At 38.8% G+C, this 57,671-nt stretch carries 40 protein-coding genes and 1 tRNA gene (1 of these 41 only partly in view); 12 read left to right on the forward strand and 29 right to left on the reverse strand.

Going from position 1 to position 57,671, the window contains the following annotated elements; all coding sequences use genetic code 11:
- The 3 genes in view from infB to rimP are tightly spaced (at most 43 nt apart) and all read right to left on the reverse strand, a layout consistent with a single transcriptional unit that may run on beyond the window.
- Positions 1-2,773: the 5' portion of a translation initiation factor IF-2 gene (gene infB, locus MWU78_RS10135; RefSeq protein WP_246997544.1), read on the reverse strand. The gene continues 104 nt to the left of window position 1, outside the view; 2,773 of the gene's 2,877 nt are visible here — the first part of the coding sequence; its start codon is at positions 2,771-2,773; its stop codon lies beyond the left edge, outside the window.
- Positions 2,774-2,816: 43 nt separating this feature from the next.
- Entirely contained in the window at positions 2,817-4,049 is a 1,233-nt protein-coding gene (gene nusA / locus MWU78_RS10140; RefSeq protein ID WP_103443077.1) for a transcription termination factor NusA, read from the reverse strand.
- A 13-nt stretch (positions 4,050-4,062) separates the two neighbouring features.
- Positions 4,063-4,524, reverse strand: coding sequence for a ribosome assembly cofactor RimP (gene rimP / locus MWU78_RS10145; RefSeq protein ID WP_246997546.1), 462 nt, complete (start codon positions 4,522-4,524; stop codon positions 4,063-4,065).
- A gap of 573 nt (positions 4,525-5,097) precedes the next feature.
- Here rimP and MWU78_RS10150 point away from each other — a divergent pair.
- Positions 5,098-7,455 carry an alpha-L-fucosidase gene (locus MWU78_RS10150; protein ID WP_246997548.1) on the forward strand — a complete coding sequence of 786 codons (2,358 nt, stop codon included), beginning with the start codon at positions 5,098-5,100 and terminating at the stop codon, positions 7,453-7,455.
- A 107-nt stretch (positions 7,456-7,562) separates the two neighbouring features.
- On the opposite strand, the gene MWU78_RS10155 is transcribed toward MWU78_RS10150, so the two are convergent.
- Positions 7,563-8,726 carry a sialidase family protein gene (locus MWU78_RS10155; RefSeq protein WP_246997550.1) on the reverse strand — a complete coding sequence of 388 codons (1,164 nt, stop codon included), beginning with the start codon at positions 8,724-8,726 and terminating at the stop codon, positions 7,563-7,565.
- 50 nt (positions 8,727-8,776) lie between these two features.
- Positions 8,777-9,970 (reverse strand): sialidase family protein, encoded by a 1,194-nt coding sequence (locus tag MWU78_RS10160; protein WP_246997552.1) that lies wholly within the window; start codon positions 9,968-9,970, stop codon positions 8,777-8,779.
- Positions 9,971-10,662: 692 nt separating this feature from the next.
- Here MWU78_RS10160 and MWU78_RS10165 point away from each other — a divergent pair.
- Positions 10,663-11,697 carry a dihydrodipicolinate synthase family protein gene (locus MWU78_RS10165; RefSeq protein WP_246997554.1) on the forward strand — a complete coding sequence of 345 codons (1,035 nt, stop codon included), beginning with the start codon at positions 10,663-10,665 and terminating at the stop codon, positions 11,695-11,697.
- Positions 11,698-11,978: 281 nt separating this feature from the next.
- Here MWU78_RS10165 and MWU78_RS10170 read toward each other — a convergent pair whose 3' ends face one another.
- The 16 genes from MWU78_RS10170 to MWU78_RS10245 all read right to left on the reverse strand — a co-directional run bounded on the left by MWU78_RS10170 (position 11,979) and on the right by MWU78_RS10245 (position 35,619).
- The gene (locus MWU78_RS10170) at positions 11,979-13,625 is read right to left on the reverse strand and encodes a glycosyl hydrolase family 28 protein (RefSeq protein ID WP_246997556.1); all 1,647 of its coding nucleotides are present in this window, start codon (positions 13,623-13,625) and stop codon (positions 11,979-11,981) included.
- 140 nt (positions 13,626-13,765) lie between these two features.
- Positions 13,766-15,097, reverse strand: a complete 1,332-nt coding sequence (locus tag MWU78_RS10175; protein ID WP_246997558.1) for an FAD-dependent oxidoreductase — start codon at positions 15,095-15,097, stop codon at positions 13,766-13,768.
- A gap of 15 nt (positions 15,098-15,112) precedes the next feature.
- On the reverse strand, positions 15,113-16,699 hold the full coding sequence (locus tag MWU78_RS10180; protein WP_246997560.1) for a glycoside hydrolase family 27 protein: 1,587 nt from the start codon (positions 16,697-16,699) through the stop codon (positions 15,113-15,115).
- 6 nt (positions 16,700-16,705) lie between these two features.
- Complete coding sequence (locus MWU78_RS10185; RefSeq protein WP_246997561.1) at positions 16,706-16,912, reverse strand: hypothetical protein; 207 nt, start codon at positions 16,910-16,912, stop codon at positions 16,706-16,708.
- 121 nt (positions 16,913-17,033) lie between these two features.
- Positions 17,034-18,632 carry a glycosyl hydrolase family 28 protein gene (locus MWU78_RS10190; protein ID WP_246997564.1) on the reverse strand — a complete coding sequence of 533 codons (1,599 nt, stop codon included), beginning with the start codon at positions 18,630-18,632 and terminating at the stop codon, positions 17,034-17,036.
- Between the two features lie 18 nt (positions 18,633-18,650).
- Entirely contained in the window at positions 18,651-19,349 is a 699-nt protein-coding gene (locus MWU78_RS10195) for an SGNH/GDSL hydrolase family protein (RefSeq protein ID WP_246997566.1), read from the reverse strand.
- Positions 19,350-19,368: 19 nt separating this feature from the next.
- Entirely contained in the window at positions 19,369-20,943 is a 1,575-nt protein-coding gene (locus MWU78_RS10200; RefSeq protein ID WP_246997568.1) for an endo-1,4-beta-xylanase, read from the reverse strand.
- Positions 20,944-20,980: 37 nt separating this feature from the next.
- Positions 20,981-22,519 carry an endo-1,4-beta-xylanase gene (locus MWU78_RS10205; RefSeq protein WP_246997570.1) on the reverse strand — a complete coding sequence of 513 codons (1,539 nt, stop codon included), beginning with the start codon at positions 22,517-22,519 and terminating at the stop codon, positions 20,981-20,983.
- Between the two features lie 81 nt (positions 22,520-22,600).
- On the reverse strand, positions 22,601-23,593 hold the full coding sequence (locus MWU78_RS10210; protein WP_246997572.1) for a nucleoside hydrolase: 993 nt from the start codon (positions 23,591-23,593) through the stop codon (positions 22,601-22,603).
- Positions 23,594-23,874: 281 nt separating this feature from the next.
- Entirely contained in the window at positions 23,875-24,774 is a 900-nt protein-coding gene (locus MWU78_RS10215; protein ID WP_246997575.1) for a carboxylesterase family protein, read from the reverse strand.
- A 161-nt stretch (positions 24,775-24,935) separates the two neighbouring features.
- Positions 24,936-26,387, reverse strand: a complete 1,452-nt coding sequence (locus tag MWU78_RS10220) for an arylsulfatase (protein WP_246997577.1) — start codon at positions 26,385-26,387, stop codon at positions 24,936-24,938.
- A 117-nt stretch (positions 26,388-26,504) separates the two neighbouring features.
- Positions 26,505-28,388 carry a hypothetical protein gene (locus MWU78_RS10225; RefSeq protein ID WP_246997579.1) on the reverse strand — a complete coding sequence of 628 codons (1,884 nt, stop codon included), beginning with the start codon at positions 28,386-28,388 and terminating at the stop codon, positions 26,505-26,507.
- A gap of 129 nt (positions 28,389-28,517) precedes the next feature.
- Positions 28,518-30,092 (reverse strand): RagB/SusD family nutrient uptake outer membrane protein, encoded by a 1,575-nt coding sequence (locus MWU78_RS10230; protein ID WP_246997581.1) that lies wholly within the window; start codon positions 30,090-30,092, stop codon positions 28,518-28,520.
- A 25-nt stretch (positions 30,093-30,117) separates the two neighbouring features.
- Complete coding sequence (locus MWU78_RS10235; RefSeq protein WP_246997583.1) at positions 30,118-33,525, reverse strand: TonB-dependent receptor; 3,408 nt, start codon at positions 33,523-33,525, stop codon at positions 30,118-30,120.
- A gap of 89 nt (positions 33,526-33,614) precedes the next feature.
- Positions 33,615-34,760: a FecR family protein gene (locus MWU78_RS10240; protein ID WP_246997585.1), complete on the reverse strand. Its 1,146-nt coding sequence runs from the start codon at positions 34,758-34,760 to the stop codon at positions 33,615-33,617.
- Between the two features lie 265 nt (positions 34,761-35,025).
- Positions 35,026-35,619: an RNA polymerase sigma-70 factor gene (locus MWU78_RS10245; RefSeq protein ID WP_246997587.1), complete on the reverse strand. Its 594-nt coding sequence runs from the start codon at positions 35,617-35,619 to the stop codon at positions 35,026-35,028.
- A 582-nt stretch (positions 35,620-36,201) separates the two neighbouring features.
- Here MWU78_RS10245 and MWU78_RS10250 point away from each other — a divergent pair.
- Positions 36,202-36,375: a hypothetical protein gene (locus MWU78_RS10250; protein ID WP_246997589.1), complete on the forward strand. Its 174-nt coding sequence runs from the start codon at positions 36,202-36,204 to the stop codon at positions 36,373-36,375.
- A gap of 16 nt (positions 36,376-36,391) precedes the next feature.
- Here the strand turns inward: MWU78_RS10250 and MWU78_RS10255 are convergent, their stop codons facing one another.
- From MWU78_RS10255 to MWU78_RS10265, 3 genes are all read right to left on the reverse strand, one after another.
- Positions 36,392-38,215, reverse strand: a complete 1,824-nt coding sequence (locus tag MWU78_RS10255; protein ID WP_246997591.1) for a carbamoyltransferase — start codon at positions 38,213-38,215, stop codon at positions 36,392-36,394.
- A gap of 66 nt (positions 38,216-38,281) precedes the next feature.
- Entirely contained in the window at positions 38,282-38,431 is a 150-nt protein-coding gene (locus MWU78_RS10260; RefSeq protein WP_246997593.1) for a DUF5989 family protein, read from the reverse strand.
- A gap of 1,147 nt (positions 38,432-39,578) precedes the next feature.
- Positions 39,579-39,650 (reverse strand) — tRNA-Gln (locus tag MWU78_RS10265).
- 285 nt (positions 39,651-39,935) lie between these two features.
- Here MWU78_RS10265 and MWU78_RS10270 point away from each other — a divergent pair.
- Positions 39,936-43,268, forward strand: a complete 3,333-nt coding sequence (locus tag MWU78_RS10270) for a DUF2723 domain-containing protein (protein ID WP_246997595.1) — start codon at positions 39,936-39,938, stop codon at positions 43,266-43,268.
- 54 nt (positions 43,269-43,322) lie between these two features.
- Here MWU78_RS10270 and MWU78_RS10275 read toward each other — a convergent pair whose 3' ends face one another.
- The 3 genes from MWU78_RS10275 to MWU78_RS10285 all read right to left on the reverse strand — a co-directional run bounded on the left by MWU78_RS10275 (position 43,323) and on the right by MWU78_RS10285 (position 45,718).
- Entirely contained in the window at positions 43,323-43,619 is a 297-nt protein-coding gene (locus MWU78_RS10275; RefSeq protein ID WP_072862855.1) for a thioredoxin family protein, read from the reverse strand.
- Between the two features lie 90 nt (positions 43,620-43,709).
- Entirely contained in the window at positions 43,710-44,939 is a 1,230-nt protein-coding gene (locus MWU78_RS10280) for a metallophosphoesterase (RefSeq protein ID WP_246997597.1), read from the reverse strand.
- Between the two features lie 50 nt (positions 44,940-44,989).
- Entirely contained in the window at positions 44,990-45,718 is a 729-nt protein-coding gene (locus tag MWU78_RS10285) for a copper homeostasis protein CutC (RefSeq protein WP_246997599.1), read from the reverse strand.
- A gap of 42 nt (positions 45,719-45,760) precedes the next feature.
- Here MWU78_RS10285 and MWU78_RS10290 point away from each other — a divergent pair, with 42 nt between their 5' ends.
- A complete protein-coding gene (locus tag MWU78_RS10290; protein WP_246997601.1) occupies positions 45,761-46,756 on the forward strand; it encodes a N(4)-(beta-N-acetylglucosaminyl)-L-asparaginase in 996 nt (331 codons plus the stop codon).
- 46 nt (positions 46,757-46,802) lie between these two features.
- Positions 46,803-49,649 carry a DNA polymerase I gene (polA, locus tag MWU78_RS10295; protein WP_246997603.1) on the forward strand — a complete coding sequence of 949 codons (2,847 nt, stop codon included), beginning with the start codon at positions 46,803-46,805 and terminating at the stop codon, positions 49,647-49,649.
- An 87-nt stretch (positions 49,650-49,736) separates the two neighbouring features.
- Here the strand turns inward: polA and MWU78_RS10300 are convergent, their stop codons facing one another.
- Positions 49,737-50,240: a hypothetical protein gene (locus MWU78_RS10300; RefSeq protein WP_246997605.1), complete on the reverse strand. Its 504-nt coding sequence runs from the start codon at positions 50,238-50,240 to the stop codon at positions 49,737-49,739.
- A 404-nt stretch (positions 50,241-50,644) separates the two neighbouring features.
- Between MWU78_RS10300 and rplM the strand changes: the two genes are divergently transcribed.
- The 4 genes from rplM (at position 50,645) to tsf (ending at position 53,758) form a co-directional block, all read left to right on the forward strand.
- Positions 50,645-51,100, forward strand: a complete 456-nt coding sequence (gene rplM / locus MWU78_RS10305) for a 50S ribosomal protein L13 (protein WP_103441760.1) — start codon at positions 50,645-50,647, stop codon at positions 51,098-51,100.
- The gene (gene rpsI / locus MWU78_RS10310; RefSeq protein ID WP_246997607.1) at positions 51,100-51,486 is read left to right on the forward strand and encodes a 30S ribosomal protein S9; all 387 of its coding nucleotides are present in this window, start codon (positions 51,100-51,102) and stop codon (positions 51,484-51,486) included. Before rplM ends, rpsI begins: the two co-directional genes overlap by 1 nt.
- Positions 51,487-51,762: 276 nt before the next feature.
- A complete protein-coding gene (gene rpsB, locus MWU78_RS10315) occupies positions 51,763-52,839 on the forward strand; it encodes a 30S ribosomal protein S2 (protein ID WP_246997609.1) in 1,077 nt (358 codons plus the stop codon).
- 94 nt (positions 52,840-52,933) lie between these two features.
- The gene (tsf, locus tag MWU78_RS10320) at positions 52,934-53,758 is read left to right on the forward strand and encodes a translation elongation factor Ts (RefSeq protein ID WP_246997611.1); all 825 of its coding nucleotides are present in this window, start codon (positions 52,934-52,936) and stop codon (positions 53,756-53,758) included.
- A 209-nt stretch (positions 53,759-53,967) separates the two neighbouring features.
- Here the strand turns inward: tsf and MWU78_RS10325 are convergent, their stop codons facing one another.
- The gene (locus MWU78_RS10325; protein ID WP_348647078.1) at positions 53,968-55,866 is read right to left on the reverse strand and encodes a peptidase M61; all 1,899 of its coding nucleotides are present in this window, start codon (positions 55,864-55,866) and stop codon (positions 53,968-53,970) included.
- A gap of 236 nt (positions 55,867-56,102) precedes the next feature.
- On the opposite strand from MWU78_RS10325, the gene pyrH reads away from it, so the two are divergent.
- Entirely contained in the window at positions 56,103-56,810 is a 708-nt protein-coding gene (pyrH, locus tag MWU78_RS10330) for a UMP kinase (RefSeq protein ID WP_246997613.1), read from the forward strand.
- Positions 56,811-56,853: 43 nt separating this feature from the next.
- Positions 56,854-57,408, forward strand: a complete 555-nt coding sequence (gene frr / locus MWU78_RS10335; protein ID WP_246997615.1) for a ribosome recycling factor — start codon at positions 56,854-56,856, stop codon at positions 57,406-57,408.
- Positions 57,409-57,671: the final 263 nt, after the last annotated feature.

Genomic DNA, 57,671 nt, shown 5'->3' on the forward strand with positions numbered 1-57,671 from the left:
TGGCAACCTCTTTAACATCATCTTTAAATCTCTTAAGGGAAGAGAACTCTCCAGTGTAAATAACCACACCATCCCTAATTAATCTAATATTAGAATTTCTAAAGATCTTACCACTGGTAACCATACAACCCGCAATGGTACCGATTTTGGATATCTTAAAGGTCTCACGGATTTCAGCAGTACCTGTAATCTCTTCTTTCATAACAGGAGACAACATACCTTCCATTGCATCTTTAAGATCGTTGATAGCATCATAAATAATAGAATACATTCTAATATCTATTTCCTCTTTTTCCGCAACCTGTCTGGCATTACCCATTGGTCTTACGTTAAAACCTATGATAACCGCATCGGAGGCAGATGCCAACAACACATCGGATTCCGTAATAGGTCCAACCGCTTTATGGATAATGTTCACTTGTATTTCATCTGTGGACAACTTCTGGAACGAATCTGTTAAAGCCTCTACAGACCCATCCACATCCCCTTTAAGGATAATGTTCAATTCTTTAAAGTCTCCAAGCGCAATACGTCTTCCTATCTCGTCCAAGGTAATATGACGTTGGGTCCTAACCGATTGTTCCCTCAATAATTGGGAACGTTTGGTAGCAATCTGCTTGGCCTCACGTTCATCCTCAAGAACGTTGAATTTATCTCCAGCCTGTGGAGCTCCATCCAATCCTAAAATGGATATTGGTCGCGATGGCCCTACTTCCTTAATACTGTTTCCACGCTCATCCTGCATGGCCTTAACCTTACCACTGCAAGTTCCTGCCAATACATAATCACCTATTTTCAAGGTACCTGCCTGAACAAGAATAGTTGAAACATATCCTCTTCCCTTATCCAAAAAGGCTTCCACCACAGTACCTGAAGCCAACTTATTAGGATTGGCCTTAAGTTCAAGAAGTTCTGCCTCCAGAAGTACTTTTTCCAACAACTCCTTAACTCCAAGCCCGGTCTTTGCCGAAATATCGTGCGACTGAATTTTTCCACCCCAGTCTTCGACCAATAAGTTCATTTGCGCTAGACCGTCTTTAATCTTCTCAGGATTGGCCGTAGGCTTATCTATTTTGTTTATTGCAAAAATTATTGGAACCCCTGCCGCTTGCGCGTGGCTAATGGCTTCTTTGGTCTGGGGCATAATATCATCATCTGCCGCTACCACAATAATTGCTATATCCGTTACTTGGGCACCACGGGCACGCATAGCCGTAAAGGCCTCGTGACCTGGGGTATCCAAAAAGGAAATCATTTGTCCGTTATCAAGTGTAACCCCATAGGCGCCTATGTGCTGTGTGATACCTCCACTTTCACCCGCAATAACATTTTCCTTTCTTATATAATCCAGTAAAGAAGTTTTACCGTGATCCACATGTCCCATAACGGTAACAATAGGAGCTCTTGGCTGCAAATCTTCCGGAGAATCTTCATCCTCTACAATACTCTCCTCCAAGTCCGCAGTTACAAATTCAACTTCATAACCAAATTCATCGGCGACTATGGACAAAGTTTCAGCATCCAATCGTTGGTTCATGGTTACCATGATACCAAGTGACATACAAGCCGAAATAATTTTGGTAGTTGGCACATCCATCATTGTTGCCACTTCACTGGCTGTAACGAATTCTGTAACCTTTAATATTTTACTTTCAAGTTCCTGTTGTTCTAGGTCCTTTTCCGTTTGCTGACGGTGTTGATCTCTCTTATCCCTTCTATACTTGGCACCTTTTCCTTTTTTGGATTTTCCTTGAAGTTTTTCCAAGGTTTCCCTTACCTGTTTTTGTACATCTTCCTCGGTAGGCTCTACCTTGGCACTGGATACAAAACGTTGTCCGGGAGCTCTTCTAACCACTGGACCACGTCCTTTGGCAGCAGGCGGTCTACTTGTAGAACTGTCACCAGGCTTACTTACTATTCGTTTTCTTCTCTTCTTCCTATCGGCAGCATCTCCTGCTTTTGGAGCTTCTTTTTTCTTTTTGGGTTTTTCGAATCTGGTAAGATCAATTTTATCCCCCATAATCTTAGGCCCACTAAGCTTTTGATATTTAGTGGCTATAACCTCATTCTCTCCTGTGGATTCCCCCTCTACGGCGGACGCCTCTTCCTTTTTATCTTCCTTAACTTCTTTAACCTCCTTAACCTCTTCAGGCTTAACAGATTCAGGCTTAACAACTTCTACCTTTGGAGTTGCTTCTTCCTTTGGAGCTGCTTCTTCCTTAACTTTGGGCACTTCCACTTTTTCATGAACTTCTGCCTTCACCTCTTCTTTGGATTCCTGTTCTTTGGAATCCTTAGAAACAACTTCCTCCACTTTTTCCGGAGCCTTTTGAGGAGCCTTTTCTGGTTCCTTTTCCGGAACAACCTCTTCTTTTTTAACTGGTGCAACTGGAGTGGTTTTCTTACCTGCGTCCAAATCTATTTTTCCAACAGTTTTTGGCCCTACAAGTTCCACTCGACCCTTGATGATATTATCTCTCTCGGCCCTCTTTTCCCTTGCAAGCCTTTTCTCCTCTTGCTCTTGCTCCAATTGTAATCGTATAGCTTCCTTTTCCTTCCGCTTTTCTTCACCCACCTCTTTGGACGCAACTTTCTTGCTCATGTCCGTCTGGAACTCATCCAACAGAACTTGATATACCTCATTAGATATTTTAGTGGTAGGCCGTGCATCTATATCATGCCCTTTGGACCCGAGATAGTCTACCGCCCGGTCCAATGAAATATTAAGTTCTCTTAGGACTTTATTAAGCCTTATCGTTGCATTATCCGCCATAAAAAAAAATTCCTATTCTTGTAATTTACTGCTAATATATAGTTTAATCTTCTAATTCTTCCTTAAGAATTCGCACAACTTCCAAAATTGTTTCCTCTTCCAAATCGGTTCTTTTTACCAAATCAGCAACATCTTGTTCCAAAACGCTTCTGGCCGTATCCATACCAATTTTCTTAAATTCTTCAATGATCCAAGCTTCAATTTCATCGGAGAACTCTGTTAGTTCCACATCTTCCTCAACACCTTCACGGAAAACATCGATCTCATAACCGGTCAATTGTCCTGCCAACCTAATATTATGACCTCCTCTACCTATCGCCTTGGAAACCTCCTCTGGTCTAAGATATACTTGAGCAGTCATTTTCTCATCGTTCAATTTCACAGAAGAAACCCTTGCAGGACTCAATGCCCTTGTAACCAATAACTGTGGATTACTGGTCCAGTTTATAACATCGATATTCTCATTGCCCAATTCACGGACAATTCCATGTATCCTAGACCCCTTCATACCTACGCAGGCCCCTACGGGATCAATACGATCATCATAGGAATCCACAGCCACTTTGGCTTTTTCCCCTGGTATCCTTACTGCTTTCTTAATAGTGATCAAACCATCAAAAACCTCTGGGATTTCCTGAAAGAAAAGTTGCTCCAAAAACAAAGGAGAACTTCTGGACATGATTATGGTAGGCTTGTTGCCTTTTAGCTCAACACTTTCTATTATACCACGTACATTATCCCCTTTCCTAAAGAAATCGGACGGTATCTGTTTGTCTTTTGGCAAAATTATCTCATTTCCTTCGTCATCCAAAAGAATAATTGCCTTATGCCTTATATGATGCACCTCTGCGGTATAAATCTCACCTTCAAGGTCCTTAAATTGTTTATAAATTGTAGTATTATCGTGCTCGTGTATCTTAGAGATAAGATTTTGTCTTAAAGCCAGAATAGCTCTTCTCCCAAGATCGATCAATTTAACTTCTTCGGATACATCCTCACCAACTTCAAAATCCGGTTCTATCTTTCTTGCTGCCGAAAGCGAAATCTCCTCGTTTGGATCTTCCACTTCTCCATCCTCAACCACTACCCTGTTTCTCCAAATCTCCAAATCCCCTTTGTCCGGGTTTATAATGATATCGAAATTGTCATCGGAACCAAACTTCTTCTTTAACGCATTCCTAAAAACATCCTCCAAAATCGCCATTAGCGTTACCCTATCTATGAATTTATCATCTTTAAATTCTGAGAAAGATTCGATTAGCGCAATATTTTCCATTTTTGAACTACAATTAAAATTTTAATACAACTTTAGCTTCTTTAATATCAGAAATAGCGATTTGCTGCTTTTTCTGAACCGTAATTTTCCCTTTTCCTATGGGTTTGGGTTCCCTATCTTTCCATTCCAAGGTAATACTATCCTCTGATGCCTCTGTTAACTTACCCTCGAATTCCATATCCTGGGTCTTAACTTCAAGCTTTCTTCCTAGATTTTTTGCGTACTGCCTAGGTAATTTGATCGGTGCGGCTGCTCCTGCTGAAGCAACTTCCAAGGAAAAATCCTCTTCCTCCCTGTCCAAATTATGCTCTATGGCACGACTTACATTCATACAATCCTGCAAAGTAACACCATGATCACCGTCCAAGGTTATCCTTATCTTATTATCCGCGGTTACGGAGAAATCCAATAAAAAAAGTGATTGATCCTCCTTTAACGCCTCTTCTAAAAGTGCAGTAACTTTTTCCTTCAACATATACTTCGGTTTTATTAAACACCTGCTTTAAATCTGAAATCGACATGCCTCAGAATATAACTTAAAGCTGTTCTTTTACCGTACCGTTTAAATAAAGTATAGTAATAAAAGAGGGGACAAATTGTCCCCTCATGAATACTTTATATTCTTTCAGCACGGCAAATATACATAATTTTTAGATTCTACAATAATCTAAGTTATTTATTCTAAAAAAGATACGTAAAATTCCCGCTCTCCATTTAGGGTCTATCCTCTAATTTCCCCACCCATGACAAAACCGCTACCTCCACATTTCAAGCTGATTCTTCACCTTGACACCTGCTCTTTTCGGTAAAATTTTTATTTCACGCACTTCTATACACTGTGGTACAAAAAAATAAATAGTGCAAAAATAAAATCAATCACAATTTACGAGTCCATCCTAATCCGACCCAATCCAATTAATTGGCAATCTCCCTTTTTCGACCAAATTCTTGATGTTTTGCTAAATTACCATCATACATTGAGTAAAATCAAGGGGTTATTAATAAGGATTCAACATATTTTTAGACTACGAAACAAGATAAGAGTCCGATGACAAATTTAACAAAACTGTTCAGCCTTTTGATGATGTGCCTCATTAGTTGCAACGTTCTTGCGCAAACGCCTTTTGAGAATCCCATAAAAAAAGAGCCGCGCCTCAACTCCCCATTAGTTGAAACTTCTCCCTTTGTTTTCCAAAACAAATTATACCTCTTGGAAAACAACCAACACTTCTGGGATGTGGAAGGGGCCAAACCGGGAGATTATTTTCATAAAGATGAAATACCAATAAGGGACCTCGAATCGGGGAAAATAATTACTGTTCCCTTAAGAAATCATGGTTTCGGAACAGTATTGACCTGGAAGGACACCGTCTATGTTTTCGCCGGTAACTACGGAAAGGAAAAACCTTGGCGTCAAATGACAGAGATAACCATGACCAGTTCAAAAGATTTGAAAAATTGGTCAAAGCCCCGAACTGCATTTAGGGCCACGGGAAAAGAGTTCTTTTTCAACACCGCGGTATGCAGGGGAAAGGATAAGTTTATACTGCTTTACGAGACCAATGACCCCAAGTGGAAACCTTTTATGTTCAGATATTTGGAATCGACAGACCTGATTAACTGGAAGGAAATTCCAGATGCCATTTATGGAACCAACAAATATGTAGGTGGTCCTGCTTTATACTATGAAGGGGGCTGGTATTATACCCTATACCTGGAGGCACTTAATAAATCATGGGAAACGCATATTACGCGCTCAAAAGATTTGATTAATTGGGAGGATGCACCGGCTGACAGGCCTTTCGTTACTTTTGACCCAACCCACTTTAACATGCCTTTGACCGATCCCAAAATCAGTGAAAACAATGCTTCCGATGTGGAACTGTGTTATTTTAAAGGGAAAACTATTCTTTATTTTACAGGAGGAAATCAACAAATTGCTGGCGATTTGCAAAGGGCTACTTATGAAGGAACCCCTAAGGAACTATTCGAACATTTTTTCGAAGAGAGCAGAGTAAACACTGAAGCTCCTCCTGAGCACAAAGGCAATTGGACACCTGTTCTTACCGCTCCTCAGGAACAAACAATGAATGGAAAAAGCCCCACATTTGAGGTAACCAATAAACCTACCCCACAACAACTTGCATATCAGGAAAGGCAATTAGGTGCATTTATTCATTATGGCCCTGCAGCCTATATTGAATCCGACATGATGTCCGTACCCGCTGCCGAGGTTTTCAATCCTTCCCAATTGGATGCCGAGCAATGGGTTAGAACAGCCATATCCTTTGGCGCCAAACATATAGTTTTAACAGCCAAACATCATAATGGCTATTGCCTGTGGCCAACCGAAACTACTGATTACTCTATAAAAAAATCACCTTGGAAAATGGGCAAAGGCGATGTTGTTGCTGAATTTGTAAAAGCTTGCCGGAAATACAATATCGAAATTGGCCTATATGTATCAGGAGGCGATAAGCATTTTGGATGCAATAGTACTCCAGACCCCCAGGGCGAAAGAAAAATTATAGGGGATATTCACAGGTATTTTCCTGTATTTATGGAACAACTAAGAGAACTATTGACCAACTATGGCGAGATATCATACCTTTGGTTCGATGGCGCCTACGACCCCTTTGGATGGGACGTAATGGACCCTAAAACCATGCAACCACTTGGAACTGCCTATGGAGATGCCATCCACTCCATGGTAAAGCATTTACAACCCGATGCAGTAATTATGGGAGGCACAAAACCGGATGTTAGGTGGTCCGGAAGTGAACAAGGTTGGGCCACTTATCCCTTAGAAAATATTGTAAGACCAGGAGATGGGCTGGAAATGTGGGTGGGCCCTCAAAATGCAGGCTGGATTCCCGCTGAGGCCAACCTACATACCAGAAGCACCTGGTTTTGGACACCGGATTCGGACAAAACATTGCGGGATATTCCTTTCTTAAAGAATGTATATTTTGAAACCATTGGCCGTGGCGCCAACCTGCTTGTCAACATGACACCGGACATCACTGGCCTTATTCCCGAGGCTGAAGTAAAGCGATTATCCGAATTTGGTAAAACGCTGGAAGAGACTTTTGCAACACCTTTAGGCAGTACCTCCTCAATAGTTGATCAACCCAACAACCAACTTGTAATTGATTTGTACAAAAAGCAAAAAGTAAATCTACTGGTCCTGGAGGAAGATATAAAACATGGCCAACACATCAATACCTACAAAATTGAAGCGTACGTTGATATGCAATGGCAAACTATTGCAGAAGGCCAAAGTATAGGCAGGAAGCGCATTCAAACTTTCCCTGCAATCAAATCCACTAAACTTCAACTTACTTTGGAAGGGGAAGATGAAAGGATGTTTATTAAAAATTTTACAGTTTATTTTTCGGAAAAATAAACTGTAAAATTAGAATCAATTAAGAAAACCGGATGAAAATAAGGGACTTAAGTCGTATCTATCCATTTTATGGCCAAATATTCACCTTTATAGCTCGAATTAATGGATTATTGTGCGCCACCTTGACTTATAAGCACCCTTCGTTTATATACCTCTAAAATTGTTCTATCAGAGCCCAACTCCATATCATCCTCCGAGAAACTGGTAAGATAAATCTTTTGTTCACTCCTGCGCTTATAATCATAAGTAAGATAAATAGTCCCATCAGCCGTTTGTTGACCATCTGGGTAGGAAACGTCTTTTCTTTGGTCCAGCAATAATCCATCGGACCATGTAAACCCATCATCTTTAGAAATAAAAGCCATGAGGTGAGATCGTCCAATTTTCATATCTATTGGCCCATGTTTTACTAGCAATAGATTTCCAGAATTAAGTCGATAAATAAAGAATCTAGCCGTTGGATGTTGAATTTTGGAAGGTATTAGTGGGGTCCATGAATACCCCTTGTCCTTTGAAATACTTTCTCCTATTCCATATGTGGTACGAACAAGCATCCATAATGTTCCATCCTTTCTTTCAACGATCATGTGTTCATCAGCATTACGCGCTAATTCTGGAATGTTAACAGCTCCCCGCACTTGCCAGCTTTGCCCATGATCAACTGATACAACTGCTTTTGCGCCATCGTTTATTTGCCATGTTGAAACTGGTAAAACCCATTCACCTGTAGATAACACGATTGGCTTACACATCATAATACCATCAACAATTCGTTTAGGGATGGGCCAAGTTGGATTACTTTCTTCCGCATCATCAATAGTCAAAACCCAGACACCTGTATTAATGCCATCGTAATGCTTATCCATCTCCTTATGAATTGATTGAGACCAAAAAATCCAGAGTTTACCTGCAGGATCAATCCATATTTCTGGATCAAAAGCCCTAACAGGACCCTGTTTATCAGAATCTATCACAAGTACTTCTTCCCAGGTTTGCCCATTATCCCCACTAGTAGAAACAACTACATAATTATTAGCATCTTCCCCTGGTGTTATTCCGGAATACCATGTTGCCCACATTCGCCCTTTAGCGCTAACAGCGAGGCTAGAAATACCAGTAAATTTTCTGTTTTCGAGTGAATAATACTCCACGGATGATGGATTCTTTATTAATTTGGGCGGGTCAAGGAAGGTTTTATCCCTTTGACCTAAACACAAATTATGCAACATTGTGGTTATAAGTAATAGGTAGCAAACTTTTAAATTCATCATATTTTTGTTTTTATAAATCAAACATTTGAATAATCGCCAAGGCGTAATAGTTACTTTTCCGTCATGGCCCTAACGTTAAAGTAGGTGCCAACAAGTTCGCTTTTCCAATGATCGTTAGGGTTGGTGCGGGAATACACTACCAGCAAAATGTCCGGGGCTACTTCCGTCACTGAAACATAATTTCCGCAATCTGGGGGATAAAGATCGTTGTAAAATGGTATTATAGGCCCCCAGGTATCGCTCTCTCCTATGTTAAACATCATCCAATTGCCAGGCCTACCATAGGTCAAGGCCGTAATTCCATTTTTCATTAGAGCTGCATCTGGCCAAACACCATGAGCAGTTATGGGATCCGGGATACTCCAATTTTTACCACCATCAACGGATACGCACTTATAAATAGGTGTTTGTTGTCCAAAACTGAAAGGCATTTTATTATCCCAATCGTTGTTATTAAAACTACCCAAAGAGGCCTGATAACTGGCACCCGACCGCATAAAGCAGTTAATCTTACCATCTGGAAGAACCAACAGGGATGCTTCATTAAAACCTTCGCCCCTATTATCTTCTGACATATCAAAGGCCACCGTTGATAAATAATGCCAGGTCTTACCTCTATCCGAGGATTTAAGAACAATATCACGAAATTTATTCTCAATGGTGTTCTTGATGCCATTTCTGAGATACATACTCATAAGTAGGCTGCCATCATTGAGCCCAACAATATTACGGCATAAAACGCCTGACCAATCCTTATATCTTTCAGGCAAATAAATTTTGGCAGGATCACTAACTCTAGTTAATCCATTATCCTTTGAACGAAAAAAGTTAGCTTCCAGAACACCCTCCTCCTCAGTCTTTTGCAAAGAAACCTCGGGTCTTCCTGCGCTAGTGGAACCACCTGCGGCATTATCCGATTGAAACATGACCACTTCCCCTTCTGGTCCCGGAAACTGGTAGGTAGAGTTTTCCAGAATATGGGGAACCTGTTGCCAGGTCTTTCCACCATTATTGGAACGCCTGTCAAATACCTGAATATCTCCATTGTTGAATTTGAAAACACTGCCAGCAGGGCAGAAAAATTCTTGTTCGGGAACAATCACATGGGTTTCACCTCTGATCACCTTAATCCCCGGAACATAACTGACCCTTGACTTGACCTTCTCATAATCAGGATTAAAATCATAAGCCGATGTACCTATAGTGCCAGGCTTTTCTCTTTGGTGTTTCTGAGCTAGTGCCATTGTAGAGGAAAAACTTAATATTACGAGGCATAGAAAAAAGTTAATTCTCGATAAATTATATAAATTCATAATGGTACTCCTTTATTAATTTGATAGCTTCTTTATACAACACCATGTTGACACTCCATGCAAAATAACATTTTTAATTTAAACGATTAAGCGAATTTCATAAAGGGATCTCTCTTTTACCTTTGAATAAAGGTGGAAATATAATATGAAACACTGCATATTCCAACTTTCATAGATTTTTTATACCATCAGAGAAGGTATATTTGATCAAGAAATCCCCATACGGGACCATTTATGGCATACATTCAAAAGGAAAATTATATTTTCAAATTAATTAAAAACAACACTTCTTGCCCATCAGTTTTTTACGAGTAAGTTGTTGGAGGATAAAAAATATTGAAAAATTATTAAGGTATTAAATATAAAAAATGACTCTTCCATGAGCAGGAAATTGGATAACCTCATCACAGAAGATTGACAAAGAAATGCAACCGTTCAACGCCCTAATTCCAGCGCATTCATCTTCCTTTAAAGAATCCCCTTTTTAAGGTCCCTCCACAACAATACCAAAAAATGAAGCTAATAATCTATAACCGATTTATCTTGATACCCAAAATTCAGTACCTTAACCCTCAGGATTTTAGTTCTAAATTAGTCAATGAGTAAAATAAACTTAATATAGAATGAATTGGACCCGTAGAAAATTTGTGAGTACTGCATTTATGACAACTTTAGGCGGTATATGGTTAAGTAGAGGCTTTGAAAATCTGCCTTTTAATGACCTTGAAAATAAACTGCCCGGTGGCTTTTGGCCAGTAATGATGACCCCCTTTAACGAGGATCTATCTATTGATTACCAAGGATTAAAAAGACTAATTCAGTGGTATGAAGATTCTGGGTCCACGGGCTTATTTGCAAATTGTGGTTCCAGTGAAATGTACAATCTCAGTGATCAAGAACGCATAGACCTTACGAAGTTCGTAGTTGAACACACCGAACTTCCCGTTGTGTCCACCGGAACATTTTCTGCCCAAGTGACGGAAAATGTAGATTTTGTAAAGAAAATTTATGATACCGGAGTTAAGGCTGTCGTTTTAATTCCCTCCGTAATGGTCGGAAAAGAGGAAATGGATTCTGAGCTACTAAATTCCTTTGAAGGTATAATGAATCAAACCGGAAATATTCCCTTGGGGATTTACGAGTGCCCCAGTCCCTATTCTCGGAATATCAGTCCTGAAATGTTGGACCAGCTCCAAAAAACAGGAAGGTTTCTATACTTTAAAGATACTACCTGCAATGCAGCTTTGGTCGCCCAGAAGATAGAGATAACTTCCAATTCTTCTTTAGGTATTTACAATGCACATTCTCCGGATGTATTGCATTCTATTAGACATGGAGGCGCGGGCATATCCTGTATTGCAGGCAATTATTACCCAGAATTGTTTTCTTATTTGTGGCAAAACGGAAGGGCTAAAGAGGTTTCGGAATCTGTGAAAAAAGTCAATGATTTCATCCTTGCGAACAAATCAGTTATCGGTAAAAAATATTCCATCGGCGCCAAATATTTCATGAACTTGCGAGGCCTAGATTTGACCATAAACAGCAGGAAGAATACCTTGCCCTTGGATAATTCGGATAAAGTCCGTTTGGAATTCCTCTGGAAGGAGCTTTCAGCTTTATGCGAAGACGTAGAGATAGATCTTGTGACCTACGGCTAAGACTAAAAGGCGAAAAATATGTTGGAATAGATTGCCATGGTACTCGATTATAATGAGGTCTAATCCACTTCCCCTATCAGAATGCAAAAACCGTTACACTATTGGACGATTTTATTCCGTATACAAAAGGTGATAAGTTTCAGGGACTTTCTCCATCAATATTAAAAATTGCCCCCATGTTATCTAAATAAATGGACGTTATTAATTTCACTTCAACACATAAAACGTTTCACCTAAGAGACTAAAAATGAAACGCGTTTGCAAACTGAACGCACGGATTATTATTGCTTTAGAAATACATTCCCTTGCTCAAACCAATTCTTGCTTTCCGGCCTATTTTCTGAAAATATTGATTTAGACTGGAGCAGCACATTATTGAGAATTGTAATGCCGCATAATTTCCCGCCTTTCATTTTTACAAAAGAATCGGACTGACTGTTGTACAAGCTATTTTTCACCAAAATACCTTCACTATCACTCATTACAAAACCTGCAACTGATGTGCCGGTATTTAATAGCTGAATGTCTGAAAACTCCCCCCCGGAAACATCATCCAGCCAAAATGCGGGTCGTATATCTTCGGCAACTGTCCTCATTTGTATGGATTGCAGCGTAATATTTTCAACATGCCTAATAAAAAAACCATACGCTGGCAACGAGTGTCCAAACATTCGATTCTCAGGATAATCTTTTTCGTTTTCTGGCACAACTCGCTGATACTGTTTTTCTGTACCACCGCCTTTATATGTTATATCCACATTCGAAATTTTTACATTTTGTATATTATTTCCAGGGTATCCCGTAATACTGCTTGAAATTAAGCTGGCATTCTTGGCAATTATATTGTTAATTTGAATGTTTTTTAATTGTCCTGGAGTGCCATCAGGTCTTTTCCTGTCTCCTAGTTTTATGAAAATAGGCGTTTGAACTCCATCCATTATAATATCTGAAATTAGAATCTGATCCATAACTCCTCCATCAACCACCTCCAAAGCAAGACCTGATATAACAGTTTTTTCAGAATCAACACCTTCAATATTTTTATCCCAATGTCTGAAATTATCTTCTGTCGGGCGCTTAATAACACAATTGGTTACTGATATATTTTTGAAACCCGTACGCGACGTTGTGCCAAACTTTATACCGTTGCAATTAGATGCCAAAACACAATTGGTGACCGTAATATTTTCAGAGGGTAGATTAGCCCTGTTGCTTTTAAAACAAAGGGCATCGTCTTCGGTTTCGATTATGCAGTTTGAAACAACCACATTGCTACTGTCGATATCTATTCCGTCATTATTATGATTTCCAAAACTGTATATTTTAACCCCATTAATCCTCACATAATTGCAGGACTGAAAATCTGACACCGCCAAGGCAGCATTGATCATGGTAATCCCATCGACCAAAACATTTTCGCACTCCAAGAAATATATAATATTCGGGCGTCCTCCGGCATTGTCGCCCCTTTGCCATACCTCAGCATCACCCAGCCCATTAATAGTGCCGTTCCCGGTTACTGAAACATTCTTTTGTCCCCTTGCGTTGATCAAGGCCCAGGCCCTCCATGAACTCCCTCTCTGATAAAGCTTCGCGTCAGTACTTCCGTAGAGAAACGCACCGGTTTTCAGATGCAACTCAACATTATCTTTGAGATGCAAGGGCCCCGTTGAAAACTTTCCGGCCGGCACAATGACCGTTCCGCCTCCTTCCAAAGTAAGCTCATCTATCGCAGATTGAATTATATGTGTGTTCAATGTAAGGGAGTCTGAAATTGCTCCCTTGGTTAAAATATTAATCTCTCTACCATAAGTATTTATGGTGCCCAACAAACAAAATACTCCAAGAAGTATAGATCTACTTACACTGCTCATCTTATTTTTTAATACACTGGATACATTCATAATGAAAAACTTACCTATTTTCAATTTCAATTTTTTTAATCGATGTACGACACGCGCTATCCATCAAGCACACTGTCCCCTATTTGCTTCGTTGAGAAAGCAACACTCCCACCTAATCTGCCCAGACATTGTGTATGCCCCTAATAGCGATTGTTATTCTATGGCTATAATCTTCCAACGGCATATTCGCCGGCCGCTTCTCCCATGGCAACCGCATTTCCAGTGACCCTATAACTTGAAAACGCAATAAAATCACCCGAGATATTACGCCCGGCCATTAAAAGGTTCTCCTTGTCTTTTGAGATTAACGCCCTAATGGGAATGTCATAAGGCTTGCTTTTTATGCCTCGTCCGTATTCTTTTCCTGAATTGGACTCTTCTTCGGTAAGCGAATGCACGTCAACGGGGAATGTGACCGTACAAACATTATCATCATGTTTTTTGCCGATAATTAAGTCATTTTCGGTTACCGTATATTGCCCCTTTATCCTTCTTCCTTCGCGGACACCTATATGTTCTGCCGTAGCAACCACGTATACATCTTCCCATGGTTTACCCAGCGATTTTAACCCTTTCACCAATTTCATTATTTCGGCTCTGGCATGTATTGTAGCATTCGTGACATCTACAGTGTTTAATGCAGACTTTTCATATTCATGATTGAACATAACCATAAACAGGTCTTCCCTGATCGGAAATATGCCCGGTTGATTTATGCTGGGTTCCATACCCGCTTTTCTCATTTCTTTTAGAACCAACATTTTTGAACCCTGATCATTTACCTTTCTAACAAAGGGCTTTATGCTTTCATACGTAACCCCTGATATCATTGCCAAAAGGGTAAACGGTTGGGTCAGTCCTGTTTTGTTCTCGCCAAAATCAAATTCACACCCCGAAAATGCCGCTAGATCGCCATCGCCCGTGCAATCAATAAACATTTTTCCTTCCCATGCCTCCCTGCCAGATTTTGACTCCGTTACTATATGGGAGAGCTTCTTATCGGTTTGTATCACATCGACCAACCTAGTGTGAAGCAGTATTTGAATATTATTGGTTTTCAAACACATCTCTTCAAGAAGCACCTTCATTTCCTCTACATCAAAAGGAAAGCTTTTACCCTCATAATAGTCACTGGTGGCTCCACGTTTTATTAATTCCGATGTTATCTCCTGTATTAGACCTGTTTTGTTTTGCCAGTCCAAAATCCAGCTTAGCAGTCCGGCCGTCCATACCCCTCCTAAACAACCATTGGCCTCCACAAGCAGTACTTTGGCCCCTAACCTCCCCGCTTTTATTGCCGCACATACGCCCGCAGGCCCGGCACCACACACTACAACATCATATTTTCCCTTAATCTCGGTCAATCGTTCGTCCTCTATGATGAAGCCTTCTGGTAATTGCGGATCAGAAGCAAATGATTTATGGATATCAAAAATTGACAACCCAACCGTGGCAAACAGGCCCTTTCTAAAAAATGATCTTCTTCCACTTTTCATATAATGGTTTATTTTTTATTTAAGAATAAATAGCCCCACTCCATTTGGACTTAATCGTATTGATATTTTTTCTGCCACCATGCTCAGATTTTCTTGTCTCCAAACATCAAAAACTTCCACGCTATTTTGAAAACCCATAGTTTTTAAATCAACATCGATTACCCGTTCATCAACTGTGCTATTGTTAAATACTGCCAATACCTTTGAGCTATCTGCCAATCTTTTTATCATGATAACTTCATCGTCCTCATTTTTTATGGTTTCAGCTACATGGCCCAATTCATCCTGGTTAATATTCATAACATCCGGATTAGTAAGTAGCCTAATTGTAAACTCATCAATTTCATTGATATCGCAGGAAAAAAAGAAGGGCGCGCTGATTATGGACCATAAAGTAACGTACTGGTATCGCTGGTTTGTGCTTAATTTAATTTCTTGGCTTGGATTCACCATTTTACGATGGTCGCGAAGTTTATGGATATACATAAAATCTGGATCATTCCATTGCCCTGGTTTACTGTAGGCTCTCAATTCAGTAGATATTCTTAAAGCTTCCTTAAAATAATTTTCAACATTGTGGTTCAAATCACCCCCGGTTCGCCAGGTTGCAATACCTAAATCGGGCGCCCATTCCCAGGGATTTTCGAATCCGTATTGACATAAATTAAATAATATATCCCGTTTCTGTAAGCTGAGATATATAGCCATTGGCTGCCAAAGCGCAGATTGTGGATAGGATTCACTTAAACCCCTGTTGCCCTTCAAATAACTGTTGCCCGAACACAAATCATATTTTAACAGATCAAATCCCCAATTTGCATACTGATCTGCATCTAGCTTCTCATACCCTAAAGAACCCTCAAAGTTTTGGCATGTATAAGGACCTGGTGAACTGTAGATACCTACTTTTAAACCATAGTTATGAATATAATCGGTCATTGCTTTCATATCAGGGAAGTTGTTGTTAGGAATAACATTACCTTCCGTATTCCTTACTTCGCCAACCAGACCATCAAAACTAAACCCTTCGTGCTGTTTCTTTTTATAGTCTTTTTTGGTTGCAAAACTTTCCTTACTTGTTTTCATCCAGCAATCATCAATCGATATGTACTGAAAACCGACATCTGCAAATCCTTTTTCAACAAAAATATCGGCCGTTTTTCGCATTATATCATCCGTTATCATTAACATATGACCGCCCCACGAATTCCAACCCGTTGGTGGGGTCAAAGCAATTTGTTCACCTACCACCAATTTAAATTCGCGAGAAACCTTTCCATATTTATTGCTGGCAATTACCTTCATAGGATATTCGCCTTTCTCCTTAGGAACAGTTCCGGTTATAATTCCCTTATCCGTATCTAGGTTCAATTGGTGGGTCAATCCTACTATTTCAAATTTTATCGGACGTTCTCCTTGACACGGAATTCGAAAAACAAACTCTTTACCGGGCCTTGCACCATATAACTTAGGCCCGTTAATTTTAGGTTCCTGGCTGGGCAAAGGTGTAAGAATTTCTTTTTCACCAATGCGCGCATCAAATACCTTTTGTGCGTGTATATTGCTACATGTTAATACTAATAGACAAAGTAATTTTCTCATGATCAACTATTCTATAATTCGATAATAAATTTTAGTATCCGAGCCCCCAGATGTCACCAACGGCCCGATGGGTCGGGCCATAAATACGACCCAATTTTCGGGATTCTCTTCCGTAGCCAATCCATCGGTCAATACTAGGCTCTGCGTATCATAAACCCCGATCAACTTATGTCGTTCCATTTCCTTTGGCAACTCCGTGAAGTTGTGTGTCATTTTTAATCTTCTTCTATGTTGAAAGTCCGGATAGTAAGTCGTCCTATATTTGACTTTTATTCATGGAACAATCTACCATAGATTAAGAATGGAACACTTTTGTAAATCTCTGCAAGAAAAATTATCGCTTTAGAAAAACATTTCCTTGTTCAATTATACTCTTACTTCTCTGCTTTTCTGAAAATATTGATTTAGATTGGTACAGCACATTATTGAGAATTGAAATCCCGCTTAATTTTCCTCCCATCATTTTCACGAACGAATCAGAATCACTATTATAGAAGCTGTTTTTTACTAGGATATGCTCACTATCTTTCAACGCAAATCCTGCAACTGACTTGCCTTTATTTAATAACTGAATGTCTGAAAACTGGCCCCCGGATACATCTTCCAATATAAAAGCAGGTCGTAAATCTTCAGCCTGCGTTTCTATTTGTATCGACTTTAATGTAATATTTTTAGCGTGACGGATAAAAAAACCGTGGGCAGGAAGTATTCCAAACATAGTCCCTTCAGGGTAATCTTTTTCTTTTTCAGGAATCTCGTTATTAAAGTCCGCCAAGACTCCGCCCCCTTCATGTTTAAGAACTATATTATTAAGAATAATATTTTGAACGGGGTTATCTGGAAGTCCAGTTATTGAGCAAGCTATATTTTTAGCGTTTGAAATATGAACATCGCTAATTAAAACATCTCCTAATTTACCAACATTCGTGATTTCCATTCCTTCTTGATAAGGTCTGGCACGATTACCCAATCGAATAAAAATAGGAGCGAAAGTACCTTCAATTTTAATTCCTGAAATAACAACACCTTCCATTGTTCCGCCATCAACTATTTCCAGGGCTAGACCTGAAATACCGATTTTCTGTCCATAGAAAGTGGAATCAGTAACTGCAGAAGGCTTTACCACACAATTACTAATTGAAATATTCCGGAATCCTCCGTTCGATTCGGTCCCCATCTTTATGGCATTGCAGTGGCTGCTTACAACACTGTTTGTAATACTAATATTTTCACAGGGCCTTCCAGAAGCACTTTTTAGAGTGATGCCGTCATCATCCGTATCGGAGATGATATCAGAAATAGTAACATTCTTACATCCATCAATATCTAATCCATCGTTGTTGTAATTGTTGTGATTAAAAATCTTTATTCCCCTTATTTGAACCTCTTCACAAGCTAGATAATGCTGCATCCATGCACCTGAATTTTTAAGTGAAACATCGTAAACGCCCACATTGTAACACGAAATGAATTGAATCATATGAGGCCGGTTAACTCCCTCATCGTTTCCTACTCTTTTAAAACCTCTCCCTTGTCCGTCTATTTCGCCAAAACCTGAAATTTTGATGTTTTTTACATTCTCGGCATAAATTAATTGTTTTACATAACCACTTGTTCTTAACGAAGCATATTCAGGTTTTATATCTGGGTAATGTTCAATATTCTTACTTCCCAAAAGTACAGCTCCATTAGATACATGAAGTTCTACATTATCCTTCATGATCAGCGTTCCGGTTACAAAATTCCCCGCCGGTATAACCACTCTTCCTCCTCCATTAGAGGTACATGAATCAATAGCAGCTTGTATTGCTGGTGCATTGTTCATGCTTTCTTGTTTAGCACCAAAATCTAGGATATTAAAATCTCTTGCCTGAATATTTGTTACTACCAATAGCAGGACCAATACAAATAAATAATTCTTTCCTTTTTTCATTGTTACACTTTATAATAATTAATAGTCTGATTTCTTTATATATTTTTCTAAAAATCCTGTAATATATGCAGCCTGTAATGCACGGGCATTCTCCTTAAAATGAACATGATCGGCAAACTGCCCAACACCCAATTTTTGGGTGAAATCATAAAGATCTATTACTGCAATATTATTTTTTTCACAAACCTCATCCGCGATTTGGTTGTATATCTTCAGGTCGGCGGCATAACGCTTAAACCACTTCTGTTTCATATTATGAATACTATCCACAACCGGTGTTGTTCTCATCCATAACACTTGAATCTCCTTGTGCTTCAATAACTGAAAAATGGCTTCAAGATTCTTTCGATATTCATTCTGGGATACCTGGATTTTATTCGATTCCGGATTTCTTTTTATATCGTGCAAACCACAATTTAATAGGAGATAATCCGGAGTAAATTGCCAATCCTCTACTTTAGCACGAAGGTATTCCAATACCATGCGAGAATCACCTCCATTAGCTCCTGTAGGAATATCCAAGTTCTTCTCAGCACTTCCATCATCCACTTTGCGTTCGAACTGAATTTTTCCCTCTAGGTATTCTTCCAAAAATGGCCCATACTGAATTGAAATGCTATCGCCAATTAAAAATAGCTTGGGTATTGGTTTTACACAAAAAGCTGTTATTGCCGAGAAAGTAACAAGGAGCATGATACTTAATACTACTCTTTTCATAATGCTTCGTTTACTGTATTTAATTCTTCATTAATGGCACGGCAAAACCATCTCCATCCTCTTTTAAATAAAATTCGGTGCTTTGTTCCTCACCGGCACCATTCTTCCAGCTTATGCTATATCGGCCCTTAAATCCCCTGAACTTTGCCGTCCCGTCTTTCTCAACCACAACTGTTGTATTGGTCTTCCATTCGTGGTTGATCAATTTGTCCAAAGCATAAAATGATGGTTTCGGTTTCATATCTCGGGAAAATAGACCGGATACAGCAGGCTCTCCCGGGTGGCCACAACCATCCACTACATTCCACCAGGTAATTCCCATCATAGGTTTCACGCTGAACCATAATCGATATAAGTTTCGTGCAATAATTGCTTGAATTTCCTCCCCTCGTTCGTCACCACCCGGAGAAGTAATTGTTATTTCACTCAGGTGAATGGGCAATCCGGCTTTTGCAATAGCGTCCATTTTATTCCACTGCCACTGTGGCGTCTCTAGTGGTTTACCCTCAACAATATCAGAAATCTGCTGGTCTTTAAACAAATGCATCTGTGTCCCTATTACATCTATCCGACTACCATGAGCGCGTAGATCCTTAACTTGGTCTGCGTAATTTTCGGCAGTACGCTCTGGGGTATCCTCCCTATTATAATCATTGATAAAAAGCTGAACATTGTCTGGAAATACCTCAGCCGCAGTTTTAAATCCCTTATAGGCATAATCCCCGTGCACCCAACCAAACACACTTTTACCTACTACATCCCCGGTAACACTTTGACCATGAAAATCCCCTGAGCTTTCATTTACAACGTCCCAGCTTTTAATCTGGTCGCCATAATAATTTCCAAGTTCAACAATGCGTTTTTCCGCAAACCTATTCAACGATTGAAAAAATACGGGCGCCAGTTTTTCTATCTGCTCCGACGACATTTCCTTTATTTCCTCCTTTGTTAACTTATCAAGGTTTTCCTTTTCTTCTGCAGGCCAATATTGGTCATAAAACCATTTTGGCCAACTATGTCCGTTTCCCCATACAATTGTATGTCCATGGGTATGTATGTTTTTGCTTTTGCAAAATTCGACAATAGGGTCTGTCGCCGGACGCCTCCAATGTGGTTCTTTCTGGGGTTCTTTTACTTGATTCCAGTATTCTTCCGTATCCCAATATTCCTCGCGAAATCGAGGACGATTAGGCTCCATTTCAAAACCTTTCCAGTAAAAAGGAATGGTGGCCGAATTAAACAATGTTCCGTACAGTTCCTTGTACTTTGCATTCAATTCATTGGATCCCAACTGGTTAAAATTGAATATATGGGCTCCAAATAAAAAATCATGAGAAACCTGTTTTACTGTTATCGCTGTTCCAGCCGGAAGTCCTTTGAGATTTAATACCGCATCAGCTTTTCTGTTTTCCTCAATATCCCGATCAATTTTTGCCTGGACTTTGGAGTTCCACAATTTCCAGTAGGCAGCACTCATTACCGTGTCCTTTTCTGAAATTGTTCCTCTAGGTTTTTCCTTTTCTATTCCATTAGCATATTGCGGGGAATGAAACAAACACAGTAATAGTAAAATGTAGATATTTTTCTGATTCATGGTAATTCTGGTTTTAAGATAGTTTATGTTGAATATTCTAGAGTCCATCTCCATCCTCCTTTAAATAAAATTCTATATTCTGTTGTTCTCCGGCACTGTTCTCCCAGCTTATGCTATAACGGCCCTTAAATCCGCGAAACTTGGCAATCCCATCTTTCCCGACTTTAACTGTTGTATTTGTCTTCCATTCGTGGTTAATCAAATTATTTAAAGCATAAAAAGATGGTTTCGGTTTCATATCTCGGGAAAATAGACCGGATACAGAAGGCTCGCCCGGGGCACCACAGCCGTCTACAACATTCCACCAGGTAATTCCCATCATAGGTTTGACGCTGAACCATAAACGGTATAAGTTCCGTGCAATAATGGCCTGGATTTCCTGCCCCCGTTTATCATCCCCTGGGGAGGTAATTGTAATTTCACTTAAATGAATTGGCAGACCTGCTTTTGAAAGTATTGCCATTTTATCCCAAACAATTTCCGGTGTTTCTATCGCTTTTCCTTCGGCAATATCAAGAGAACTTTGCGGATTGAACAGATGCATTTGAGAGCCCGTTATGTCAACTCTGGATCCTCTCGAGCGCAAATCTTTAATCTGATTTAAGTAGTCGGCATCATTTTTATAATCATTAATGTTTAGCAAAGTATTTTCAGGAAAAACCCGATTAGCTATTTTAAAAGACTCGAACGTATAATCTCCGGGCATAAGTCCGTAATGACTTTTGCAAATTTTATCTCCAGGAACCATTTGTCCGGAACCAAAATCAGTAGCACTTTCATTTACCACATCCCAGCTATGGATACGGTCTCCGTAGTAATTTGCCAGTTCAACTACCCTTCTTTCAAAAAGTCTTGTTAATTCTTTAGAAAATACTGGGGCAAGATTTTCTATTTCAGCGGGAGACAATTTGTACAGCTCATCTTGCGAAAATTTATTGAGTTTCTCCTTTTCTTCTTGGGGACAAAAATCATCAAACAGCCACTCCGGATTATGCCACTCGCGATTCCCCCAGGTCATGGTGTGCCCATGCAAACGGATTCCTTTGTTTTCACAAAATTCAACAATTGGGTCTGTCGCCGGACGTCTCCAATGCGGTTCCTTCTGGGGCTCTTTTACTTGGTTCCAGTATTCTTCCGTATCCCAATATTCTTCGCGAAATCGAGGACGATTAGGTTGCATCTCAAATTTTTTCCAATAAAAAGGAATGGTGGCCGAATTGAACAGTGTTCCATACAGTTCTTTGTACTTTGTATTTAAATCATTCGAGCCCAACTGGTTAAAATTGAATATATGTGCCCCAAAAATAAAATCATGAGAAACCTGTTTTACGGTTATCGCTGTTCCGGCAGGAAGCCCTTTGAGATTTAATACCGCATCAGCTTTTCTGTTTTCCTCAATATCTCGATCAATTTTTGCCTGGACTTTAGAGTTCCACAATTTCCAGTAGGCAGCACTCATAACCGTGTCCTTTTGTGAAATTGTTCCTCGTGTTTTCTCCGTCTCTATCCCGTTTGCATATTGCGGGGTTTGAAACAAACACTGTAATAGTAAAATGTAGATAATTTTCTGATTCATGGAAATTATTATCTTAAGTTTTAATTAGCCACTCCGAAAAGGAGGATGCCCAGATTTAATTTTTTTAGTATTAAATTGACCTTACATAGGTTCATGCATCATTAATTCTTCTACAACATCAGTAACTATTTTATAAGGGTACTTATGTACGAGGAAATAATGGTTGGCATTTATATTTGGTTTCCATTGATTGTAACCATCCTCGTCAACTAAAAATTCACCAGGTCCACAAACATAAAAATACTTCTCCGGATCCCTTATGGCACAAAGAACTGCTGTTTGATCCCACGATCTTCTAGTTTCAGAGGGTTGATCGCTATAAGTAGCTAAATTATAAGCATAAGCCCATGCAGCCGGGTTTGTAACCGACCCCGTTGCTGCTAGTTTATTACCTGTCTTAATTGAATTTCCAATCTCAGCTCCGCTAAAAAGTATAGGAGTTGGCCAGTGATTGAACGTGTAAAAGGAAGCTTCTGAATGCTTATAAACATTATATTCACGCCCCTCTGGGAGGTACCCGGCCATTGCAACCAGTTTCTTTACCTTCTGGTTTACCAGCTCAATACCCGAGAGCGGAGAAAATTCATCGGGACCTGATTTTAGTAAATTTTCAAGATTTGTAGTAAATCCAACGGTAACAATTGTAACACTTTTGTCGGACTGAGAAGATAGAACCTCTCGGTATACCTTAGTCGCCGAAGGATAATTATTCGAATGTTTAAGCTCAGGGGCGAATCTTACAATAGTAGAATCATTCCAATTGTTTTTATGGATAGAATTCACACCGTTTTTTTCAGGCACTCCTATTGGAATGTTCGGTTTATTAAAGTAACGATTAAAGAGTTCGATAGTAGGGGCAACACTTGGATGACTATTGCATGAAATAGTTGCTAAAATTTCACATTCACCACTATCTGCTAAAGCATGCAAAACAGCAATGGCCCCCACATCATCGTAATCTGGACCCATATCCGTATCAAAAATAACTTTAACGGGTTCTGGAGTCTCATTTTTTTCTGGTGTCGTGTTACATCCCACGACCAAAATGAGTAAAATGTATAGTAATTGTTTCATTGTATTTTATTTAATAATTACGGTTGGCTGCGTGTCAGCTAAATTGTTCGTTCCCTAACCCTCCTTTTACTGAAGAAGGAAACGAATATTGAACTCAGTCTGCCCATTTGTTGCAATCTACTTCCGCTTACAAAGAACTTAGTCTAATTGAAAACTCATCCCAAAATGCTTTTTATCAGTAATTTGTTTTTTTACGCAAAAGTCTTGACTTTACAGATATCGCGACTCCTGTTTTTATATATCGTTATAGAGCGTATGGTCATATTTTCATTCATTTTTAATTATAGCTTATTTATTGTCCTATCTGTTTGCCTTATGGATTTAGGGTTTATGACATCATGATATAAAAAGTCTATAATTTCGTTAAAACCTTCAGTCATAGATGCCCCAGCCCAGCTGTGACCACCCCCATAAATAGTAGTAAAATAATATGATTCACCTAAACCTTTTAAACGCGCAGCAATAGGCTTTGATCCATAGAGCATCCAAAAGCCTTTATCTTCGCCATTGCAATAATGATGAGGAGCAATGTTATAAGGTACCTTTCTATCACCTGTTCCGTGGAAAAGTTGTGTTGGAACAGCCCTATCTTCGTCTATTTTCTGTAGAGTATTAATCGCACCCGCCATCCCAATTACACCTGCATATTTAAAATCGGATGGTAATATTTCATTGTCGTAAACAAATGCCATATTTAAAACCGTTTCGGCACCAGCACTTGATCCTGCAACAATTATTTTATTTTGGTCAATACCAAATTCATCGATGTTGTCAAGAATATACTTTATAGCTAAGCTCACGTCATAGGAAGCTGAATCAATAGCGGCTAACTTCTTACTGGACTCAACATCGCAACCAAAACCAATACCTTTCATAGTTAGCCTGTAGGATACAGAAGCAACAGCATATCCGCGTTGAGCAAGTTCTGTAGCAAATCTAACGGTGCCTTCATCATCTCTTACTCCATTTGAAAACCCACCTCCATGTACATATACCATTAAGGGCATCTTTTCACGGTCAGCTCCCGCTGTATAGAAATCCAATTGTAAGGATTCATTTTGATCTGGGCTGTAATTATAAGTGGTCTTAGTGACTTCTGAAAAAACACTTTCAAAATAAAGTGTTTGAGCAACGGTAGCTTTTGTTGCTATCATAAATAGGAGTATCGCTAAATATTTCATCGTAATTTTTTAACTATAGTGGTTTATATGGGTGACCCGGCTTAGGAAAATAGCGGATGTAACGCTATTCTAATTTCTCACCTACATCATCATTACCCGATTCTGATTTTATTCCTTCTGTAGCCACTTTTATGCGGCCTATTGTGGCTTCGTTTTCCGCCTTACTTATTTTTTTCATACCCAAAGCTAAATTCCTTGGAATATGTATGCTCACTCTCCATGATATTGCTAATTTTTCCTACAATTTCAGGGTTGTTGGCAGCAATATTATTTTGTTCGCCAATATCAGTGGCCAAATTATAGAGTTCCATAGGAGCTTTGGTATTATTGCCCATATTCAAGCGTACCCCTTTCCAATCTCCTAATCTTACTGCTTGTTTTCCTCCTTGCTCATGAAATTCCCAATATAGATAATCATGGCTTTCTTGTTTTTCTCCCAATAATTCTGGCAAGAATGAGATCCCATCTATATTTTTCGGTTTGTCTATCTGTGCGATTTCACAAACTGTGGGCAAAAAATCCCAAAAAGCTGAAATATGATCAGAAGTAGAATTTGCCTCGATTTTCTCTGGCCAGTAGGCAATCATAGGTACTCTTATTCCACCTTCATACAAATCTCGTTTATACCCCTTTAAATCAGCATTGCTATTAAAATAATCCGGGTCAGCTCCACCTTCTTGGTGAGGGCCATTATCCGAGGTAAAAATTATTATGGTATTATCCGAAATACCAAGTTCTTCCACTTTTTTTCTAATCTCGCCTACTTGTTTATCTAGTAGATAGACCATAGCAGCAAAAGCTGTATGAGGTTCTTTTTGCGAACCATAACCTCCTTTCTTATACCGCTCACCATCATCTACACCTATGTAATTTTCTTCAGGCAATAATTTCCCTCTAAACTTCGCCATATATTCCTCCGGTGCCACAAGTTCTGCATGGGGAATAATAGTAGGGTAATACATAAAAAAAGTAGAATCTTTATTCTCTTCTATAAATGACATTGCTTTTTCATGAATAATAGTAGGTGCATACGTTTCAGTTTTCTTCCCTTTATTTCCTTCCAGTATTACTTTGGTTTGATTGTGCCAAAGGTGATAGGGGTAATAATTATGCCCTATGGTCTGAGAATTATACCCATAGAATTCATCGAACCCTTGGTTATTGGGGTCTCCTTCTGAAGCTGGATAACCTAAACCCCATTTCCCAAAAGCACCTGTTATATACCCTGCAGATTTCAAAAGTTTAGAAACCGTAACTATCGAAGAATCCAAAGGGAATTGTCCTTCAGGTTTAACTCCCCTATTTCCACGAATAAAGGTGTGACCAGTATGTTGTCCAGTCATTAAAGAAGAACGGGATGGTGCACAAACAGTTGATCCTGAATAATGTTGAGAAAAAAACATGCCGTCCTCCGATAATTTATCAATATTTGGTGTCGAAAATTTTTCTTGACCCGTTAAGCTTAAATCGCCATATCCTAAATCATCCGCAAGGATATAGATTATATTAGGTTTTTGTATTTGATTAATATCATTAGTCTTTTTTTGGTTGTTACAACTACTTAACACAACCAAAAGAAAAAGTGCATAGAATGTCTTAATTTTCCGATTCATATTTTCCTTTTTTCGATTACACATAACAGATTGACAAATAGACAGTATCATTCCTTTTTCGTAAAAGTTCTGTTTACTAATACGTTTCTTTAATTGTTATATTTAAATTGAGAAATATCATTTATTCAATCGCTTTAGAATTTCAAGTGCCAGGCTATTTTCTGGTTCCAATTGTTCTAACTTTTCGGCATATTCTTTCGCAAAACTATAAACACCAAAATCATAATAGATTTTCGTCAAAACCTGTAACACATCTATATTTTTAGGCTGCTGTTTTATAGTTCTTTCAGCCATCTCCAACCCTACAATATCAGATTTAATATCGGCAACTAATGCGTTATTAAGTTGTTGTACTGACTTCGAATCAAGAATTGGCAGTAATTTATCAAATGCTTTGGCATTAACACCTGCTTTTACACATTGCGCTAAAATTTTAATATTCGGGTCCCCTTCAAATGCTTTTCTATAATACATAAGAGCTTTTTTATGCTCCCCCACGTTAGTGGCAAACTGCCCGGCTTTCATCTGGTGTTCTGAGTTCATTGGATATGCTAATGCCAAAGATTCAGATACCTTGAAAACATTTTTGTATTCTTTCCGATTCAGATAATACTCTTGAAGTTTGAACATAGCATTGTCCCAGCTAATCTTTTTAACCGCCAATCCGCCCGCAAGAACTTCAGGCATACTTTTCCCTGTTAAATCAACATCTAGCATAGGTTCATTGAATGGCCACTGCGAACGCAAAATTAAATTGGTATACTGGCCAAACAACGAATCCATTTGGGTTAGTGGCAGTTCTTCAAAAGGTAATGGCAAAACCACCTCTTCATCTGTCGTAAATTCAAAATGTTTAATTAATGATCTGTAAAAACTGGCTGACATCAAATAATAGCCCTTTAAATTTGGATGAAGATGCTCTAACACCAGCTCTTCACCAATAATTCCATGCAGAGCACTTGATTTAAAATCTTCTTCTACAGGAACCAGTATAGCACCATATTCATTTACCAATGCTTTTATGTTCTCATTGATAGCTTCAGGTGCACGAAACCGAAGTAAATCCTCATCTTTGGCCTGGGTATAGAATTTGAGTGCTTGTGCAAAATCATGCTTTTTTTCAGACTCTTTAGCCAATTTATAAAAGTATCCTGCATTCATATCAGAATCCAAATCACTGACAAAAGGGGCCTGGTCTTTCAAATTAGAAAACAAGGTTCCCATAAACACTGGCACATCATTTTGATGATATTTGGACAGTAGCGCAGTAATGTTTTGTTTGAATTGCTTAATTCCTCTTTCATATAGCACAGAACCTTTTTTAATTGATTGTTCTGCAGCCATACGTTTCATAAGGGTCTCACTTAAATCGGATGATTCCTTTTTCGATATCCGGGAAACTATACTGAAAAATAATTGCCCCAATCTTAATTTTCTAAATTCAATTCCCAATCTAACAATCGTTGGATTTAAACCTAATTTACCAGAAGAACCGACTCCAAGCGCACCATAAAATTCATTATGGCCTGCATAAATCAAAATAGCATCGGGTTGTTGCGCTATAATCTCATCAGCAAAATCGAGCAAAGTATAGGAAGTTACCGCGGTAAGTGATAAATTAATGATTTCAATATTTTTATTCAAAAAATTCTGGTTGAATTGGTACTGTAACATGCGATGAAATGAACCATTATTTTCATATGGAAAGCCATAAGCTGTTGAACTTCCCTGTACAAATACCCGAACAGTGCCTGGTTCTTTCTTTTTTTTGAAAGGTTCTATGCAACCTCGGGTGGAATTTTCATCCTTTATAAAATAACGCCTTGAGATATTTGGGTTCAGTATCAGATACTCCGAATTATCCGGATGTTCTATAAACAAACTTAAATCGTGTCCCACGTCACAAGTACGAAGGGCAACTTCAGCTAAAAACAAAAACAAAAGTGGTAGCAGAACTGCAATCAGCTTGAACCAAATTGTATAATTTGTTTTTGCTTTCATTTTGTAAATCAATCTAAATAATAAAAAGAATTGGGGTATTTAAAACCAAAAGATTATCGGCCGGCTCGATCGAGCCGGCCGATAAAACAGTTGGTTTAAACAAAAAATAAACTATAAATATCTTTTTCGCTAGTATCCAGTACTTGGAGTGAGAGCAGAATTGGACTCAAGTTCTTCCCTTGGAATTGGCAAATAATTGTCTTTCGGATCTTGAAAAGAAATAGTCCCTGAACGCACCTTTTCGTATTTGGCCGACTCTTCTGCTGCAATACCCCAACGGACAATATCAAACCAGCGTTGACCTTCATTAAATAGCTCACGGAAACGTTCTTCCCTAATAGAATCACGTAATCCAGTCCCCGTCAATCCTGCAAAATCAACTTCGGGATCAGGTGTATTCACATCTTTACCATAAGCGCGACGACGAACTTTATTGACATATTCCAATGCATCAGTATCTTGATCCAAGGCATTCAATACTTCAGCATACAATAAATATACACCCCCCAATCGCATAATATGGTAGTTAGCACCGTAATTCTGGTTGGTGGTATAAACTGAATAATCTAATGGAACATACTTCTTATAGCTCCATCCCAAACCACCTTCTTCTGTCGGGAATTTTTCCAAAACACTGGTAACCCCACTACCATTAGTCACTTCAGCTACCCCTGGTTCTAAAGCATTAACATTCAAACGAGGATCATCACCAAAACGCCTGATATTTACATCATGTGGCCAGACATTACTCCACCCGGTACCAAAAGGTGCTGTTATTAATGCTATTTGAGTTCCTGTCCCGCCATTCCATACATGTGTAACTAAATCCGTGTGGAAGTTAAGTTCCCAAATTGATTCAGTACTAAATTCACTTTCTCCATGAAAAAGACCGTCATATTTATCAGAGCTAACCAATTGAAAAGGTCCGTTTACCACTTCTTCCAAATAAGTTTTTGCATTGGGATAATCTTCTTGATACAAATACACTTTACCAAGAAAACCCTTGGCCGCATACTTGTCAACCCTGGCTATATTGTCTGCATCCCAGGTATCGGGAAGCAAGGTTTCTGCCACTTTGAAATCACTTATGATCTGAGTGTACATATCACCTACTGTCGCTCTGGTTGTTAACATTGATTCCTGTGTAGCCGGGATATCAAGAATAAGTGGGGCTGCCAACTTGGAAGGCTCTGTTGCTTTTCCTTCTCCCCATAGCCTAACAATGGAAAAGTTAGCATAAGCACGAATAAATGAAGCTTGACCAATCATTTGATCCACTGTCACTTCTTCTCCTGGTTTAATAAAATCACTCTCTTTATAGATTTTAGCATTGATAATAAAATCATTTGCCCTACTAATAACACGATACCAGCCTCGCCAAACATCACGAACAATTTCATTATCCGATGTTACCTCATTCGTAGCCAATTGGTTCCATTGAATATGTCCCAACCAATCCTGATTACTGGTATGCGGAAGCATTTCCAATACTTTTGGCGCATATTCACTACCAAATAAATCGTATGATTTAAGGGATGAATAAACGGAATTTAATGTAAGATCCAGATTCCCGATTTTGGTAAAATAAGTCTCTGCCTGTAGTTGATTCTCATCATTAAGGTCCAAGAAATCTTCAGAGCATCCTGTAAAAAGCAGCGTAATGAAGAAACTTGCAATCAAACTATTTTTATATATATTTTTCATTGTTTTCAATTTTTAATTTTCCAGATTATAAACCAAGTGAAATCCCCATGCTAATCGTTTTAGTTTGAGGATATGAATTGTAATCAACTCCTCTACCGGTATTTCCACCTGAAACTTCAGGGTCTATTCCGGAATACTTTGTAAAGGTCAAAATATTGTCAGCACTAATATAGACTCTCGCCCTTGACATTTTCAACCTACTCAAAAACGAATCTGGAAGTTCATAACCTAACTGAATATTTCTCACTTTTAGAAAAGAACCATCTTCCACAAAATACGAGGACGTATTTCTAAAGTTTCCGTTCGGGTCAGACTGAATTATACGCGGCTGTCCAGTCTGGTTCGCTGGTGTCCATGCATTTAAAGCTTCGGTCGACGTATTGTAATCGGCATAGATTTGCTGGGTAAGCGTTTTATTTCCGTTAAATACATCAACTCCCTGTATTCCTTGCAAGAACATACTAAAATCAAAATCTCTCCATTCTAGATTGGTGGTCAGTCCATAAATCATTTTAGGCCATGGGTTACCTATGTATGCTTTATCATCGGCTGTAATTTCATCATCGCCATTAAGATCTCTGAACAGCATATCACCAGGAGCAGTGTTGTTTGATTGATACACCCCATCTGGTGCTGCAGCATTTAAAGCATCTAATTCTGACTGTGAATCAATGATTTTTACAAATTCGTAACCATAAAAGCTTGATAACGGCATTCCTTCCTCTGAGCGTGTTGTACTTCCTAAAACTTCACCGCCGTCGCCACCATTAATAAACGCATTATCAATAAGGCTGGTCAGCTCATTTTTCATAAAACTGGCATTTGCGGCAATATTGAATTTGAATTCGTTAAAAGTTTCCTGATAATTCACAGCCATTTCAAAACCAGTATTTTTCATTTCTCCAACATTCATGCTTACAGCACTTGGACTAGCTTTTGAATAGGAAATTCCAGTTGACAATGGTATCGGAACAGCATATAACATATCTGTGGTTTTCTTGACGTAATAGTCCATTACCACAGTCAACTTATTATTGAATAATCCAAGATCAACACCAACGTTGCTCATCGTTATTTCTTCCCACTTCACTGCCTCGTTAGGAAAACGGTTCAAGAAGAACCCAGGAACTTTATTTGTACCATTTTCATCGAATGCGTAAAAAGAACGAAGTGAATAATACGATTTGGAATACAGATAATTCCCAATGTTATCCGATCCCAAAGTACCTGAACTCATACGTAGTTTTAAATTTGATATCACTGAATGGTCTTTGAGAAAATCTTCTTGAGAAACACGCCATCCTGCAGAAAATGAAGGAAATACCCCCCAGAGGTTATCCTTCCCAAATTTTGGTGCCGAGGCATCTCTACGGACACTACCCTCAAGCATATATTTGTCTTTATAGCTATAGTTAAAACGTCCGAACTGCGACAAAATACGACTCTCGTCAATAGTATTTCTATCGGTTACATCGGCTGCTCCGGTTGCCAGATTAAAGCTGTATGACAAATCAACCGGAAAATCAACCATTGTTGCATTAAAACCTATGCCGCTACCCTTAACTGCTTCATAACCGGCCATAGCTTTAAAACTGTGGTCACCAATAGTTTTATCGTATGTTAAAACATAGTTGGCCGTTAAGGTTTCTTGATTGTTACTGCCATACACTAGTGAGTTTTGAGTATTTGTATTACTACCATAGCTGTATGCCTCATTAAATGATTGCCCTAACCAAGAAGAATAGTTGATACCAAATGTTGATCGGAATTTAAAGTCTTTTAAAAGATCTATTTCCAGATAAACATTTCCGTTAAAACGATTATTGTTGTATTCGGCATGGTGTTGAACTTCATTACCAACGGGATTTCTTCCTTGGTAATAGGCCGGTCCTGTACCCCATCCTCCGTAAGGATTTGTTTCATCATACACCGGCATCATCGGAATTGATCTCCAAGGAATACCTGAAGCGGCGTATGTAGGGTTTTCTACTGTACGTGAAACCAGCAAAGACTCTCCTATTTTAACTTTCCCATCAAACAGCTTAAAATCTGAATTTGCCCTTAAATTATAGCGTTCAAATTTATTGTCGACCATAATTCCTTCTTCACCAGAATAAGCACCGGAAATATAATAATTGGCTTTATCTGTACCACTGGAAATAGCCAAATTATAATTTTGCTCCAATCCACTTCCATTAAATAATTCATCCGACCAATCAGTATTGGGCAACCCTGATTGAGACCAAGAAGGGTCAGGTTGTTGCCCTGCAGCTAAACGAGATGCAGTTGCCACCTGAATAAACTGATCCCTATCAAGCATACTCGGAAGATTGATTGGCGAACTTACACCAACTGTTGCTTTAAAATCTACGTTAATTTTATTATTATTTAACCCACGCTTTGTAGTTACTAAAACTACCCCATGCGCAGCTTGCGCACCATAAATAGCAGATGCCGATGCATCTTTCAAAACCTCAATAGATTCAATATCATTAACATTAAAAAAATTATCTGTGCCCATCCGAATTCCATCAACTATCCAAAGTGGACTTGTTCCCCCAATAGAACCAACACCACGTACGTGTATAGAAGGAGCTGCACCAGGCTTACCTGACGGTTGACTAACCATTACACCAGCTGCCTTACCTTGTAGCGCCTGATCCACGCGGTTAACAGACAACTTGTCCAGATCTTCGCTTTTTATGGAAGAAATGGCCCCTGTTAAGTTTGATCGCTTTTGGGTACCATAGCCAATAACAACAACATCTTCCAACGCTAGGGCATCATCCTGCATAGTTAAATCAATAATTTGCCTATTTCCTACAGTAACCTCTTGCGTGGCAAGTCCGATATAGCTAAAAATCAGAACGGACTCCGGACCGGAAACCGATATAGAGTAGTTGCCATCAAAGTCTGCCGCTACGCCATTGGAAGTCCCTTTAACTACTACAGAAACTCCTGGTATGGGCATTCCAGTAGCATCTATTATTTTACCGCTTACAGATTGCTGCAGCTCTTTTATAATCTGGACAGCTTTTTGCCCTTTATCTGAGTTACTTGGATAATCTTTGAAATCCTTTTTAATGACTATCTGATTCTTTACAGTTGTACAGGTGACCGTACCATCATCGAAAATCATCTTTAAAACATCCTTGATAGGGGTGTCCTTGACTTGGAGGGAAATTTTTCTTTTCAGATCAATCTCCGTCGTTTTATAAAAAAACTTGAATTTGCTCTGGGACTCGATTAGTCCGAGGACATTTTTAATGGACTCATTTTCCACTTTTATCGTGACCTTCTTTAATTGGGAATAGGTTGAGTTTGCGTGGAGATTGAACAGGGCAAACGCAAATAATACGATTGAAATCTTCATTGTTCTGTTCTTGTTGAAAATGTTCTCCAATAAAGTGGAAAACCAATGGTTTTTTTGCATAACTTTAAATGGTTTTAATGGATTACTTATTAATTCTACTGTTAAAATCGATTTGTATCGGGAAACGTTGCCGCGTTTCCCGATTTCTTTTACTTATTGTTTTCCATACTCTTATCGTTTGTTTTTATGATTATTTTGTCTTCAATTATTTGGTAATCAAACCCTACGCTCTCCTTAAATGTATCCAAGAGATCCACAATAGACTCTTCCTTGAACTTTCCGTTGAACCTGACGGTTTCCAAACTACTAAGGTTATTTTCGATATTGACATTGTACCTTCTTTCGATTTTAGGTATAATGTCTGCAAAAGTTTCGTTATTGAATATCAGGCTCCCGTCCCGCCATCCTAGATAGTCCTCAACGTCAACGTCCTTGACATCAATGCTGCCGGAAAGCAATGAAGCCTTTTCTCCTGGCTTGATAGTCTTTGGCGCATTCCCACTACCATTCGCACTATAATCTTGAACCTCTACACTACCCTCCACAAGAACAACATACTCTTCCGAGTATTTATAGGAACTAACATTAAAATGTGTACCCAGCACTCGTATCCCCATGTCGCCCGCCGTTACCGAAAAGGGATGAGCTGCATTCTTGGCCACCTCGAAATAGGCCTCCCCCTTTAAGAATACCTTTCTTTCTCCTTCCCTAGTAAAGTTTATGGGGAACCTTAATGATGTGCCAGAGTTTAAATGAACGGACGTTCCATCGGATAGTACAAGCCTAATGGTCTCACCCCTAGGAACATGAACTTCATTGTATACCAGGGTCTCAGCCATGCTTCCCTGCTCATAGACAATCAAATCCCCTTCCTGTGAAGCGATCACCTTGCCTTCCGTATTCACTAAAACACCCTTCCCAGACGTGTTAACCTTTTTCAGGCTATTGTCCCCCATTTTGAGCACTACCTCGTTGTCCCAGCTAACAGGCTCTGGCCTTTCCGTCTTTTTTAATTCCGCCCATACAAAGATGCCTATTCCTATCCCTATAAAAATCGCGGCATATCTCAACAACGACATGAAAGGATATTTTTTAGTCCTTTTGCCTATATTCGTTCTCAATTGGATTTTTGACCAAATCTTTTTCTGGAGCTCTTCGTTGAAGTCAAGGTCCGACCATAATTCATTCCTATCTTGAAAGGAATCCAAAAAATTGTTCAACAATTCTATCTCTTTGGGAGTGCATTCATTGTTGACGTATTTATTAAAGAGATCTCTCGCTTGTTTCTTGTTCATACAAAATGATTCCTTATTTATAGGCTTAAAAAAATACCTCCTTAATAACATGTACCATATTTTATCTTTTGGTACACGTCAAAAACCGATTTTTTTTTATATATGATAAAAATGAAGTGTAATATTTATCAACAACCTTATTTTTTACACAAAAAATCAAGACTTTAATAAACCAAAGCACCCAAAACGAATCCTATAACGGATATACATTTATCAACAAGGAATATTATTACGTTGAAAGTTACTCCAAAGCTTTCACAATTCTCTATAAGAATATCTGGAATAGGCCCAATGAATGTGAAACAATAAAAAGGTAAAAGACTTCTTCAGGACTTAGATTTTGCCTGATAAACTTGAGGGCCTTGGATATCTGGTTTTTTACAGCCTGATTTGAAATACCCAGTTCTAGGGCAATCTCTTTGTTGGACTTTCCCTGGTACCGACTCAGGACAAAAATATGACGGCACCTTTCAGGTAGCTTGGACACTTTAACATCTATAATCTCCTTCATCTCAATGAATTCCATACTTTGAGAGACGTTCATGGACATGTCAACCATGTCCAGCTTGGCCAAATCCACGTTTGAGACCTTCCTGTCTCTCATATGCTTAAAAACTTGGTACCTTACTGACTGCAAGAGATATGGCTTTAGCCGCACTATGGCTACACTCTTTCGTTTGGACCACAAGTCGACGAACACATTCTGGACAATATCTTCACAAACCTCCCTATTGCGGAAAATATTGAACGCAAAGAGAAACATATCCTTGGTGTACCTATTGTAGATCTCTTCAAATGCCAGAACATTGTCCTCGACCATTAGATCGAACAACTCCAAATCAGTACACTTATTCACCATGAACATTAAGATTATGCCATAAATCTATTAATTTTGTGTTAACATTTTTATAAAATTCCTATTTATTTACTAAAAAATCAACACAATCCCCAATATCTCAGGCTAACCAATATCAAAGTACCCCTCTTCTTAAATAATAAATTACCCCTATTTAAAGCCATCGAGATGTCTAAACCGTGAAAGTTTAACATTCTATAAAATACATGCATTTTCAAACTTTCCTATAACACCCCAATGCAGAGCATCTAGGAATTCCAGTGATAAAAAATAGGCTATTTATTTCATTATTATACGCAGTAATTTCCTCCTGTTAAAGATTCCCCCAAATTCAAGTTAAATACAACAATACTTAGAAAAAATCATCCCATGTTGAAATACTTCTGAACAAATATTTTGAACAAACCCCATAAATAGGTAATTCATTCTCAGGAGCTTTCTACACAAAACGAAACTGGGCACCCCAATAGGAACAGATGTATTTTTAAAATAAGCGTTGAACAATTCTATGGTTGGTACGATAGTAGGTAAGCGATCACATGAGATCATGGCCAATATTTCACATTCCCTGCTATTTTCTTATGCATGGAGCATTGCAATGACCCCGCTCCCATTCAGGTAACAGAAATTAATCCTGCCTTACATGTAAAGGAAACCGCTTCTTCCACTGATTTGTTTTCAGAAAGAGCAACGACCAAAGACAGCCCTGTTCAACCCTGTGGTACCCAAGAAAACAAAATTGACGGTAAAGTAAGGTAGAGTCGCATGAACCTATTTATAGATTTAGGTTATCTTTTTTATTTAAAACATAGTTCCCTAACACCAAATAATCCATTTCGGTATGCATAAATCCTTTGAAAGCTTCCTCGGGGTTACAAACAATTGGTTGCCCCCTTACATTAAAGCTAGTATTGACCAGCACTCCATAACCTGTTTTCTTTTTGAATGCTTTCAATAATTTCCAAAAAAGAGGATTACCTTCTTTACTCACACTTTGAACACGGGCGGTGAAATCGACATGCGTAACAGCCGGTAGTTCTATATGTGCTATGTCCAAGTTTTGAAGGGAAGGGTTAACATTGGTTCCTTTAACTGTCAGAGCCCTTACACTTGGCTTTTTGACTTCTGTTACGAAAAGCATATATGGCGATGGACGATCAAGCATAAAGAAATCCTGTACATCCTCTTGAATTACACTGGGAGCAAAAGGACGAAAGCTTTCTCTGAATTTAATTTTTAGATTTAATGTTTTTTGCATTTCGGGATTTCCAGGATCCGCCAATATACTACGGTTACCTAATGCCCGGGGACCAAATTCCATCCTTCCCTGAAACCACCCAACGATTTTCCCCTCTGATATTTTATCCGCTATTGATTCGCAAAGTTCATCTGTATCATTAACTAATTCGTAGTTAGCTTGATAGGCTTTTAAAATTTTAAGAATTTGTTTATTTGAGAATTCAGGGCCAAGATATGCTCCTTTCATCGAGTCCACACGTCCCTGAATATTCCTTTCTTTTCCTTTCCATATATGCCAAGCGGCATAGGCAGCTCCTAATGACCCTCCTGAATCACCTGCCGCCGGCTGTATCCAGATATTCTCAAATATCTTTTTAGACAAAAGCTTTCCGTTTGCTACGCAATTTAACGCAACACCTCCTGCCAAAACAAGATTCTTACAATTGGTTAAGGATCTAGCTGTTTCAGCAAGTTTTAACACCACCAACTCTGTTATATTCTGTATAGCTCTTGCTAAATTCTTATACGTTTGATCAATACCAGATTCTGGGGTTCGCGGAGGGACTCCAAATAATTTCTCCCACTTGGCGTCATTTGTCATCTTAAGGCCTATAGCAAAATTAAAATATTCCATATTCAATAGTATGGAGCCATCATCGCGTATATCGACCAATTCGTTAACAATCTTTTCTTCAAATTCCTTAGTTTGTGAAGATTGTGGATTTCCATATGGAGCCAGACCCATTAATTTGTATTCACCGCTATTCACTCTAAAACCAAGGTAGTAAGTAAAAGACGAATACAAAAGTCCCAATGAATGTGGGAAATGTAGCTCTTTAATAATCTTTATTCCATTGTCTTTGCCAATAGATATTGTTGTCGTTGCCCATTCACCAACGCCATCAATTGTCAAAATAGCCGCCTCCCTAAAAGGGGATGGAAAAAACGCACTGGCAGCATGCGATAAATGATGCTCGGGAAAAAGAATTGGTATTTTTGAAATACCAATTTTTCTAAGTTCATCCTTAAGCGTTTTTTTTAAAAAAAGCTTTTCCTTAAGCCAAACAGGCATTGCTTTGGAAAAATTAATTAATCCCTTTGGGGCGAAGCCATGATAGGTTTCCAATAATCTTTCGAATTTCAAGAATGGTTTATCATAAAAAGCGATAGCTGTGACATCGCTACACGAAATTCCAGCTTCCTCAAGTACAAAATTTATTGATTTCTCAGGAAATGACGAGTCATTTTTTAAACGTGAAAACCGTTCTTCCTGGGCGGCCGCAATTAATTCTCCATTTAATAGTAAGGTAGCAGCACTATCGTGATAATAGGCGGAAATTCCCAATATAGCTTCACGCATATTGCTTTTGGTTTAATTTGGTTTAGTATTGAATGGACTTTGGTTAGTTATAAAAAAACAAATTATTTAGAATAGGCTATAAATAAATGGAGCCAAGGCAGACTCGCTCATTACTACTATTAAGAATCCCATAATTAATAGTATTGTGATAAGAGGTAGTAGCCAAAATTTTTTTCTGTTCTTAAGGAATAGCCAGAGTTCGTTAAAAAATTCCATGTATAAAGTTTTATGTTTTATTTATTTTGAATCTACTTAAACTTGTTTCAATAAAATTGGATTGTTTAAATCACCTCACATATTAAATAATTCATATTCAATGGCAAATTAGTCCTAATACGAATTACGAGTCTCTAACCTAATAATATTTCCACTACCGAAGTGCCATAGGAACATTAATAGATTGGAAAGATAATATTGTTTTAACCAAATCAAAATAAATGTTCGAGGTCTGAAGGGGAATAGGTGTGATTCCTTTGAATCATAACTGAGTCCGTACCCTTTTTAAAGTCCTTTAACCTAAGTGTATCCTTTCCTAGAATTCTCCGAAAGATACCTACAGGGGTTACTACAAGAAAAAAAATAATAGCTAAAATGATATGCGAGTTAAATTTACCCATGATTTTGGAAAACTTAAACCACAGATATGTAAAGGGATAAAAAACAGAAGGAAGAAGAATAGTAACAAACCCAATTACTATGGCACAAATAAAAAATTTATTTGTACTAAAGTGAATCCCCAAAATCATAAAAACAATAGCAACGATAGTCCCGAAATCCTTAAGCTGTTCCCTTTTTACTTCCACATAATAACTGTTCTTTCCTTTTTCCATTTTATTTAACCTTGTTTTATTTTTTAAAAATTACCAGTGCAGCTTTATTTTTTTATCCATTTCAAACGTTTCTTTAGTGTATTTAGTTGGGTTTTCCATAATTCACATTCCAAAATATTCAGGTGTTATTTCAATTATAAACTGAAATCAACGTAAGAAAATAAGGCATTTACAATTGAAAAAATATAAAAAAATATACACATAACTACTGTAATTCCAGTATTTGGCAATATTTTCGCTTGTGATTTCCAATGTTGAAATTACTGAAATTTTCTAAGGCCCTAAGGGCACAGTTTAAAAGTGTGAAGAATGTAGAATTCTTCCTTTATAGATTGACGACAATTTTAGCCCAATCACAACATTTGGATATGACCAAAGAAGATAGCAATGGCGCGTCTAAAAGTCTTGATATAAAGCGATACTAATGGCCTCCCTTATTTTAGATATGCTCACAATTGCATTTAAAAAATTCAATAATACACCACCCAAAATAAAAAATCCCCTGATTTAAATAAAATCAGGGGATTACTATGTTGGCCTACTAGGACTCGAACCTAGAACGACTGGACCAAAACCAGCTGTGTTACCAATTACACCATAGGCCACTACCTCGTTTGAGCGTGCAAATTTAGAACAAAGTTTTATATGCACAAATATTTTTAAGCCATATTCCAAAAAAAATAATGAAATATTCTTCCATTGCCCCTTAACAAAGGGGTTTCAAATATGTTTATATTGCTTTTATACACAGTATCACATATGGAGTACATTGCCAATGGGCTAATAATAACAGATATTTTGACCTAAAATCATGTTAAAGGTTTATGAAATATATATCCCTTTATGTTATTAAATTAGTAAATTCGCCCTTCGGATAAACGACAAACCGCATGTTTTCAAAAAATTTCAAGAAATGGGACACCATCACTGGATGGTTTGTTTTTTTTATAGCCCTTATAACTTATGCCATAACCGTTGAACCCACTAGTAGTTTTTGGGATGCAGGTGAATATATTTCAACAGCGGCCAAACTACAGGTAGGACACCCACCAGGAGCACCTTTATTGCAGATGATCGGGGCATTTATGGCCATGTTTGCCTTTGAACCTACACACGTTGCCAAGATGGTAAACCTTGTTTCGGGGGTTTCCAGCGCATTCACCATACTTTTTATGTTTTGGACCATAACCAACCTCACCAAAAAGCTTATTTCCAAGGAAGAAGTTATTACCAATAGCAGGGCTTTGGCAATTTTAGGTAGTGGATTGGTGGGATCTCTAGCCTTTACCTTTACGGATAGTTTTTGGTTTAACGCCACAGAAACAGAGGTCTACGCCATGGCCAGTTTAATTATGTCATTATTGCTATGGCTTGGATTAAAATGGGTGGACGACTTGGAGAATCCACGAGGCAATAAGTGGATCGTACTCATCTCCTATGTAGTAGGACTCACCTTCGGTATTCAATTTATGGGCTTCCTGGCCATACCGACCATTGGCCTCTTGTATTATTTTAAAACCTACAAAACAACCACAATTAAAAATTTCCTTTTAGCCAATATTATTGTAGTGGCCATTTTAATGTTGGTGTATAAGTTTTCTTTGACCTATGTATTGAAAGTCTTTGGTTGGAGCGAAGTATTTTTCATCAATACTATTGGATTGCCATTTAACTCGGGTACCATAATTATGGGGCTCATTTTTATTGCTGTCTTTTACTGGGTGTTGCGCTATACACGCAACAACAACTTTACCACAGCCAATACTATAGTACTTTGCCTGATGTTTTTATTTTTAGGGTTCTCTTCATGGTTAATGTTACCTATTAGAGCAAATGCCGATGTGGTAATCAACGAAAACGACCCGTCGGATGCCCGATCTCTATTGGCTTATTACAACAGGGAACAGTACCCAGGAGTAGACAGTCCAGTCTATGGCGCGTACTATTCGGACACTTTTGCTCCTGCAGGGGACGATAAAGACGAGAAACCCAAATACGAAAAAGATTTAAAGGCCGGAAAATACATTATAGTCAACAATTACAAAGATGCCTTACAAGGTCCAAATCCTAAACACGTTGGACTTCTTCCCCGGATGTGGAGTGAACAGAATGCCGAGAACTATATGAAGTATTTTGATCCGCTGACTTTTAAGATCAAATCCGATTACCTTGGAAACAATGAACTAAGGGATGCCGTAAACCAATTTAAGGACGGTTATGCCAAGGGAGAAATAGACACCGCCCAATACATGAGATTCCTTAGGGAGTTTGGCGAATATATTGATGTTGAACCACCAACGGTCATGCAAAATGTTAAATACATGTTGGAATTTCAATTCGGCTATATGTATTGGCGCTATTTTATGTGGAATTATGTTGGTAAGCAAGATGATATTCAAGGGAGATATGACAATCATGGTAACTGGTTGAGCGGCATAAACTTTATAGATAGTGCCAGGCTCGGAAGTCAGGAAAACCTCCCTAGCGATATTAAGAACAACAAGGGAAGAAACACTTATTTCTTCCTGCCATTGCTATTGGGAATTATTGGCCTTGTTTTCCAAATAAGCAAGAATCCCAAACAATTTTGGGCATTGTTCGTGTTCTTTATGTTCACCGGTATTGCCATACAGTTTTATACAAATCCAGCCATTTTTCAGCCCAGGGAACGAGATTATTCCCTTGTAGGCTCATTCTATGTTTTCGGCATATGGATAGGTTTGGGTGTCTACGGACTTTTTGACGAATTTCAAAAACTATTGAACCCTAAAATATTGGCTCCCGGCATTACTGTTTTATGCCTTTTGGCCGTGCCAGGAGTTCTGGCATTCCAAAATTGGGACGATCACGACAGGTCTAACAGGTTTACTACCAAATCCACTGCAATGGCCTATTTGCAATCTACCAAGGAGGACTCCGGTGCCATTTTGTTCACCATTGGGGACAACGATACTTTCCCATTGTGGTACGCTCAGGAAATTGAAGGATTCCGGACAGATGTACGCGTGGTCAACACCAGCCTTTTTGCCACTGATTGGTATATAGACCAAATGAAAAAGAAGGCCTATGAAAGCGACCCAATACCTTCCCAACTTACCCATGAGGTTTATCGTTGGGGTTCAAGGGATGCTATTTACTTTAACGAGCTCACAGAAAGCAGATGGGACATTAAAGACTTTATGAATTGGGTAGGCAGTGACAAAGAACAAACCAAATTTAGAAGTATCTTACAGAAGAAAGGTGCAGATTTGAGTCAGTATTCCGAAAGCAATCTAGATGTTGTATATTATCCAACCAATAAAATTAGGGTTCCGGTAAATAAGAAAAACGTCTTGGAGAGCGGCTTGGTCAAAGCAAAGGACTCGGCCCTTATTGTGGACTACATAGATATTGACCTTCCCAAAAGTGCCTTGCCCAAAAACCGTATCCTTATGTTGGATATTATTGCCAACAATGACTGGAAACGCCCTATATATTTCTCTGGAGGAAGTTTTGACCCGGCAGAGTATATCTGGATGAAAGACTACCTTCAATTGGATGGACTTGTTTACAAATTGGTCCCCATTAAAACAACGAACAGAAGTTCTTACGAGATGGGCAGGGTAGATGGCGACCTTATGTACGACATTGTAAAACAATGGGATTGGGGAAATGCCGGAAGCCCGAATATTTACCACGATCCACAGACCCGTACACAGGCACTATCATTCAGAGGTAATTTGGCCCGACTTACAGAAACCTTGATCAACGAGAACAAGATAGAAAAAGCCAAAGATGTCATTAATATTGCCATGGAAAACATGCCCGTGGAATATTTCGGTTACTACGCCTTTGTTGAGCCCTTTGTAGATGGATATTTCAAAGTAGGGGAAACCGAAAAGGCTAGAAATCTATTTCAAAAACTTAAAAGGATCTATCAGGAAAAATTGGATTATTACGCCAACCTACCCTTTGAGGAGCAACGCCTTTTTCTGGATGAAATTATTCCGGATTTGGAGGCCTACAGCAGAAATATAGATATACTGATCACCAATCAGGATAAGGAGATTGCTGAAAAGGAGACCCTAATCTTTAATGAATATATCGCGAAGTTTGAACGATTTTACCGTAACGACCCCATGGAGCAAATACAGGCTCCGACCTCCGATCCGGATTTAATGGACTCCACAACTATGGATGCCATTCCGGAAGAAGAATTGGACAGCATTGCAATACCCGAATAAGGGATAAAAAAAACCGAGACATGTGTCTCGGTTTTTTTATGCGTTTTAAATTAGTTATAAATATTCATTGAGTATTCCGATGAGGGTATTTGCATCCTGTTCCCCACTTTGCCTCCAGACCATTTCGCCTTTCTTGTATATCATCAGGGTAGGCAATCCTTTCACTCTCAACGCCTGGGATAGTTCCTTATTCTTATCCACATCGATCTTAATAACTTTGCCCTTATCGCCCAAAGCGGCGGCTACATCCCTTAATACAGGGTGCATGGCTGTTGACTGTTCGTTCCACTCTGCGTAAAAATCCAATAGCACGGGAACATTTATATCAATTAATTCACCAAATTTAGACATATATATACGTTGTGTTATAAATCAAAAATAAGAAAAAATGTTAAAATACAACTAGTGCTATCATTTTTGTAGAGAAGGTTGTTGTTAAATTCACGTTAAAGACCTCTTTTTTAGGGTTATTACCGTAATTTCCGGCCAGATACCTACCCTTCCAGGGTAACCCAAAAACCCAAATCCCCGGTTTACATTAATCATTTGGCCCAATTCCTCGTACACCCCTGCCCAATACTTATACCTCCACTTTGCAGGACTCCATTTGACCCATCCAGGAATTTCTATACCAAATTGCATACCATGGGTATGTCCGCTTAAAGTTAGATGATAATGGTAATCATCCTTTAGGACTTGGTCTTCCCAATGGGAGGGGTCATGGCTCATTAAAATTTTAAAATCGTCCTTATTAATTTTGGATACGGCCTTTTTAAGGTCACCCGCTTTTTTAAAACCTCCCCTACCCCAATTTTCGACTCCGATCAAGGCAATCCTATCCTCTCCTTTCTGCAAATACCTGCTATCGTTGAGCAATAGATCAAAACCCATTTCCTTTTGTAAATTTTTCAGGTCGATCAAATTGTTTCTCTTGGCTTCTTCCGTCTCCCAATCCACATAATCCCCGTAATCATGATTCCCTAGTACTGAAAATTTACCGTCCTTGGCACTCAATGTTGAAAACAGATCTTTCCAAGGCAACATCTCCTCTGCCATATTATTTACCATGTCGCCGGTAAAAAGCAATAAATCGCTTTTTTGCCGATTAATAAGGTTTATTGCGTATTCAATTTTCTCCCTATTATCAAAACTGCCACTGTGCACATCCGATATTTGTGTAATTTGATACCCATCGAAGCTACTTGGCAAATCATCAAATTCCAAATTATATTTAAGCACTTTAAAATTGTACTTCCCCTTCAACATACCGTACAACAATGCGGAAAATGGCAATGCTGCTATACCCATGGCCGTTGTACTCAAGAAACGTCTGCGCTGTGGTAGACTAAATTCCTTTGTTCCCCCAAATATTTTATGATAGCCTGCGGAAAGAAACCTAAAAATATCCTCGGAGAATAAAAAAATAATAGTAATCAACTTAAAAGTGAGCATAGCAAGCAAGAGACCAAATGCGTAACTCTTTGGAACACTCAACACCCTACCCGGGTCATCGCCCATTGTAAACTGATAGATGAAATTCCCTATAACAAAGAGCGATAAGACCATATAGGCATAATAGACCCAAGGGTAGCGGGTAGCAGCCCTTAAAGCCTGTAATGTATATATCCCAAGAGTAATATAAATAACAATGAAAACAATCCAACGAAGCATCCCTTAATTTTTTAGTAAAGATATTGGTTTCTAAACCTTTAAATATCTTTTTATTTTTCTTTAACTAGGCGGACAACTTCTTTCAGGGTAGCCATATGACTAATGGCTATTTCATCGTCCCTAAGGAAGCTGGGGGTGCTCATTGGAACTACAGGTATCTGATCAAGAGTCTTATGAAATTTTATACCGGTCAAATGTATTGCTCCAAAACCTTTCTTCTTGAATTCCAACACATTGGCATCCAGTATACCACCTCCTGGCATAATAACAGTTCTCTTGGATTTTTTCTGCAGCTTTGACAATAGGTCGATTCCAGCGACCGAAGAATTTTGTTGTCCAGAGCTCAAAATGGTATCTACTTCCAGTCCCTCCAATTGCTGTAACGTTGCCATAGGACCACTAACCCAATCAAATGCTCTATGGAAGGTAAATTGCATAGGCCTGGATAATTTGATCAATTCTTTAGTTCTTTCAACATCCAGAGTAAAGTCCTTGTATAACACTCCTGAAACAATCCCATTAAAACCCAGTTCTTTGCACAGTGCAATATCTTTCTTCATTATCTCAAACTCTAGATTGGAATAGGTAAAGTCGCCACTTCTAGGCCTGATCAATACATTTACAGGAATAGAAACGTACTCCTTTATCAATTTCAGCAGTCCAAAAGAAGGAGTTGTCCCCCCTCCTGCTAGTTCAGTACATAATTCAATTCGGTCAGCACCAGCTTTTTGGGCATTTACCGCAGATTCTAAAGAATTGGCGCATACTTCTACAATCATATTTCTTATATTTAGGACCTTAAAATTAAGTAACACATTCTTATGAAAAGAAGAAATTTCCTTAAAAATTCCACCCTAAGTACCGCCGGAATAATTTCAGCGCCACTTTTTGCATCCTGCCCAGAAACAAAAAAGGAACTACCTCCACTTGCAAATACCCCAGTAAGTATAAAACCTATTGTAATCTGCACTTGGAATTTTAAGAATGCAACAGCAAAGGCCTGGGATGTTTTAGAAAAAGGAGGCTCTTCATTGGATGCAGTAGAACAAGGGGTAATGGTAGAGGAAGCAGATCTTAGCAATGAAACCGTTGGTAGCGGAGGTAGACCGGATAGGGATGGCCATGTTACCTTGGACGCCTGTATTATGGACAAAGATGGCAATTGTGGGGCAGTGCTCTGCATGGAAAATATAGCCCACCCTATTTCCGTTGCAAGAAAGGTAATGGAAGATACACCCCATGTAATGTTGGCCGGAAAAGGAGCGGAACAGTTTGCTTATGAAAAAGGATTCCCAAAAACCAATTTACTGACCGAAAAAGCCAAAAAAGATTGGCTGGAGTGGAAAAAGAAATCTAAATACGAAACCATTATCAACATAGAAAACCACGACACCATAGGCATGCTGGCCATTGATAAAAATGGTGATATAGCAGGAGCCTGTACCACAAGTGGAATGGGTTACAAAATGGCCGGGCGGGTTGGCGACTCCCCTATTATTGGTGCCGGATTATTTGTAGACAACGAAGTTGGCGGGGCAACAGCAACAGGAGTCGGGGAAGAAGTTGTACGAACGGTTGGCAGTTTCTTGATCGTGGAACTAATGCGGCAAGGGAAATCGCCACAGGAAGCCTGCGAGGAAGGTGTAAGACGGATTATGGAAAAGAACAAGGACAGAAGGGATTTCCAAATTGGCTTTATTGCCATCAATAAGAATGGAGAAACTGGTGGATACTGCATACATCCTGGATTTAGCTATAGTAGCTTTACAGAGGCAGGACAAACCAACAACACAACGGAGACTTTTTTGAAATCCTAAATATCTATTTCACAAAACCCAAATCTTTTAATAAGAATCAAAAATAATGGCAGAACAAAAGAGACTTTTTTTACTTGATGCATACGCACTGATTTTTCGGGGCTACTACGCACTTATCAAAAATCCAAGAATCAACTCCAAGGGAATGGATACCTCTGCCATAATGGGATTTATGAATTCTTTATTGGACGTAATAAGAAGGGAAAAACCAGATCATTTGGCAGTTTGTTTTGACAAGGGAGGAAGTGCGGACCGTACGGAAATGTTCTCAGAATACAAAGCCAATAGGGATGCCACTCCAGATGCCATAAAAATAGCCGTGCCCTACATCCAAAACATTTTGAAAGCCATGCATATTCCGGTAGTGGAATTGGAAGGAATGGAGGCCGATGATATTATTGGCACCTTGGCCAAGCAGGCGGAAAAGGAGGACTATAAGGTATTTATGGTTACCCCGGATAAAGATTTTGGACAGCTAGTATCCGAAAACATATTTATGTACCGCCCAGCCAGAATGGGCAACGGAATTGAAATTTGGGGCATTCCTGAAGTCCAAAAACGATTTGGCGTTGAACGCCCGGAACAAGTTATAGACTATCTGGGAATGATGGGTGATGCTAGTGACAACATCCCAGGATTACCTGGAGTTGGCGACAAAACAGCCAAAAAATTCATCGAGGAATTCGGTTCTATGGAAAATTTGCTTGCCAATACAGATAAATTGAAAGGCAAAATGAAGGAAAAAGTCCAAGAAAATGCCGAACTCGGAATCCTATCCAAAAAACTGGCCACCATATTTGTGGATTGCGACGTAACCTTTAACGCCAAGGATTATGAACTCTCTATGCCCGATGGCGAAAAAGTTCAGGAGATTTTCGAGGAATTGGAATTCCGTAGACTTAAGGACCAATTTCTTAAACTCTTTTCAGAGGAATCTGATGAAGCCAACACAGATGATCAAAAACAGGACAACAGCCCTGTTTCAAAAAAGAAACCCGCGGAAGCCGGCGGCGGTCAATTTTCATTATTCGGTGGTGACGGTCAAGTTACCGGAGGCACTATAAAAGAGGTATCCAGCAGAAAAAATATTACCGAAGTTTCACATATATACCAAAGCGTTCTTCCCGGTATGTCCATGAAACTTTTTGTCCAGAATTTAATGAAGCAGGCCTCCGTTTGTTTTGACACGGAAACTACAGGATTAAATCCACTTACGGCCGAATTGGTAGGCATTGCATTTAGCTGGGAGGCCGGAAAAGGTTTCTATATTCCCTTTCCCGAAGACAGAAAGGAAGCCCAGAACATTATTGAACAATTAAGGCCATTTTTTGAAGCGGAAGGGATTGAAAAAATTGGGCAGAACTTAAAATACGATATTAAGGTACTGCACAAATACAATGTATCCGTAAAAGGCAAATGTTTTGACACCATGCTGGCCCACTACCTAATTAACCCGGACATGCGCCACAATATGGATGTACTGGCGGAAACATATTTAAACTACACCCCAGTTTCCATAACCGAACTCATAGGTAAAAAAGGAAAAAACCAATTGTCCATGAAGGATGTTCCTTTGGAAAAGCAAACCGAATATGCGGTGGAGGATGCAGATATCACTTTTCAATTGGCCCAGCACTTTAGGCCGGAATTGAAAGAGGCTAACACCGAAGAATTATTTAATAACATAGAGATTCCCCTTTTACATGTCTTGGCGGATATGGAACAGGAAGGCATCAATTTGGATAAGGCATTTTTGAATTCGCTCGCCAAGGATTTGGACGACGACATAAAAAACTTGGAATTAAAGATTTTCGAGGAAGCAGGACAAGAATTCAATATAGCTTCACCAAAACAATTGGGCGAAATACTTTTCGATAAATTGAAGTTGGTAGACAAACCCAAAAAAACCAAAACAGGTCAATATTCCACGGCCGAAGATGTACTTTCCTATCTAGCAAAAGACCATGAAATTATCCAAAGTGTATTAGAATATCGCGGACTAAGCAAATTAAAAAGCACCTATGTGGATGCCTTACCGGAACAAATAGAGGAAAGCACCGGCAGGGTACATACGGATTATATGCAAACGGTGGCAGCTACGGGCAGATTGAGTAGCAACAACCCTAACCTACAAAACATACCTATACGTACAGAACGAGGAAGACAGGTAAGGAAGGCATTTATTCCAAGAAACGAAAATTACACCTTATTGGCGGCAGATTATTCACAGATCGAATTACGGATAATTGCTGCATTAAGCGAGGAGACTACAATGATAGAGGCCTTTAAGAACGGAGAGGATATTCACGCTTCTACAGCGTCCAAAGTATTTAACATTCCCTTGGAAGAGGTGACCAGAGAACAGCGAAGCAATGCCAAGACTGTAAATTTCGGAATCATATACGGAGTATCGGCTTTCGGATTGAGCAACCAAACGGACCTATCCCGTGCCGAAGCCAAAGAACTAATAGATACCTATTATAAGACCTACCCCAAATTACGCAATTACATAAGCCAACAAATAGATTTCGCTAGAGAAAATGGATATGTCCAGACAGTTCTGGGCCGGAGAAGGTACCTTAAGGACATTAACGGCAGCAATGCCATTGTTCGTGGAGCTGCGGAACGCAATGCCGTAAACGCCCCTATACAAGGAAGTGCCGCGGATATCATAAAAATTGCGATGATCAATATTCACAAAAAGCTTAAAGAAGGAAATTATAAAAGCAAAATGCTCCTACAAGTACATGATGAATTGGTCTTTGATGTATATAAACCCGAATTGGAGGAATTAAAAACAATGATCAAATCGGAGATGGAAAACGCCTACAAATTATCCGTACCATTGGATGTGGAACTGGGTGTTGGGAACAACTGGTTGGAGGCCCATTAAGCCTAACCCTTAATAATCAAAAAGCGGAATGCAATTAGGTTCACCCCTTGGCATTCCGCTTTTTATTTTATCACTTTTTCCCGAATCTTATTTCCTTTTAAAAATAAGCTGTCCGCCTGCATTTAAATTTGGGATATCCAAATCTGAGGCATCTACGGTCATGATATCGCCATCTATAGTAACATCTACGGTAATAGTTTGTTGATCTTCATCGGTATAGGTAAGTTGACCATTCTCATAGACATAAACTGTAGTTTCGGTATCCTTTTCTGTCGGACAAGGAATATCAAACCCATTACCCTCGGAATTTAAACCTATTTCTATATACTGAACAGAATTTTCAATGATGACGGTTAAATCCGCTTTAAACTCAAAACTCAACACATAACAGTCTTTCAAGGTTAAAAAATTCAATAAATCCCTTGCATTTTTTTCATCATCACTCGCAGTATCATTATTTACCTTAAGCTCATGTGCCTGCCAAATCCCCACGATTGTGTCTTCATTGGAATTATCATCTTTACTGTCTGAAGAACACGAAAAGAAAAGACCAGTAACCATTAAAATAAGTAAAAATTTAAATTTCATCATTTTAGAATTATATGTTGTTTTAAACGCTAACGTATTATAAACCAAATTAGTATTCCATTAATACAATTACTGAGAACCCTACCCTCTCCTTTCACAACACCGGAAAGCCAACGAGAATTAAGCAACAACATCCCTAGGAAGCAAAATATTCAAACTTGATTTTTAGTATTTGCATTTGCACAGAGGGGTAAATCAACCTAAAAGAAATTAAACCAGACATGAAGTTTTGGTGCAGGTAAAAAGTAATTATTGTGGCAAAAAGGGTTTACAAAGTTCACCTCTAGCATTTATTATTGGAAAAAACTATAAATAATAAGAAACAACCATTTGGAATTCAACTTAATAATTGTACATTTGCAGCCCGTTAAACGGGATTGAAGTGTTTAATCAATAAATATATTAGTGTGGATACATTAAGCTACAAGACGATTTCGGCCAATAAGGCGACCGTTGACAAACAATGGTTACTAGTTGATGCTGAAGGAGAAACATTGGGCCGTCTTGCTTCTAAAGTAGCGTTGTTACTTAGAGGGAAGCGCAAGCCTAATTTTACACCACATGTTGATTGTGGAGATAATGTTGTTATTATCAATGCAGAAAAAATCAACTTGACCGGAAAGAAGTGGGATTCAAAAACCTACGTTCGCCATACCGGTTATCCAGGAGGCCAGAGGTTTACAACGGCTAATGAAATGTTGGCTAAAGACCCAGCGCGTATAGTAGAGAAATCGATAAAAGGTATGTTGCCCAAGAATAAATTGGGTGCAGAGCTTTTCCGAAATCTTAAGGTATATGCTGGCACAGCCCACAATCAAGAAGCACAAAAACCAACAGCAATTAACTTAAACGATTTTAAGTAATGGAAATGATTCATAAAATTGGTAGAAGAAAGACTGCAGTTGCCCGAGTTTATGTTACCGAAGGAAAAGGTGACATTACGATCAACAACAGAGACTTAAGCAACTATTTTCCTACTGCAACATTACAGTACAAAGTAAAGCAACCATTTGCCTTAACAAACAACGAAGAAAACTTTGATGTTAAAGTTAACGTATATGGTGGTGGTATTACAGGACAAGCGGAGGCTGTTCGTTTGGCATTATCCAGAGCATTATGCGAAATGGACGCTGAACACAGATTGGTTCTTAAACCAGAAGGTCTTTTAACTAGAGATCCTAGAATGGTTGAACGTAAGAAATTCGGTCAGAAGAAAGCCCGTAAGAAATTCCAGTTCTCCAAACGTTAATACTGTATTAACAAAACAAATACTGAAATTCCGCAGTGCTCTTGATTATTATCAGGGACAACTTGCAAGTTTCGGTGTAATTTTTAATTGTTCATTGAAAACCCTTGTCATAGGGTAAGTAATAATCCTGAATTTAATCAATTGGTTTTCCCTCCGGGGAAAATCCGATAGAAGACATATTCCGGATAAATTAGTTTAGCATCTAAATATTAAAGGCTGCCAATGGGTACCACTTTAGTATTGCTAATTCAAAGGAACGTAAACTAAAAAATAAAAATGGCAAACAAAGTTGAAGTAAAAGACCTTTTAGAGGCAGGTGTACATTTTGGTCACCTTACCAGAAAATGGAATCCAAACATGGCTCCTTACATCTACATGGAGCGTAATGGGATTCACGTTATCAATCTTTACAAAACAGTTGCAAAACTAGAGGAGACCAATGAGGCCCTTAAAAAAATTGCAGCTTCAGGTAGAAAAATACTTTTCGTAGCTACCAAAAAACAAGCAAAGGATATTGTTGCTGAAAAAGCAGGTAATGTTAATATGCCTTACATCACAGAAAGATGGCCAGGTGGTATGTTGACCAATTTCGTTACTATTCGTAAAGCTGTTAAGAAAATGGCTTCTATTGATAGAATGAAGAAAGACGGTACCTTTAACACACTTTCCAAAAAAGAACGTTTACAAGTTGATCGTTTACGTGCAAAATTGGAAAAGAACTTAGGTTCCATTTCTGAAATGACTCGCCTACCAGCTGCTTTGTTCATTGTTGACACAATGCGTGAGCACATTGCGGTAAAAGAAGCTCAAAAATTGAACATTCCAATTTTTGCTATGGTAGATACCAACTCTGACCCACGACAAATAGACTTTATAGTACCATCCAATGATGATGCTTCCAAATCTATTGAAGTCATTATGGCATCTGTAACTGCAGCTATTGCCGAAGGATTGACTGAACGTAAATCTGAAAAGCAAAGTGATAAGGAAGGTGGAGATGAAGCCAAGCCTAAGGAGAAAAAAGCTAAGGTAGTTTCAGAAGAAAAGGCATCAGAAGAAAAAGCAGCACCAGTAGAGAAAGAAGCTAAAAAAGCTCCTGCTGCTGACGACCTTACCAAAGTAGAAGGTATTGGTCCAAAAATTGCTGAAATTTTTCAAGAAGCAGGTATAAACACTTTTGCTGATCTAGCCGACAAATCAGAGGAAGATCTTAAGGATATCCTTACCGAATCTGGCCCAAGATACGCTTCCAAAAATCCAGCATCATGGCCTAAGCAAGCTCAAATGGCTGCAGATGGCAAATGGGATGAATTACAGGAATGGCAAGATAGCGTTAAAGGAGGAGTAGAATAATCCGCTTTTAATATAATAGAATATAAATTTAACATTCACCTGGATTAGGATTGCATAACAGTTCTAATCCAGATGAAAATTAAAAGAAAATAAAATGGCTAAAATTACCGCCGCAGAGGTAAACAAATTAAGACAAACAACTGGTGCAGGCATGATGGATTGCAAAAATGCATTGGTTGAAGCTGAGGGAGATTTTGAAAAAGCAATTGAAATCCTTCGTAAAAAAGGACAAAAAGTTGCCGCCAAGAGAGCCGATAGGGATTCTTCTGAAGGAGCTGCAATTGCAAAAGTAAGTGCAGACAACACTACCGGGGTTATTATTTCCCTAAACTGTGAAACCGATTTTGTTGCAAAGAACGATACTTTTGTTGCTTTGGCCAACGATTTGGCAGACCTTGCTTTGAATTTTGATACTAAAGAAGCTTTCTTGAATGCCGATTTTAAAGGAACCTCTGTACAAGACAAACTTACAGAACAAACTGGTGTAATAGGTGAGAAAATTGAAATAGGTGGATTTAGCAGACTTTCTGCTCCATTTGTTGGTTCATATATTCATGCTGGAAACAAAATAGCTACACTGGTAGGACTTTCTGCTGCTGTTGATGGTGCAGAAGTTGCCGCTAAGGATGTTGCTATGCAAGCCGCTGCAATGAATCCAGTAGCCTTGAACGAAGAAGGTGTTGACCAATCTGTCATCGATAAAGAAATCGAAATTGCCAAAGATCAACTACGTCAGGAAGGAAAGCCTGAAGCCATGTTGGATAACATCGCTAAAGGAAAATTAAATCGTTTCTTTAAAGACAACACTTTGGTTAACCAAGATTTTATCAAGGATAGCAAACAAAGTGTAGCCCAATACGTAAAATCTGTTGATTCCAAATTGGAAGTAACCGGATTTAAAAGGGTAGCTTTAGGATAATCCCAAAAGCATCAAACATATAAAAAAAGCGCCTTTACAATGTAGAGGCGCTTTTTTTATGCACTAAAATTAGATTATTAAATTTGTAAGCTCGGAAAAAGGTCCAGAAAATCTGATATTAATTCCCTACCAATCTAGCAACAGGTTGCCAGAATGCATTATGAGATCAACAACATAATACCTTTTCGCAATTGCTTAGACCCCATCAATTAACCATTCAACCATGCTTCCCGAAGTTCGATCTGTTTATCGCTGGCCCCATCCACAGAAACCAACTTAACGACGTTTAAGGTAGGTATGCCAACTTTCCCGGTCAAGGTAATTTCCTCATCCCCTCTTTGCACCACCAAAACAATTTCCTTGTCTGAATCCCAATTTATGCTCTGACCTATAAGCAATCGAATATTGACCAGATTGGTAATTTTACCATCAACACTCTTGATGATATCCCCGCCTTGGGCGCCCAAATTATTGAAAAAGCTATTTAATTGAATTCCTTCCCTCACAAAAATGGCATTGTCATTTGAAGGGTCTACATCTATATAAGGGACCTCACCGTCAAAAAAATATCCTGTAGATTGCTCCTGTTCCGTTGCGAGCAGCCCCACCTTTTCCCAATACTTATCATAGTCAATAGGTATCTCTCCAATGACATGGTCATTAAAAAATTTCCCGATTTCTGGATACGTCATAGCAACGATTTCATCAATCAATTTATCATCCTCAAAAGGCATGGAATCCCCATATTTTTTGGAAAGTTCCTTCATCAACCACAATACACCCTTCTTTCCTCCGCTTAATTCTCTGAGGTTAATATCCAAAGCCATGTTTATTAAAGCTCCTTTTTCATAAACGTTGGCATAATTATCCTTATAGGGCTCCTCCAAAATATTATTACTCATTACCGTAAAGGACATACGATCGTCAAAGGTTTTAGACCTCTCGACCTTTTCCATAAGACGTTGATAAAAATCCTCCTCGGTAATCAACCCCTGCTGAATTTGAAAAAGATTGGCAAAATATTCGGTAGTCCCTTCATACATCCATAAGTGCATGGACATCTTGGGGTCATTAAAATCAAAATATTGTATCTCATTGGAGTGGATCGTCAAGGGAGTAACGATATGAAAAAATTCATGGGCTACCGTGTCAAAAATTGCCTCCTCCAAACGCTCCTTTGATATTTGCTCAGGCATTACCACCACTGTAGAAGTATGGTGCTCCAATGCACCAAAACCTGTAGCATCATTATCATCCATATTGGAAAGATAGAGGATAATAGTGTAATGTTTTGTACTGTTTATTTCTCCCAAAAATGCCTTTTGTGCCCGCATCATTTTCTCCATTCCCGCCTTTAAACTAGTGGCCGTAAAATGACCATTGGGAGAATAAACACTTAGGGTTACCGCAATATCGTTCACTTGAAATGTTTCCGTACTGGGTTTAGAGTACATTATAGGGTTATCAATAACCTCAAAGTAACGTTTGGCCACAAAAACATCTGTTTCCGGCTTATTTACATCCTGAATTCCCTTGGTCAAGGAAGTTACTGGCTCCAATCCATTAGGGGCAATAATTTCCAATGAATACGGTATTTCCTCAAGGCCGTCAAAATACCCCACAAAGCCATGGAGGTTCAACATAAAGTTCTTCCCCTCAAGAATATTGGTACCGGCAGGTGAAAAGACATGCTCATCAACCTCCGTCTCGGTATCATAGGTGTCGTTTACCCAATAATCAATCCTATCCAGGTCCTTGGCATTGATAACCCTCCAAGTATTATCATCCAACTTATCCACTTTTAACTCCCCACCCTTGTAATCGATAGCCTTGAATTGCTCTATATATTTTCCATAATTATCGTCACTGTAGGTACCAGGCACTGTCTTAGGAATAAAAAAAGAAATTGTGTCCCTCGCAAAGGCGCCAGGATCTAAAACCACATTTACCTTATCATCCACAACATTGATTAAATCGATTTTCGCAACAACAGAAGTCTTACCGGTAGTCACCAATGTCTTTGTGGAACCACATGCTTGAAGCACTAATATTGCAATTCCAAAAAAACATAAATTTTTAAATAACCTTAATTTGTTTGACATTTTCATTTGATATTATTTATTGTAGGCCTCAGAAAAGCTAAAAGCCCCATTGTGAAAATAGGCCAACATATAGCATATTACCTATATAAATTAGTGGAACTCCAGTATTTGACACAAGATTATAAAAATAATTCAACCTTCCCATGTCCATTATGAAATAATTAAGGATACACGAATCGTCCAGCACAAGACGCTTCATAAATATTTTTGATTATTTTTGTTTCAAATTAATCAACATCAAGATGCAATATAAAAGAATACTTTTAAAACTCAGCGGGGAAGCCTTAATGGGAACCAAGCAGTATGGGATAGACGGGCAACGTCTATCCGAATATGCCGAGGAGATCAAAGAAGTGGTAGACAAGGGTATAGAAGTAGCCATTGTTATTGGTGGAGGTAATATTTTTAGGGGCTTGACCGGAGCCAGCAATGGAATGGACCGGGTACAAGCTGATCATATGGGCATGTTGGCCACCGTAATAAATGGATTGGCGCTACAAAGTGCTTTGGAATTAAAGGGAGTACAAACCAGGCTACAATCTGCCATAAAAATAAATGAGGTGGCAGAACCTTTTATCAGAAGACGCGCCATGCGACATTTGGAAAAAGGCAGAGTTGTAATATTTGGAGGAGGCACAGGCAACCCTTATTTTACTACAGATTCTGCTGCTGTTCTACGGGCCATAGAAATTGAGGCCGATGTAATTTTAAAAGGTACCAGGGTTGACGGGATTTATACCTCCGACCCAGAAAAGGACAAAACAGCCACGAAGTTCGATACCATCACCTTTAAGGATGTATTGACAAAAGGTCTAAAAGTCATGGACACCACCGCCTTTACCTTAAGCCAGGAAAACGAATTGCCCATTGTGGTTTTTGATATGAACAAAAAAGGAAACCTTATGAAATTGGTTTCAGGAGAAAATATAGGAACGGTCGTGAATCTATAGTTTTGGCACTATTTGTGTTAAATCAATTTAATAAAAATAGCATATGAACGAAGAAATTCAATTTATACTGGACACTGCCAAGGAAGGAATGGATAGTGCCATAGCCCATTTGGAAAAAATGTTTATAAAAATTAGGGCGGGAAAAGCAAGTCCTGTAATGTTATCCAGCGTAATGGTGGAATATTACGGTTCCCCTACCCCTTTGTCCCAAATTGCAAATGTGAATACTCCCGATGCCCGAACCTTGTCCGTTCAGCCATGGGAAAAAAACATGCTGCACGAAATTGAGAAAGCTATAATGAACGCCAATCTTGGATTTAATCCTATGAACAATGGCGATTTCGTAATTATCAACGTACCTCCCCTAACGGAAGAACGCAGGAGAGATTTGGTAAAACAGGCCAAAGCGGAAGCAGAGGACGCCAAAATTGGTGTTCGTAATGCAAGGCAGGAAGCCAACAAGGAAATTAGGGGCTTAGAAGTGTCCGAAGATTTACAAAAGAACGCTGAAGGTGATATACAGGCACTTACAGACAAATATATAAGAAAGATCGACGCCTTCCTTGAAGCCAAAGAAATTGAAATTATGAAGGTGTAACCATCAAAAATTACCTTTATTAAAAGAGCGACCAATTGGTCGCTCTTTTAATATCCACAAACTATTTACCCATTTAAAATATAATATACCAGAAGTCTACCATACAGGTTTAATGTTCGGTCTGCAGCACATCCTTATAACCAACTATTTAGTGCAAGCTTTCTAGGAACAATAACAATCATTCTCTACCTTTGCGCTCGAATATTTTTAGGATTCAACAAGCTACTCTACAATTGGGATGACTTATTGGATTTAACGGTTTA

It is taken from the genome of Arenibacter sp. F26102, from assembly GCF_023015865.1.
GTDB lineage: Bacteria > Bacteroidota > Bacteroidia > Flavobacteriales > Flavobacteriaceae > Arenibacter.

Bases quoted from the DNA above. Each gene is read 5' to 3' on its own strand.
- MWU78_RS10255 (WP_246997591.1), bottom strand. From the start codon at position 38,215: ATGCGTGAAGCTATATTGGGAATTTCCGCCTATTATCACGATAGTGCT.
- MWU78_RS10225 (WP_246997579.1), bottom strand. From the start codon at position 28,388: ATGAAAGCAAAAACAAATTATACAATTTGGTTCAAGCTGATTGCAGTT.
- MWU78_RS10250 (WP_246997589.1), top strand. From the start codon at position 36,202: ATGGAGCATTGCAATGACCCCGCTCCCATTCAGGTAACAGAAATTAAT.
- MWU78_RS10260 (WP_246997593.1), bottom strand. From the start codon at position 38,431: ATGGAATTTTTTAACGAACTCTGGCTATTCCTTAAGAACAGAAAAAAA.
- MWU78_RS10210 (WP_246997572.1), bottom strand. From the start codon at position 23,593: ATGAAACAATTACTATACATTTTACTCATTTTGGTCGTGGGATGTAAC.
- MWU78_RS10285 (WP_246997599.1), bottom strand. From the start codon at position 45,718: ATGATTGTAGAAGTATGCGCCAATTCTTTAGAATCTGCGGTAAATGCC.
- tsf (WP_246997611.1), top strand. From the start codon at position 52,934: ATGGCTAAAATTACCGCCGCAGAGGTAAACAAATTAAGACAAACAACT.
- MWU78_RS10180 (WP_246997560.1), bottom strand. From the start codon at position 16,699: ATGAGAAAATTACTTTGTCTATTAGTATTAACATGTAGCAATATACAC.
- MWU78_RS10195 (WP_246997566.1), bottom strand. From the start codon at position 19,349: ATGAAAAGAGTAGTATTAAGTATCATGCTCCTTGTTACTTTCTCGGCA.
- MWU78_RS10155 (WP_246997550.1), bottom strand. From the start codon at position 8,726: ATGATGAATTTAAAAGTTTGCTACCTATTACTTATAACCACAATGTTG.
- MWU78_RS10215 (WP_246997575.1), bottom strand. From the start codon at position 24,774: ATGAAATATTTAGCGATACTCCTATTTATGATAGCAACAAAAGCTACC.
- MWU78_RS10230 (WP_246997581.1), bottom strand. From the start codon at position 30,092: ATGAAAAATATATATAAAAATAGTTTGATTGCAAGTTTCTTCATTACG.
- MWU78_RS10150 (WP_246997548.1), top strand. From the start codon at position 5,098: ATGACAAATTTAACAAAACTGTTCAGCCTTTTGATGATGTGCCTCATT.
- MWU78_RS10220 (WP_246997577.1), bottom strand. From the start codon at position 26,387: ATGAATCGGAAAATTAAGACATTCTATGCACTTTTTCTTTTGGTTGTG.
- MWU78_RS10290 (WP_246997601.1), top strand. From the start codon at position 45,761: ATGAAAAGAAGAAATTTCCTTAAAAATTCCACCCTAAGTACCGCCGGA.
- MWU78_RS10235 (WP_246997583.1), bottom strand. From the start codon at position 33,525: ATGCAAAAAAACCATTGGTTTTCCACTTTATTGGAGAACATTTTCAAC.
- rpsI (WP_246997607.1), top strand. From the start codon at position 51,100: ATGGAAATGATTCATAAAATTGGTAGAAGAAAGACTGCAGTTGCCCGA.
- MWU78_RS10270 (WP_246997595.1), top strand. From the start codon at position 39,936: ATGTTTTCAAAAAATTTCAAGAAATGGGACACCATCACTGGATGGTTT.
- polA (WP_246997603.1), top strand. From the start codon at position 46,803: ATGGCAGAACAAAAGAGACTTTTTTTACTTGATGCATACGCACTGATT.
- MWU78_RS10185 (WP_246997561.1), bottom strand. From the start codon at position 16,912: ATGACACACAACTTCACGGAGTTGCCAAAGGAAATGGAACGACATAAG.
- rimP (WP_246997546.1), bottom strand. From the start codon at position 4,524: ATGTTGAAGGAAAAAGTTACTGCACTTTTAGAAGAGGCGTTAAAGGAG.
- frr (WP_246997615.1), top strand. From the start codon at position 56,854: ATGAACGAAGAAATTCAATTTATACTGGACACTGCCAAGGAAGGAATG.
- pyrH (WP_246997613.1), top strand. From the start codon at position 56,103: ATGCAATATAAAAGAATACTTTTAAAACTCAGCGGGGAAGCCTTAATG.
- nusA (WP_103443077.1), bottom strand. From the start codon at position 4,049: ATGGAAAATATTGCGCTAATCGAATCTTTCTCAGAATTTAAAGATGAT.
- MWU78_RS10245 (WP_246997587.1), bottom strand. From the start codon at position 35,619: ATGGTGAATAAGTGTACTGATTTGGAGTTGTTCGATCTAATGGTCGAG.
- MWU78_RS10205 (WP_246997570.1), bottom strand. From the start codon at position 22,519: ATGAATCAGAAAATTATCTACATTTTACTATTACAGTGTTTGTTTCAA.
- MWU78_RS10300 (WP_246997605.1), bottom strand. From the start codon at position 50,240: ATGATGAAATTTAAATTTTTACTTATTTTAATGGTTACTGGTCTTTTC.
- rpsB (WP_246997609.1), top strand. From the start codon at position 51,763: ATGGCAAACAAAGTTGAAGTAAAAGACCTTTTAGAGGCAGGTGTACAT.
- MWU78_RS10280 (WP_246997597.1), bottom strand. From the start codon at position 44,939: ATGCTTCGTTGGATTGTTTTCATTGTTATTTATATTACTCTTGGGATA.
- MWU78_RS10325 (WP_348647078.1), bottom strand. From the start codon at position 55,866: ATGAAAATGTCAAACAAATTAAGGTTATTTAAAAATTTATGTTTTTTT.
- MWU78_RS10275 (WP_072862855.1), bottom strand. From the start codon at position 43,619: ATGTCTAAATTTGGTGAATTAATTGATATAAATGTTCCCGTGCTATTG.
- MWU78_RS10165 (WP_246997554.1), top strand. From the start codon at position 10,663: ATGAATTGGACCCGTAGAAAATTTGTGAGTACTGCATTTATGACAACT.
- MWU78_RS10190 (WP_246997564.1), bottom strand. From the start codon at position 18,632: ATGAAAAAAGGAAAGAATTATTTATTTGTATTGGTCCTGCTATTGGTA.
- MWU78_RS10175 (WP_246997558.1), bottom strand. From the start codon at position 15,097: ATGAAAAGTGGAAGAAGATCATTTTTTAGAAAGGGCCTGTTTGCCACG.
- MWU78_RS10240 (WP_246997585.1), bottom strand. From the start codon at position 34,760: ATGAACAAGAAACAAGCGAGAGATCTCTTTAATAAATACGTCAACAAT.
- MWU78_RS10200 (WP_246997568.1), bottom strand. From the start codon at position 20,943: ATGAATCAGAAAAATATCTACATTTTACTATTACTGTGTTTGTTTCAT.
- MWU78_RS10160 (WP_246997552.1), bottom strand. From the start codon at position 9,970: ATGGCACTAGCTCAGAAACACCAAAGAGAAAAGCCTGGCACTATAGGT.